We start from the raw sequence: 44,689 nt of genomic DNA, 5'->3' as shown, positions 1-44,689 counted from the left end.
CCTTGAGCAGGTTGGTGGCGGCCAGTTCGTTGGCCTGGCTGTCCTGGATCGATTGCGCCATGCGGTTGAACTCCGTCGTCACCCGGCCCAGTTCATCGGCCGACAGTACCGCCGCCCGCGCCGACTGCTCGCCGGCGGCGATGCGGCCCACCGCGTGCGTCAGGTTGTTCAATGGCGTCAGCAGCGTGCGGGCCAGCAGCAGGCCGACCACGACGGACAGCGCCACGCACAAGCTGCCGCCCAGGATCAGCACCATGGTCATCAGCTGCTGCAATTCGGCCGAGGTGCGCGTGCGGCTGTCGAGCAGCCGGGTTTCCTCGGCGGTGACTTCGTCGATCAGGGCGCGGATGGCGTCCATGCTGCGGGTACCGTTGCGCAGCTCTGCCCCGTGCCCCAGCTGATCGGCCGCGCCGGCGCTTAGTCCCAGCGCACGGCGTTTATCCAGCAGCGGACGGTAGACCTGCGCCAGCCAGTCCTTGACCAGTGCGTGCAGCCGGTGCAGGCGTTCCTGCTGCGCGGGGTTGTCCGAGGTGAGCGTCAGCAGCTTCTGGAGATGGCTTTCCTGATTGGCTTCGGCGCTGGCGGATAGCATCTTGTCGTCGCCGCTGAGTATATAGCCGCGTTCCGCCGATTGCAGCTCCAGCACCGCGATCGAGGTGCGGTCGGCTTCGCGCAGCACTTCCAGCGTGTGCTTGTCCCACTGGCTGGCATCGGACAGCTTGTTGAAATTGGTGTAGGCCATGGCTAGCAAGACCAGGAGGATGGCGACGACGGCGCCGAAGCCCATCGCGAGTTTTGTCTTGATACCGACGTTCTTTAGCATTTGCGCTCCACGGTGGCTGGTCGTGGAAGCAATGTATCATTTTGTCGCCCGTTGTGGAGGACAAAAAAAAGACCGCCAACTGAGCTGGCGGTCCCCTTGGTTACTGCTAAAGCGCTTACTGGCCGCGCTTCAGGCGCGCGTTGGCGGCGATGCGCATGCGCAGCGCGTTCAGCTTGATGAAGCCGCCGGCGTCGGCCTGGTTGTAGGCGCCGCCGTCTTCGTCGAAGGTGGCGATGGTCATATCAAACAGGGAGTCGGTCTTGGAATCGCGCGAGACGACGATCACATTGCCCTTGTAGAGCTTGACGCGCACCCAGCCGTTCACCGTGGCTTGCGTGTGGTCGATCAGCGTCTGGATGGCGACGCGCTCCGGCGCCCACCAGTAGCCGTTGTAGATCATCGACGCGTAGCGCGGCATCAGGTCGTCCTTCAGGTGGGCCACTTCGCGGTCCAGCGTGATCGACTCGATGGCGCGGTGCGCCTTGAGCATGATGGTGCCGCCAGGGGTTTCGTAGCAGCCGCGCGACTTCATGCCGACGTAGCGGTTTTCCACCAGGTCCAGGCGGCCGATGCCATGCTTGCCGCCCAGGCGATTCAGTTCGGTCAGCACGGTGGCTGGCGACATGCGCACGCCGTTCAGGGCGACGATGTCGCCTTTTTCGTATTCGATGTCCAGGTATTCCGGCTGGTCCGGCGCCGCTTCAGGGCTGACGCTCCAGCGCCACATGGTTTCCTCGGCTTCGGCGCTCGGGTTTTCCAGGTGGCGGCCTTCGAAGGAGATGTGCAGCAGGTTGGCATCCATCGAGTAGGGCGCGCCGCCGTTCTTGTGCTTCATGTCGATGTCGATGCCGGCGTCTTCCGCGTACTTCAGCAGTTTTTCGCGCGACAGCAAGTCCCATTCGCGCCATGGAGCGATGATCTTCACGCCTGGCTTGAGCGCGTAGGCGCCCAGTTCGAAGCGCACCTGGTCGTTGCCCTTGCCGGTGGCGCCGTGCGAGATGGCGTCGGCGCCGGTCTCGTTGGCGATCTCGATCAGGCGCTTGGCGATCAGCGGACGCGCGATCGAGGTGCCCAGCAGGTATTCGCCTTCGTACACGGTGTTGGCGCGGAACATAGGGAACACGAAGTCGCGCACGAATTCTTCACGCACGTCGTCGATGTAGATGTTCTCAGGCTTGATGCCGAACTTGATCGCCTTGGCGCGCGCAGGCTCCAGCTCCTCGCCCTGGCCCAGGTCGGCCGTGAAGGTGACGATCTCGCACTGGTAGTTATCTTGCAGCCATTTGAGGATGACGGAGGTATCGAGGCCGCCCGAGTAGGCGAGGACTACTTTTTTAATATCGCTCATGCTAGTTCCAATTGGTGGGTAGTGTTAGTTGTTGTCTGCGCTGTTTTCGACGCGGCCGATCAGCAGGTACTCGATCAGCGCCTTCTGGATGTGCAGACGGTTTTCCGCCTCGTCCCAGACCACCGACTGCGGGCCGTCGATGACGTCGGCCGAGACTTCCTCGCCACGGTGGGCTGGCAGGCAGTGCATGAACAGCGCGTCCGGCGCGGCGCGCGACATCTTGGCGCTGTCGACGATCCAGCCGTCGAAGGCTTTCAGGCGGGCGGCGTTTTCTTCCTCGTAGCCCATGCTGGTCCAGACGTCAGTGTTGACCAGGTGCGCGCCCTGGCAGGCGTCGGACGGGTTCTCGAAGAAGGTGTAGCGGTCGGTCGAGACCAGCGACATGTCCATGTCGTAGCCCTTCGGCGTGGACACGTTGACGTGGAAGCCGAATACCTCGGCCGCCTGCAGCCACGAATACAGCATGTTGTTGGCGTCGCCCACCCAGGCCACAGTCTTGCCGGTGATCGGGCCGCGGTGCTCGTAGTAGGTGAAGATGTCGGCGAACACCTGGCATGGGTGGTGTTCGTTGGTCAGGCCGTTAATCACCGGCACGCGCGAATTGGCGGCGAAACGCTCGATGATGTCCTGGCCGAAGGTACGGACCATGATGATGTCGCACATGCGGCTCATGACCTGGCCGGCGTCTTCCACCGGTTCGCCGCGGCCCAGTTGCGAGTCGCGTGTGTTCAGGTAGATCGCGGCGCCGCCCAGCTGGTGCATGCCGGCTTCGAAGGAGAGGCGGGTGCGGGTCGAGTTCTTCTCGAATACCATGACCAGCGTGCGGTCGATCAGCGGGTGATAGATCTCGTAGTTTTTGAACTTCCGTTTGATCAGGTGCGCGCGTTCGATGACGTATTCATACTCGTCCAGCGTGAAGTCGGAAAACTGCAGGTAATGCTTGATCGGTTTTTGGATAGACATATTAACAACTGACAGGAGAGCAGGGCATGGGGCGAGTTGCCTGGCCGGCTTAGCCGAACAATTATAAAGGCAATTCGGAAAGTAGGGCGAATCGCCGCAGAATCTCCTGTCTATACAGGTATCGCGGCCTCGCCGTTGCTAAGTGTAGATCTGGGTCGCCGCCGCCGTCTGGTGCTCGGGCGCCGTCAGCGGCAGGTCGAGCGTGAAGGCGGTGCCGTCGCGCGAACTGTGGACGCTGATATGGCCGCCCAGTAGCGAAGTGACAATGTTGTAGCTGATCGACAGTCCCAGCCCGCTGCCGCCCTGTCCGAGCTTGGTGGTGAAGAAGGGATCGAAGATGCGCGACATGTGCTCCGGCGCGATGCCGCCGCCGTTGTCGCGGAAGGTGATCAGCACCCGGCCCTCGGCCGGCGTGGCCGCGTGCAGCCACATGCTGCCGCTGCGCTCGCGCGCGAAGGCATGCAGCAGCGCGTTGTTGATGAAGTTGGCGATGACCTGGCCGAACGGGCCGGGATAGCTGTCCATCGCGATCAGTTCCGGCACGTCGATTTCGATGCGGTGGTTGGCGGCGCGGATGCGGTTCATCATCGTCGCGATCACTTCGTGCGACACCTGCTGCAGGTTGAACTCGCGGCGCTGCTCGGTGGTGCGGTCGACCGCCACCTGCTTGAAGCTGTTGACCAGGTCGGCCGCGCTGGTCAGGCCACGCATCACCAGTTCGTGCGCCTTGCGGGCGTCGGCCAGATAGGCGGCCAGCTCGGAGCGGCGCAGGCCTGGGCCGCTCACCTGGATTTCCAGCTCCTCGGTTTTCTGGATCAGCGTGCTGGCGATCAGCAGGCTGTTGCCGATCGGCGTATTCAGTTCGTGCGCCACGCCGGCCATCAGGGAGCCCAGCGCCGCCAGCTTCTCCTGCGACACCAGCTGGGTTTGCGCGTCCTTCAGCTGGCGGTAGGCTTCGGCGTTGTCCAGCGCGATGGCGCCGTAGGCGCACAGCGTGCGGAAGATCAGCCGTTCCCGCTCGCCGTAGGCGCGCGCGTGCATGGCCTGCACCGTCATCACGCCCAGCGCGCGTTCGCCCACCACCAGCGGCACATACAAGGCGCTGACCATCAGCTGGGTGCCGGGCGCCAGGAAGATGTCGTCCGGTCCCGCTTCCTCGACATAGATCTCGCGCCGCTCGCGCACGCAGCGCGCCGAGTTGGCGCGCGGGTTGTCGATGGCGATGGTGTTGGTCGGCAGCGGGTGGCCGTTCTCGATGCCGAAGGCGCGGCTGACGGTTTCGTCGCCGGCGTCGCACAGGTAGATGGCGAAGCTGTTGGCCGGCAGCAGGCCCTGGACGTGGCGGGTCAGCGCCTGGAACACGGCGGCGGCGTCGAGGTGGGTGGTGATCTCCTGGCCGATGGCCGACAGGCGCTCCAGCGTGGTGCTGGTCTGCTGCAGCACTTCGGCGCGGCGCGCTTCGGAGGCCGCCAGTTCGCGATGGTGGTAGCCTTCGGCGCGCGCGTGTTCGGTCTGGTGGTGCACCTGCATGGCGATGGCGCGGTTGGTGGCTTCCTGGCTGTGGATCTTCTGGCGCGCGGCGGCTGCGGCCTGCGCCGAGGCGTAGGCCTTGGCGTAGTCGCCGACCCGCGCGTATTCGCGTCCCAGCGCGTCGTGCAGGTCGCCGGGCAGGGTGTAGCCGTCGATGGCGGAAGCCACGTCGAGCGCCTGGTGCAGATAGTGCAGCGTGGCGTTTTGCTCGGTCATGCCGGCCGGCGGCGGCAGCGCGTGGCGTTCGTGGATCACCGACAGTACGCGCAGCGCGGCGACGTGGTTGTCGCGGTTGGCCTGTTCTGCGGCCAGTTCGACCGCGCGTTCGGCCATCTCCAGCGCTTCCTGCGGACGGTCGAGAAAGCACAGCGCGTGTGCCTGGCCGCGCCGCGCGATCGATTGGAAGTCGGCCTGGCCCAGCGCGTCGGCGCGTCCCGCCATGCGGTGGAAGGCGTTCAGCGCGCCCGGGTAGTCGGCCTTGTCCAGCGCCAGGTCGCCCAGGTAGGACAGCGCATGCGCGTAGCTGCGCGCGCCCGGCAACGGCGTCATGATCTGCAAGGCTTCGTGCAGCAGCTCCTCGGTGGCGTCGAGGCGGCCCAGGCGGCGCATGGTTTCGGCGGTGTGCATCAGGCAGGCGCCGATGCTGCGCGGCCAGCCGGTGGGACGCGCCAGGTCAAGCGCGCTTTGCATCCACTCCAGCGCAGAGTGATGGTCGTTGAGGATGGTGAAATTGAGGCCGATGTTGATCGCGGCGGTGACGGCCACGCGGACCTGGCCCGTCTCCAGCGCCGTTTCGTAGCAATGGATGTAGTGGCGCGCGGCGGCGCCGTGATCGCTGTGCTGGCTGGCGGACAGGCCGAAGAAATCGTACACCCAGGCCGCCACGCCGGGATGCTGCGGCGCCTGGTCGGCGGCGAAGCGCTGGCCCCAGCGGCGCTCGGCTGAGGGCTGGTCCTGCAGCACGGCCCAGCGGGCGATGGCCGCTTCGGCGATGTCGGCGCGCTGTTCGTCGCCGGCCTGGCGGGCGGCGGCGGCCATCAGTTCCAGTTCGCTCTCGCCGTTGCGGTGGTCGCCGCGGTCGATGGCGATCCAGGCACGCAGCCAGTGGGCGTCGGCGCAGCCCTGGTGGTCGCCCAGTTGGCACAGTTGATCGTAGGCTTGTTCGGCCAGGACAGTGGCCTCATCGAGTTCGCCGGCCAGCCAGATGGCTTCGGCCTGCACCAGCAGCAGGCGGGCGGAAACCAGGCGCATGTCGTCCTGCGACAGCGAGGTGGCGGGCAGCAGCTGGCGGCCCTCGGTGGCCAGGGCGACGGCGCGCACGGTGTCGCGCTGGCGCAGGTGCCAGGCCAGCGGCACCAGCACCGGCAGGCGCGCAGGACCGCGCAGCGGCAGCAGGGCCGCTTCCCAATGGCTTACTTCGTCATCGACCGCAAACATGTCCATCGCTGTCCTTGGAGCGGGTGGCGCAGCGGGGTTGCGGCTGCGGTACGTCACCACACGGATAATTGCCTTGAGGAATTATAGTCCTCAAATGCACGTTGTGCGTGAGCTACGACAATTGTTTTTTTTAGTAGAGGGTTTGCGACGATTCATGCAACAGTTGGCCGTACAAAGTGTGGCGCATTTTGGCAATCTTGCCTTCGGCCACGGCCGTCAGGATCGCGCATTGCGGCTCGATCAAGTGGCGGCAGTTGTAGAACTTGCACTGGCCCAGATAGGGTTCGAAATCGACGAAGGCGCGCTCTAGCATGCCTTCGCTCAGGTGGTACAGGCCGAACTCCTGGAAGCCGGGCGAATCGATGATGGACGAATCGGGCCCCAGTTCAGGCAGCTGGTACAGGCGGGTGAAGGTGGTGGTGTGCTTGCCGGTGTCGAGCGCGGCCGAGATCTCGCGCACGGCGATGTCGGCGTCCGGCACCAGCAGGTTGATCAGCGAAGACTTGCCCATGCCGGACTGGCCGATCAGGATCGACGACTGGCCCGCCAGCAGCGGCTTCAACACGGCCAGCGCCTCGTCCGGCTTGGCCTTGGCCGAGACTTCATGCACCGGGTAGCCCAGCGAGGCGTACGGTTGCAGGCGCTCGCGGGTGCGTTCCAGCGATTCGGTGACGTCGGTCTTGTTGAGGATGAGGCGGGCGGTGATGCCGGCCGCCTCGGCCGCCACCAGCGAACGCGACACCAGGTCGTCAGCGAAGCCGGGCTCGGTGGCGACCACGATGAACAGCTGCGTCAGGTTGGCCGCCAGCAGCTTGGACTTGTACTGGTCCGAGCGATAGAGCAGGGTCTTGCGTTCCTCGATCTTGTCGATCACGCCCTGGTCGGGCGAGGTCAGCGTGATGCGCACCTGGTCGCCGACGGCGACGTTGGTCTTCTTGCCGCGCGTGACGCATTGCAGCTTGACGCCGTCCGCCTCGGCCAGGTAATGGCGGCCGTGGGCGGCGATGATGATGGCGCTCAGTTGGGCAGGGTTGCTCATTGCTTGACCGCCGCCGAGTGGAACAGTACGCCGGCCTTGGCCGCGCAGATGAAGTCGTTGTTCGACAGGCCGCCCTGGCCGTTGTTGACCGAGTGGGTGTTGTAGCGGACGATGCAGGTTTTATAAGTCACGGTCATTTCCGGGTGATGGTCTTCGGCGTGGCTCAGGTAGGCCAGCGCGTTGACGAAGGCCATGGTGCGATAGTAGTTGGTGAAGCTGAAGGTGCGGACCAGCTTGCCGTTTTCCAGCGACCAGCCGGGCAGCAGCGCCACCAGGCGCGCGGCCTCGTCGGCGCTGAGCGCGTCCCTGGCCGGATGGCAGTTGCGGTTCAGCAGGTCGGCGTGGGTGTTGATCATGCGGCCGCCGCGTGCAGGTGACGGATGCGCACGCTGGCCGGCGGGTGCGAGTCGTAGAAGGCCGAGTGCAGCGGGTCCGGCGTCAGGGTCGAGGCATTGTCCTCGTACATCTTGACCAGCGCCGAGACCAGGTCGCGGGCGTCGGTGTGCTGGGCGGCGAAGGCGTCCGCTTCGAACTCGTGCTTGCGCGAGCTGATCGAGGTCAGAGGGCCGAACAGGAAGGTGAACACCGGCAGCACCAGCATGAACAGCAGCAGCACCATGGCGTCGTTGCCCTGGCCCGGCAGCAGCAGCGGATCGACGCCCAGGCCGGTGTAGAACCACAACTGGTTCTTCAGGTAGCCCAGCAGCGCCAGGAAGGCCAGCGAGATCGCGAACATCATCGAGATGCGCTTGATGATGTGCTTGAGCTTGAAGTGGCCCAGCTCATGCGCCAGCACCGCCTCGATCTCCTGCGGTTGCAGACGCGACAGCAGGGTGTCGAAGAACACGATGCGCTTGTTGGCGCCGAAGCCGGAGAAGTAGGCGTTGCCGTGGGCGCTGCGTTTGGAACCGTCCATCACGAACAAGCCCTTGGAGGCGAAGCCGACGCGGCTCATCAGGCCTTCGATGCGGGCTTTCAGCGACTGGTCTTCCAGCGGCGTGAACTTGTTGAACAGCGGCGCGATCACGGTCGGGAACAGCACCATCATCAGCAGCTGGAAGCCGCTCCACACCAGCCAGGCGTACAGCCACCACAGGTTGCCGGATTTTTCCATCAATGTCAGCATGACCCACACCAGCGGCAGGCCGATGGCCGCGCCCAGCAGCAGGCCCTTGACCATGTCGGCGAAGAACAGGCCGGGCGTCATTTTGTTGAAGCCGAAGCGCTGCTCCAGGCCGAACTGCTTGTAGTAGTCGAACGGCAGGTCGATGATGCCGGACACGGCGGCGAAGGCCGCCAGCAACGCCAGCTGGTAGAGCATGCCGGGGCCGGTCAGCTTGAAGATCTCCACCGACAGCCATTGCAGGCCGCCCAGCAAGGTGAAGCCGACCAGCACCACGGTGTTGACCAGCAGCGTGAGCAGGCCGAACTTGGTGCGGGCGACGGTGTAGTCGGCCGCCTTCTGGTGGGCGGCGAGGGGGATTTTTTCGGCGAATTCGGCCGGCACGGCGCTGCGGTGGGCCAGCACATGGCGGATATGGCGCGAGGCGAGCCAGAAGCGCACGATCAGCGTCAAAATGATGAAAGATACAAACAAAATCGAAAACGCGAGTGAATACATTCTATGCCTGTGAGAAAATGGCGGATTCGGATTAATGAAGCCAAGAGAGAATTATGTCACAAGCTAACGAATTGCCAGAAGGTTCCGCACCAGATGCCATCACCCCGCGCCAGAATGAATTTAACCTGGTCTGGGTCGATATGGAAATGACCGGCCTGGAGCCGGACACCGACCGTATCATCGAAGTTGCCGTGGTGATCACCGACATGCACCTGAACGTGCTGGCAGAAGGCCCGGTGTTCGCGATCCACCAGAGCGACGAGACGCTGGACAAGATGGATGCCTGGAACAAGGGCACGCACGGCCGTTCGGGCCTGATCGAGCGCGTCAAGGCGTCGACCGTGACCGAAGCCCAGGCGGAAGAGGAACTGATCAAGTTCATGAAGCTGTGGGTGCCGAAGGGCAAAGCGCCGATGTGCGGCAACACCATCGGCCAGGACCGCCGCTTCATGGTGCGCTACATGCCTAAGCTGGAAGCCTACTTCCACTACCGGAATATCGACGTGTCGACGCTCAAGGAGCTGTGCAAGCGCTGGAAACCGGAAATCGTCGGCGGCTTCAAGAAGCACCAGAAGCACACCGCGATGGCCGACATCATCGAGTCGATCGACGAGCTGAAATACTACCGCGAGCACTTCATCAAGCTGTAAGCTGCGCGCCTCACCGAAACAGGTTCCGTCGAACCTGTTTTTTTTCGCCTGCGAGAAAAATCATGGAAAAATTGAAACTTGTTTTGATAACGGCGGCGCTGGCCGCCTCGGCTTCGGCCGGCGCCGTGAATTTCGGCGTCAAGGATTGGGAAGTCGGCTGCGACAACACGCGCCGTTGCGAGGCGGCCGGTTTCCAGACCGATGAGTCGGAAAGCGCGCCGGTGGCCCTGTGGCTGGGGCGCGATGCCGGCGCCGGCGCCGCGCTGGAGGCCAAGCTGATCGTGGTCACCCCCGACGACAAGGACGCCGGTCCGCTGACCATCACCGTCGGCAAGCTGGCGCTGGGCGGCTTGAAGTCGGAAGCCGTGCTGACGGCGGAGCAGCTCGCGCGCCTGATGCCGCAGTTGCAGAACGCCGAGTCGGCCAAGGTGTCGGACGGCAAGCACCAGTGGCTGCTGTCGCTGGCCGGCCTGAGGGCGGTCTTGCTGAAGATGGACGATCTGCAGGGGCGGGTGGGCACCGTCACGGCGCTGGTCAAGCCCGGCACGCGGCCGGCCAGCGCGGTGTTGTCGCCGCTGGCGCCGCCGACGCTGCGGGCGCTGACCTTGCCGCCCGCGCAAAAGGGCGACGACAAGCTGCTGGCCGCCATCGTCAAGACCATCGGGCCCGCCGCTTGCGGCGCGGACCTGCAGGACTCGAACGCCGACCAGAGCATCCACCGCCTGCCCGGCGGGAAAGTGCTGCTGGTGCTGGAGTGCGAACGCGCCGCGTATCAATCCTCCTACGGGTTGTGGATCGCCCGCGACAAGCCGCCTTACGACCCCAAACCCATGGACCCGCCGGGCATGGAGGGCGGTGGCGTGATGAACGCCTCGTTCGAAGACGGCAAGTTGAACAGCTATGCCAAGGGCAGGGGCATCTTCGATTGCGGCGGCTTCTGGAACTGGGTGTGGACGGCGCAGGGCTTCCAGCTGGTGGACATGGCCCAGTCCAATCTGTGCCGTGGCGTGCCTGGCGGCGTCTCGCTGCGCGAGTGGGTGGCCACGGTGGTCAAGTGACGCGCACGCCTATCGCGCGCGCGGTTCTTCTTTTTGGCATTACAATTCTGCAAATGTTAAAATAGCAACCTCTTTTGCAGGAATTCTCATGTCTGATCTGATCGAACCCGGCGTCACCGAAGCAACTCCCGTGCTTACCCCTCCGCCGCCCAAGCGCCGCAAGCGGGGCCGTTACGTGCTGTACACGCTGGCGGTGCTGGGCGTGCTGATGATCGCGCTGCTGGTGGCGGCGGTCATCAAGGCCAACTCGGAGCCGCAGTTGATCAAGATCGACGAGGCGGCGTCCATCGACGAGGCGATGACGCGCACCTACGGCAAATACTCGGCGGAGAAAAAGGGCTGGGTGTATGTGGACGAGTCCAACGAACCCTTCCTGGTGCGGGTGATCCAGCAGGCGCGGATCGAGGCGGTGGGCGCGAGCGACGAGCTGTTCTTCGCCGCCAGCGGTGTGTCGCTGAAAGGCAATGGCCGGAATTTCTACGGTGTGTTCCAGATCCGTCCCGACACCAAACCCGGCGGCGGACTGGTCGAGATCAGCTCGGCGTTCCGTTACGAGAGCGATGTGCCGGTGACGCCGGAGAAGGTGCGCTTTGAAGCGCTGTCCGAGCGCACCTGGGGCTGGGTGCTGAAGGTGCAGACCGGCACCCGGCCGGCCGGCGAGCAGGTCATGGTCAGCAACGTGATGCTGGCGCCGCATGGCGAGGAGATCGCCTTGCTGGCCCGTTTCAAGGCGTCGGTCGATGCCGAGCCGGGCGATTGCGCCCAGGCCAATGCCGACCACGAGACCTGGCGCAAGGCGGTGGAAGCGATGGGCAACCAGGAGCAGGCCACCACCGAGCAGGAAGTGCATGAAGCCGAGACGATGGACGATACCGAGCCGCTGCGCTGCGAGCACAGCCGCTGGACCTACCGCACCGCCGACGTCATCGGCCCGCTGCCCGGTCCGCTGACGGTCAGCGTCAAGGGCACGCAATACGGCGCGGCGATGGAAGCGAAGACCTGGAAGCTGATGTTCGACAGCAAAGCCTTTGTCTACAATGTCCCCGATGAATTAACGGTTGAATAAGCGAGTGACTATGACAACAAAATCTATCCCCCGCGACCGTATCGCGCTGACCGTGATCGCGGCGGTAACGTGGTTCGGCCTTCTGCTGCGCTTGAACGGCTATCTGGGCGCAAGCGAGTCCATTGTCGATGGCCTGGTGCTCTACTTTGGCTTCTTCACGATCTTGACCAACATCTTCGTCGGCCTGGTGGTGACACTGCCGCTGGTCTGCGGCGGCACGCGGGTGGCGCGCTGGTTTGCCACGGACGCCAAGCTGGGGTGCGCCACGACGGCCATCATGTTTGTCTGCATCGCCTACCATATCCTGCTGCAGCATCTCTGGAGCCCGCAGGGCTGGCAGTGGGTGGCCGACATGACGCTGCACTATGTCGTGCCGCTGATGTTGCTCGCTTACTGGATCTGGCGCGTGCCGCAGCAGCCCATTTCAACGCTGGGGACTTTGGCCTGGAGCGCCTATCCGGCGGTTTATTTTGCCTACGTCCTGCTGCGGGGCGAGTTGATCGGCCTGTATCCCTATCATTTCATTGACGCCGCCAGCATCGGCTACGGCCGGACCTTGTTGAACGCGGTCGGACTGCTGGTCCTGTTTGTCGGGCTGGGAACCCTGGTCAAAGGAATCGCCCGGCTGCGCAGCCCGGCTAGCGCCAACTAATTCCAGGCTTCCACGGCGGCAGGCAGTTCGTCATGGCGCGGGGCCATCAGCGGCAGGTGCAGTGCGAAGGTGGTGCCGCCGCCGACCTGGCTGGTGGCGCGGATTTTCCCGCCCAGCAGGCCGGTCACGATGTTGTGGCTGATGTTGAGCCCCAGCCCTGAACTGCCCGCGCCCAGCTTGGTGGTGAAGAAGGGATCGTAGATACGGCCCAGGTGTTCCGCCGCAATGCCAACGCCGTCATCGCTGACGCGCAATTCCAGCCACCCATCCTCGGCCGCGCTGGCGGCGATCGTGATGGTGCCCTTGCTGCGTCCCGCAAAGCCGTGCACGATGGCGTTGTTGATCAGGTTGATCAGCACCTGGCCGATCGGCCCCGGATAGCTGTCCATCGCCAGCGCTTCCGGCACGGCCTGCTCAATGACGTAGGCGGTCTTGTTAATCGTCGGCAGCAGCGCCTTGATGTTTTCCGCGACCACCTCCGCCAGTTGGAAGTGACGCCGCTGCGAGCTGGTCTGGTCGACCGCGACCTGCTTGAAGCTGGTCACCAGGTCGGCCGAGCGGGCGATGTTGCGCACCACCAGCTCGGTGATCTGGGTCATGTCGCTGATGTAGGCTTCGGTGGTGCGGCGTGTCAGGCCGGTGGCGTAGTCGCTGGCGAACTGGCGCGTTTTGTCGGTCAGCACCGTGGCCGCCAGCAGGCCATTGCCGATCGGCGTATTCAGCTCATGCGCGACACCCGCCACCAGCGACCCCAGCGCCGCCAGTTTTTCGCTGTTGACCAATTCCTCCTGCGCGATCCGCAAGGTGTCGATGGCCCGGGCCAGGTCCTTGTTGGCCGTGACCAGGTCGGCAGTGCGTTCGGCCACGCGCCGTTCCAGTGATTCGTTGAGCTGGCGGGTGGCGGTCTGCTCCACTTGCAGTTGGCGGTACAGCTGTTCATTCTCCGCCACCGAAGCCTTGATGTTGGCGATCATTTCGTTGAGCTTGTTGGTCAGCAGATGCAGCTCGTGGTGGCCACGGTCGTTCAGCACGAACACGCGGTCGCCCAGGTTGTCGATGTTCAGCTGGCCGACGAATTGGCTCAGCTGGCGCAGCGGCTGGCCCAGGTAGCGCCGCACCACAAACAGGAAGATAAACCACAAAGCACACGTCTTGATGACCGAGTTGACCAGGATGAGGAAAAAGCCGTACTCGACCTGCTTGACGATGATGCGCTGGTTCGAATACACGGTCCAGGTGCCGATCACGCGCGACTGGCCGTTCTCGTCGTTGTAGACGATGGGGAAGTCCTGGCTGAAGATCTCCGCAAACAAGCCTACACTGGCCGGCTCCGGCTTCAGATGGCCATCGGCCTCGGCGTGCACCTTGACGCCTTGGTCGAGCACGGTGCCGACGGCGCGCACCAGCTTGCCGTGATCGTCGGCCACCTTGATGCCGGCCACCACCGGCAGCTCGCTCATGCCGGTCAGGATGCCGCGCAGGATGTCGTCATTGAAGCGCCACATGGCGTCGGCGATGCCGGGACCGAAGGTTTGCTGCATCGCGCGGATCTCCAGCACCAGGCGTTCCTTGGTGTGCTTGTATTCGGCCGCCAGCTGCACCAGCGTGACCACCACGGTCACGATGAAGTAGCAGAAAAAAATAATCCGCAGCAGGCGCGCGGCGATGGAGTCGCCGGACAGCAGCGGTGCGGCGGGCGGACCGCCGTCCTTACCCGAAGGCGACTGTAGACCGAGCTTGGCTGGTACCGCTTGCACATGGCCTCCGTTGGCGCATTAAAACCAGATGGCCTCAATCGCCTTGTAGCGGCCATTGTCCCGAATGATGGTGTAACCGCGGTTGAATTGAGCGAGATATTTGGCGCCGTCCGGCCCCGCCTTGCTGAAGGCGATGAACAGGCCGGGTGTGGCGACCGTGCCCACCAGCTTGAACTTGCCGCCGAATTCCGCCGCCTCCTTGATGAACAGGGCTTTCGCGATGCGTTCCTCGGCCGCCATGTATTGAATGCGCTTGGCCAGCAGCATCCGGAATCCCTGCACGTTCTTGTCGACGATGCGGCGCACGATTTTGGTGTTCAGGTCGAACTCGTCGCCATATTCGTAGCCGCGCTCGACGCCCACGGTCTTGCCTTCCAGCTGATGGGCGGTCAAGCCGCTTTCCGGTGAGTCGCTCAGCGCGTAGACGTTCATGTGGGTGGTGAACAGCGGATGCTTGTGCCACAGGAAGCTGCCGCCTATCATGGCGTTGGGCACTGCGTCGAAGCAGCCGACCAGGCGGCCGCGCTTGGTGTCGTCCAGGCAGCGGGCGTAGGGCAGCACTTCGAAGTTGACGGTGACGCCGACGGCGGCAAACGCCTCGCGGATCACGTCGACCGCGAAGCCGCGTGCGCTGCGCTCCACCGCCGACGAATACGGCGCCCAGTCGTCTTCCGCGCCAAGGGTAATGGTTTCGGCCGAGGCCGAGGCCAGACCGCAGGCCAGGACGAGGCAGCAAAGCAGGTATTTCATTACATCCCTCCAGCCGGCGCGCGTCGACGACATGCAACTCCCTGATTGATAGCACTAATTCACTATAGCAGGGTTGTTTTGCTGACGGGAACGAAGTTTTTGCACCGGGCAGGAGTGTTAAAAATACGCGACAGATTGTGGCGTCAAGTCAGCATGAAACCCAGGTCCGCCTGCGGGAAGCTTGCCAATTCGTTCTTGAAAACCTGGTTCTGCAGCATGTCGGCGTCGGCGCCGAACCAGCGGCCCAGTGTGGCGCCGTATTGCTGGTTGGAGAACTGCGGTATCCAGGCGCCGCGTCCGGTGGCGTCGTCCTTGCCGCCCAGCGTGAAGTCGGGGAACTGGCCGTACAGCCCGCCTTTGACCGCCGCGCCGACCACCAGGTGGTGATTGCCCCAGGCATGGTCGGTGCCGCCGCTGTTGGGCTGCAGGGTGCGGCCGAACTCGGACATCGTGAAGCTGGTCACCTGCTGCGCGGCGTGGATCTCCGCCAGCGCCAGCTGGAACGCGGCCAACGCCTGCGATACCTGGCGCAGCATGTCGAATTGCTGGTAGGCCTGGCCGCCGTGGGTGTCGAAGCCGCCCTGCGAAACGAAATACACCTGCCGCCCCGGTCCTTGCTGCGAGCGGATGCGGATCAGCTGCGCGACGGTCTTCAACTGCTGGCCCAGCGAGGTGCCGGGGAATACAGTGGACAGCGGCGTGCCGGAATTGGCGTTCTTCAGATCGGTCACCAGATCCATGCCGTTCAGCAGCGCCTGGTTGGCGGCGCCGGCGATCAGGTTGGGATTTTGCGCCGACAGGATTTGCACCAGCGCCGCGCGCCGCGCATCGGCTTCCTTCTGCGGCCAGAAATTCATGCCGGCCAGATCGAGCTGGCCGTCGCCCGGCAGCAGATTGCCGTGGGTGCTGGCGCCTTCGACAAACAGGCCGCCGGCGCCGACCGCGATCGCGTCCAGGTGGCCGCCGGTGCCGAGCACGTCGAGCAGGCGTCCACCCCAGCCGGTGGCGGCGGAGGAGGGCGTGCCGGCCTGGTTCTGGATGGTCTGGTCGGGATGCGAGAACAGCTGCGACGGCACGCCCGTGCCGGCCAGGTACTGCGACTTGCTCAGCGGCTGGCGCAGATTGCCGACGTTGAGGATGGCGGCCACCAGGCCTTGTCCGTACAGCGTGTCCAGTTCCGGCATGCCGTAGTGGAAGCCGAACGGCTGCGTCACCGGACTCGTCGTCGCTTGCACGGTGGCGCTGCGCGCGGCCAGCAGCGTGTTGGCCGCGTTCGACAAGGCCAGGCCGTGGCTGCCGCGGATGGCGTTGTATTGCGCGTAGCGGGTGCTGTCGAGCGGCACGATCATATTGTTGCCGTCGTTACCGCCGAACATGTAGAGGCAGACCAATGCCTTGTAGTCGGTGACGGCGGCGCTGGCCGGCGTGGCGACACCGGTCAGGCCCAACGCGGAGAGCGCGCCCATCAAGCCGGTCTGCGCGCTGGCGCCGAGGAAGCGGCGGCGGGAGTTTGAGTGCTGGTTCATGGTCGTGTCCTTATTGTGCGACGGCGAATTCGGCGCTGATGGCGGCCAGGTAGAGCGCGCTGATGGCGCGCTGGCGCGGGTCGGTGGAGGCGTTGACGGCCGTGCCGATCGCCTGCCGCGCGGTGGCCGACATGCGGCCCGCCAGCAAGGTGGCGTCGACCAGGTTGATCAGCGTGGTGGCGTTGCCGGCCACGCTGACGAACGGCGTGATGTCGACGTTGACCATGCTCTTGTATTCGCCGGAGATGAACTTGTACAGGAAGTTGGCGCGCGCCACGGCCAGGCTGGGCGCGTACAGCTGGAACTCGGGACCGTAGTATTGCGGCGAGCCGGGCAGGCGCGTCATCGGCGAGTAGAAGTTGAACACGCTTGGCGCGGCGGTGATCTTCTGGCCCAGCAGGAAGTAGTCCCAGAACAGGTTGGTCGGATCGGTGACGCTGGCGCCCAGCGTGCGGAACAGGCCGATCGATTGCAGCATCGGGTCCTTCAGGTGGCCTTGCGTGGCGCCAGGCTGGTCCTGGCGCGCTTCGGGATCGGTCAGTACGGCGGTCAGCGTGGCTTGCAGGTCGCCGCGTCCGGCTGCGCCGTAGGCGAACACGTCGGCCACGCGGGTGATGTAGGCCGGGCTGGGGTTGCTGGTGACGAAGGCGCGTATCAAACGGGTGGCGATGAAGGGCGGCAGGTTGGGGTGCTGGAACAGGTTCTGCATCACGCCATCCATGTCCTGCACTGCGGTCTGGCCGGCCGGCAGCACGGCGCCCAGCAGCAGCGTCTTGCTGCCTTTGTCGTGGAACTTGTCGCGTGGTTGCAGCGGGCCGGTGAAGCTTTCCCAGTTGATGCCGGTGGCGCTGCTGCCGGCATAGGTCCAGCCGCTCAGGGCGCGCGCGAAGTCGCTGATGCGGGCTTGGTCGTAGGTGGGGATGGGATCGCCGTTGCGGTCGGTCTGCACGCTGCCATCCTGGTTTAGCAGGACCGGGCCCAGTGTGAACAGCTGCATCACTTCGCGGGCGTAGTTTTCGTTCGGCGACGGCGTGATGCTGTTGCCGAGGTCGAGGTATTTTCCCATCGAAGGGTTGAGCGTCATCTCGCGCAGCAGCGTGTTGAAGTTGCCGAAGGCGTTGTTGGAGATGGTGGTCAGCCAGGGCTGGATTTCATTGGCGTAGGGGTTCTTGTCGGCGGAGATGACGAACAGTTGGGACAGCGCGAAGATCATGCGCTGGCGCAGCTGGTCCGGACCGGTGGCCATGTTTTTGTACCAGGTGTTTTGCAGCAGCTTCATGTCGGTGGTGACGGGAACGGCGCTGGCCGGCAGGGCGAATTGCTGCTTGAGCCAGGCGGCCTGGCCGTTGGCCTTGATCGCGGCCACGTCGGCAGGCGTGGCGCCGAAGGTGGCTTGCTCAAGCAGGCGCACGGCGCTGATTTTGGCGGCGTCCGGCGCGGGCTGCTGGCCGATCGGCGGCGGGACTGGCGCGGGGGCTGGTGTTGGCGTCGGCGTCGGGGCGGGCGTAGGCGTTGGGCTCGGCGTCGGTTCAGGTGTGGGCGAGGGCGTCGGGGTTGGCGTCGGCGTGGCCGCCTTCTTCAAGGTCAGCGTGGTGCTGGCGGACAGGTTGGCGCCCAGCTTGGCATCCTTGGTGGTGGTGCCGGTGATCGTGATGACCACGTTGGACGGCAGCACCGATGGCGCGATGTATTCGCCATTTTGCGAATTCAGCTTGCCATAGGTGGCATTGCCGCCGGGGACGCCGTTGACGGCGAAGTTCATGTAGACGCCCTGGCCATCGACCTTGCCGAGGAACCAGACTTTGCTGCCCAGTGCGACAGGACCCCTGGCGGTGCTCTCCACTGTGGCGGTGGCGGCCCACACCGAGCCGCTCAGGCTCAGCAGGCAGGCCACAGGCCAGATACGTGTTGGTAAAAATGACATCGACTTCTCCCATTGTTTTTTTTCAGACGACGGGAGTCAACTGGCAACATCTGTGCCAGTCGCTAAGTGCTTGATTTGGGATGGGGGGCGACAAAATTTGCCAGTGGTGGACAAAAAATGTCAGGTGGCGGCTGACAATTTGCGTCAGCCGCATAACGCTCGTGGCGTTACGAACGGAAGAGTACTTCTTCTCGCTTGCACCAATAGACGCACAGCGAAAGAAGCAGGCACGAGACCACCGCGGTCGAAGCAAATACGCTGATGTAGTCCGCCATCGCGATCGTCCCCTTGACGACTTCCTTGATCGCGAGCGCGGTATTGATGATCGGTACCAGCGACCAACCGTCGCCCAGCTTCATCCCTGGCAGCATGGAGGCCATAATCGGCAACAGGACGACGATCATCATTTGTTGCGAATAGCTGGCCGCTTCCTTGTGGCTACGGGCAAAGAAGGAAATGGACAGCAGCAACGCCGATACCATGGCATAGGCCGGCAGGATCAGCAAACCCAGCATGAGCAGTTCAGGGGTATGGATGTATCGGGTGATGGCTTGCAACTCCCCCGCATCCTGCCCAAGCAGGTGCATGGCACAAAGGCCCATCGAGGTAATGCCGATGCCGCCGGAAATCACTGCGGCGCAGAGTATGACCAGGAACTTGGCCACAACCAGGGTCGAACGCGAAATCGGCAACAGCAACAGTGATTCCAGCGTGCCGCGTTCTTTTTCGCCGGCTCCCATGTCGATGGACACGGCAATCGACGACATCAGTCCCATCATGAACAAAAAGTAGGGGATCAACGCGCCGATCTTCTCGCCTTGTTCTTGGCGGTCGCTAGCGGTACTGGATACGCTCAGCACAAATGGCGTGTTCAGCGAGGCGGCGACGTTCTGCTGCACCCCGAGGACGGACAGCCGCTCACCGCGCAGTTTGTCGGTATAGGCCACGGCCAACAAGGGCTTGACGCGCTTGCCGACGCTATCGAACACGGTCGCGGTGTTATACACCAGCGACAATTGTTTCTGTTGGCCGGTGAGGATCGCGCGCTCGCCGCCGTCGCCGAAGACCAGCGCAAAATCGATCTGGTTGGCACGGATTGCGGCCTCCGCCGCCTCTTTCGACCCGGCCGGGATGGCCTTAAGCAGCGGCGTTGCTTCCAGTACCGCGCGCAGCAAGGGCGCCCCGTCGGACGCCACCAAGGCATAGCGCAACTCGCGCGTACCCTCTTGCTGGGCTTTGTTCGAGGCCAATTTCGCGTAGCCGAAGATGAGCACCGGGAAAATCACGGCCGGCATGACCAGCATGAAAATCAGCGTGCGCTTGTCACGCAGGACCTCCAGCAATTCTTTATAAAATACATTCCACATCGAAGGAGGCCTTTACGCTGAAATTTGGGTATTGGTGATGGTGTGCAGATAGGCGCCGTGCAGCGAGCTGGTGGCAGTGTCGCTCAGTAAAGCTGGCAACCCGCCTTGGTAAACACTCACGCCGTTGTTGATGATGCAAACCTCGTCGCACAGCTCTTCAACTTCGTGCATATGATGCGTGGAGAAGATCACCGCCGCGCCGCTGCGCTTATATTCGAGCACGAAATCATTCACCAGTTTGGCGCCGAGGATATCGAGTCCCGTGGTCGGTTCGTCGAGGATCAGGATGGCCGGCGTGTGCACCACGGTGCGGGCAATCGCGGCGCGTTGCTTGTTCCCGAATGACAGCTTGTCAACCTGTTGATCGGCATATTTTTGCAGGCCAAACTGTTCGATCAATTCCGACGTCCGGGCAGTCAGCGCGGCTCCGCGCAGACCATATGCGCGGCCGAAATATTCAATGTTTTCACGCACGGATAGGCGCAGATATAAGCCCGTGTGGCCGGACAGGAAGCCGATCTGGCGCCGCGCCGCCATGTGTTCCTGCGTCAGGCGAACGCCCTGCACCCGCACTTCGCCGTCGGTCGGCGCGATCGCGCTGGACAGCATGCGCAGGGTGGTGGTCTTGCCGGCGCCGTTGGGACCGATCAGGCCCAATACCTGGCCGGGCCGGCAAGTAAAAGATACCGATTTAACTGCCTGTACCGTTTGTCCCTTGGCGCCTTTGGCGGTCGCTTTGAAGTCTTTTTTAAGCCCTGCTGCCTCGATCATTTTTGCCCTTCATAATTTGCAGACTAGCGCCTTTGCTTTTCTGAATGGACAAATTATATACCCAATATAGCAATATTAATTGCTTGAAACTTTGTGCGAAAGATTCAATGGGGAGGCGACAAATGTGGTCAGCGCGTCTTGTGCTGGGCGAACAGCCAGTCGCGCCAGGCGGTGGCGAGCAGCATGTCGGCGGGCACGGTGTGCCCCAAGTCGCGGTACTCGAGCAAGCGGGCTTTGGCGCCGCCTGGCTGGCGCTGCAAGGCGGCGAACAGCGCGCGGTCCGGCTCGATGGGGTTCTCGCTGTCGGCGTCGCCGTGGACCAGCAGCAGCGGCAGGTCTTTCAGTTGCGCGGCGCTGGCGCGTTCCGGGGCGATGCCGGAGAAGGCCACTGCGGCGGCGTACATGTCCTGGTCTTGCAGCACCGCCTGCGTGGCGGCCGAAGCGCCCATCGAAAAACCGGTGACGTAGATGCGGTCGGTGTCGATGGCGAACTGTGGTTTCAGGGTCTCCACCAGCGCGCGCAGGGTGGGCAGGTTGGGGCCGGGCTTGGCCGCCAGCAGGCCGTCGGCGGCGGACGGCGAGTAGTTGGCGCTGCGCTCGGCGAACTGCGGCACCACGACGTAGGCGGGGTAGCGCTTGCGGATCGCCGGGGCGGACCAGGACAGCGCGAGTGCGCCAAGCTGGCGGTTGTTGTCGTTGCCGACGGCGTCGGAACCGTGCAGCACGATGATCAGCGGATAGCGCTTGCCGGGCTGCGGCGCGGACGGCGACATCAGGCGATAGCCCAGCTTCCCGGTCGGGCCGGCGTAGCTGCCGTTGGAGAAAACGTCGCGGTCCAGCGATTTCAGCATGGCCGCGTCGGCGGCCAGGCGGGCAGGCGTGGTGCGGTCGGTCACCAGTTCCGGCTGGGCGGCCGACGCGCAGCCCGCCGCCAGCAGCAGAGTGATGACCGCACCACGCAAGGACATCGGCTTATTCCGCCGTGTCAGCGCCGTGGCACTTCTTGTACTTCTTGCCGCTACCGCAAGGGCAGTCGTCGTTGCGGCCGACCTTAGGCTCGTCGCGCACCAGGGTGGTGACGGCCGGCTTGCGGCGCGGTACCCAGAACTTGTAGATGGCAGGCAGGTTGGCTTCCAGTTCCTGGCCCAGCTTGTGCGCCTTGACCGGATCTTCCACCAGCGGCAGCTCCTCTTCCTCGATCTCGTCGGCGCCCAGCAGGTAGATCGGCTTCATCAGTTCCTGGATGTCCGATTCCCAGATCTCGTCCCACGAACCCGGACGCAGCTCCATGCCTTCCCAGAAGCCCCAGCACCAGGCTTCGGCGTCGATCAGGGTCTGGCCTTCATGCTCGTGCTCGACGAACAGCGGCTCGAATTCCTTCGGCGCCACTTCGAACGTCACCAGCACTTCGTTCATGAAGCGCATGATCAGGTTGAGGATGCGTTCCTCTTCCTTTTCGTTCTTGAATTTCGGGATGTCGGTTTCTTCCTGGCCCCAGACCCGCTTTAGCCACTCCGCCGGCATGATGGGTTCCGGGCCGATGGCGATGGCGGTCAGATAGCCGTGCAGCATATCCATCGTCATGGCATCTTCAGGGCTGCGGTCGGACAACAGGAAGTTGTCTAATTCGTCGAATTCTTTTTCGCTCAGTGGCTGGTCGAGTTGCATGGCTTGCTCTTTTTATTGGATTGAAGCCGACAGTATACACGCCGCGCCCCGTACAATGCGGGGATGAACCAAGATCATTTCGACGACGAAGAAGAAGACGCCCGCGCTGCGGCCCTTGCCACCAGCATGGCTGAGCCGCTGGCCGGGGCGGCCGACAGCGCACAGGAACAGGCGCCGCATCCTTATTCGGCGCTCAATCCCGAGTGCGTGCTTGACGCACTCGACAGCATCGGCCTGCGCGGTGACGGCCGCCTGCTGGCGCTGAACAGCTATGAAAACCGGGTCTACCAGGTCGGCATCGAGGACGACAAGCCGCTGGTGGTGAAGTTTTACCGTCCCGGTCGCTGGAGCGACGCGGCCATCCTGGAAGAACACGCTTTCACCGATGAACTGGCCGCGCGCGAGATTCCGGTGGTGCCGGCGCTGGCGCTGGGCCCGGACCGGGCTACGCTGCATCATTTCAACGGCTTCCGCTTCGCCGTGTTCACCCGCCATGGCGGCCGCGCGCCCGAGCTGAGCGATCCGTCGGTGCTGGAGTGGACCGGGCGCTTCATCGCCCGCATTCACGCGGTGGGCGCGATCAAGCCTTATCTGGAGCGGCCGGCGATCGACATCGCCACCTTCGGCACCGAGCCTTGCGAGTTTTTGCAGGCCAACCAGTTCATTCCGGTCGATTTGCGGGAAGCCTACGCCAGCGTCTCGGCGCAGGCGCTGGACGGCGTGCGCCGCAGCTACGAGCGCGCCGGCGAGCTGCCGCAGCTACGCCTGCACGGTGATTGCCACGGCGGTAATGTTCTATGGACCGACGCCGGCCCGCATTTCGTCGACTTCGACGACAGCCGCATGGGCCCGGCGATCCAGGATCTGTGGATGATGCTGTCCGGCGAGCGCGCCGACCAGGTGCGCCAGATGAGCGACATCTTGGCCGGCTACGAGGATTTCTGCGAGTTCGATCCACGCCAGCTGCACCTGGTTGAGGCGCTGCGCACGCTGCGCCTGATCCATTACTCGGCCTGGCTGGCACGGCGCTGGGACGATCCGGCCTTCCCGGTGGCTTTCCCGTGGTTTAACACCCAGCGCTACTGGCAGGACCGCATCCTGGAACTGAAGGAACAGATTTCGCTGATGGACGAGCCGCCGCTGCCGATCTAGCGAATTGACGGGGTTTTCCCGCTCTCCTTGCGGTTCGGCTTGCCTGTCCCCTGCTTGATAATGAGAACTCAGAAGTCCCGGTTGGTGCCGGGGCATATCGTCTAGCGAGAACTCTCATGCAAGCACAACTGGCCAAACAAGACAGCGATAACGTCACTCTGCTCCCTATGGTGTCGCTGCATGACCCGGACGAACCGACCCACACCCCACGCGCCGCGATGGAAATGAAGGCGATCCAGGAAGCGATCGCCCGCGTCGAAGCCGACGCCAAGGCGGCCTGCGCCGCCGAAAACCGCGCCCACGCCGAAGCCCGCGCCCGCTCGCTGGCCGAAGACCGCGCCGCGATGGACGCCGCCGCCGCCGCCGTCGCGCTGCAAAATGCGCAAGCATCGGAAGAGGCGATCGCCGCCAACCGCGAGCGCCTCGAATCGCTGCGCGCCGCCGCCCAGGCCAGCGTGGCCCGCCTGGACGCCGTCAAACAGGAAACCGCCGAACTGCGCGCCCGGGTCGAAGCCGACACCCAGATCCGCGTGGCCGCCGAACAGCGCGCCAAGGCCGAGAGCGAAAGCCGCAAGCGCGCCCACGAACAGATCGCCGCCGAATCCGAACTGGCTGAACAAGCCTCCCGCGCCGCCGAGGAACTGGCGACCCAAACCGAACAAGCCCGCCTGCAAGCGGTGGAGCGCGTGGCCGCCGTGCAGGCCGCCAAGGAAGAAGTGGTCGGCATCGCCTCCGCCGATGCGCGCGTGGCGACCTTGGCGCGCGAACGCGAGCGCCACGCCTACGCCGCCCGCCAGACCGCACAGATGCTGGTGCAGGCCGAAGCCGAAGCGCTGGACCTGACCGTGCAGCGCGAACGCGCCGACCAGATCGCGCTGGAATCGGCCTTCAACCGTGCCGCCGCCGAAGTGCGCGCGCTGGAAGAAGCCCGCGCCCTGGCGCACCTGGAACAGGAACGCGAGCAGATCGCGCTGGCCAAGGCCGAATCCGAGCGCAGCGCCGCGCAATCGCTGCATCTGCGCCTGCAAACCGAAAAAGAAATCCGCGACGCCGCGATCCACCGCGAACGTCTGGAAATGGTGGCCGCCGCCAGCGCCCAGGCGCGCCGCGATGCGGACGCCAGCATCCTGGCCGCGACTGAAGCACGCATTGAAGTGGACAGCCAGCTGCGCGCTGTCGCCCTGGCCCGCGTGCAGGCTGAGCAGGAAGCCGAACTGAAAACCCACGCCAAGGTCGAAGTCGAGACGCTGGCGCTGGAACAAGCCAAGCTGCGCCAGGCCGCTGATGAAGCCGCCGCAGAAGCCGCCCGCACCGACAGCCTGGAACAACAGCGCGCCGCCGAGCTGGCCGAAGAACGCGCAGCCTTGTCGCGCGCCGCCGCCGAACTGGCCGCCAGCCAGAACGCCGCCGAACAACAGGAAATCGCCACGCTGGCGCTGCACGTCGAAGCGCAGAACCAGGCCAACGCCGTGGCCATGCAAAAGGCCGAGCAGGCGCAGGCACTGCTGCAAGCCGAACAGGCCCGCGCCGCCGCCGAGCAGCAAGCCATCGCCGCGCTGAAGGAAAAACTGGATGCCGAGCAGGACGCCAGCGATGCAGCACAACACCGCATCGCCGCCGAGCGCGCACAGACCGAGGCCTATCGCCAGCAGCAGGAAGCCGAGCAGCGCCTGGCCGCCGCAGCGGAAAAAGAAGCCGAAGCCGCCCGCCTGATGGCCGAGCAGGTATCGCTGGAAGCCGAACAGAAAGCCATCGCCGGACAGGCGCTGGCGGCGCAAGCCCGCCTGGCTGTCGAGCTGGGTGTGGTGCATGCCGAGCGCGCCCGCGTCGAGCAGGAGAAGGCCGCCACCGCTGAAGCGCTGTTGCTGGCCGAGCGTGAGTTCATTGAAACCGAGCGTCAATCGCTGGCGCTGATTGATCAGAAGCTGACGCAGCAACGCCTGACCACCGCCTCGGAAATCCGCGCATCGAAAGCGATCGCCGGCCGCCTGGAAGCGGAACGGAATGTGGCCACCTGCGCACGTCAGCGCGCCGACGGCGAGCAGGCCGAGGCCGATGCTATGCACCAGCGCGAGCTGGCCGAACAAGCCGCCGTGCAAGCCGTGGCCGACAAGGCCGCAGCACAACTGGCCTTGCTGGAAACCGCCCAGGCGCACGCCGCGATGCAGCGCAAAGTGGCCGACACCACCGCCGCGATGACCGCCGCCAAGCAGAAATTGCTGGAACTGGAAATCCGCCGTCACGCCGCCGCGCAAAAAGCGCTGGCAGCGGTGCAAGCCAAGGTGGCCGTGGCCGCCGGCGAGTGCAAGCAAGCGGAAGAGGGCGCCGTAGTCGCCACGCTGGACGCCGCCCGCGCCCGCAAGGAAGCAGCCCGCCTGGCGCCGCCAGCCGAAGCCGGCAAAGCCGTCTGGCGCGCCCGCTAAAACAGTCGGGGGCCAAGTCTGACATTCGGACACAGGCTCGACCGTAGCGGCCTGCTACAGCCGAGTTCGTGTCCGAATGTCAGACTTGACCCCGGGTTAGTAGCTGTAGCCCAGGCCGACCATCAGCAGGTCGGCGTCGCGGTGGTAGTCGGTGACGACGCGGTTCAGCGACAGCGTGCCGACTACCTGCTTGGTGAAGTGGTAGCGGCTCGCTACCGACACCAGCCCCGCCTTGTGCGAGCGCGTGCCTGGCACGTCATGCACTTCAAGGGCCAGATACGGCCCTACACCCATCCCCAACTCCACTTCCCGGTTCAATGAACGGATCAGCCATAGCTGCGTCGCCACGCCGGTGCGGTGCGTGCCGGCCGAGGTGCCTTCGCTGAGGCCGGTTACGGTCCAGTCCACATAGCGCCCGACTGAGCGGCGGTATTCAATGCTGGTGGCGCGCGAGCGCTCCGATTCCAGGCTGTTGACGATGCTTTGCCCGGCCAGCACCGTCACCGTGTCGTCGGTCGAAGTGCCGCCGTCCAGATGCAGCTTGTCGCCGCGCACGCTGTCGAAGCGGTAGCCGAAGCCCACCAGCAGCGAGGTGGTCGGATCCTTGGCGCCGGTCGGGATGACGCGGTTGACCTGCACCTGCGTGTACCAGCGGTTGGGATGGTGCCAGGTGGCTTGCACGCTGTAGATCGGCGCCCAGCCGTGGTCGTTGACGTACGGCTCGCCGCCGCTGCTCGGCCGGGAGGTGTCGAAGTAGTAGTACTGGCCCACGCCCACGCCCCAGGACAGGCCCTGTTCGCTGATGTGCGAGCGCAGCCACACCTGGCCCGAGACGCCGTCGCGATGATGATTGTGCGGATGGCCTTCGTTCAGGTAGCCCAGGCTCAGCGCCAGGTAGTCGCCGACCGGCTGGGCGTAGTTGACGCCGACCGCGAACGAGTTTTCATTGGTGCCGCTGACGCGCAGGGCGCCGCCTTGCATCGAAAGGTCCTGGGCCTGGGCGGCCGCGCTCGCCAGCAGCAGGGTGGCGAGCAGCAGGGGACGGCGGTTGTGCATGGCGGTTCCGGTTTCAGTGGGGAATACTGTTGAGATTACCGGAAACTCGGGAAGTGCCGCGCCATGTTGCTGGCGCGGCAACAATCACGGCTGGACCTGAACTTTGGTGATGTAGTACTCGGTCTCGCCGAAGCACTGGCTGGGCACGCCCTTGTGCTGGGCGTAGCTCAGCACCACACGCTTGCCGGTGGCCGACATCAGCTGCTGGGCGACGGCGTCGTCGCGCACGCTGAATTCGAATTTCTCGGGGATGGCGCCCGGCATCGAGGTCAGCAGGATCTCGCCTTCCCAGGTCTTGCAAACCCAGCCACGGCTGGAGAATTTTTGCAGGTAGCCGGCCCGTTCGCCATCCGAGTAGGACACATGCAGCATGACCCAGGTGTAGGCCATCAAGATCAGCAGGGCGGCGACCAGCAGGCCGACGAGGTAGAGCGTTACGCGTTTGGAAGTGGTCATGGATCAGCTTGGGTTGAGTGCAATGTTTTTAATCTTATCACGCGGCCAGCCGGCGTTTGTAGAGGATCGACGACCATAGCGCCACGGCGATGAAGGCCACCCCCGACAAACCGGTGAACCATTCCGGGATATGGTATTTGACGCTGGCCAGCATGATCAGCGCCAGAATGCCGATGGCATAATGCGCGCCGTGCTCCAGGTAGACGTACTCGTCCAGCGTGCCCTTGTGCACCAGGAACACCGTCAGCGAGCGCACGAACATGGCGCCGATCGCCAGCCCCAGCATGATGATGACGACGTCGCTGCTGATGGCGAAGGCGCCGATCACGCCGTCAAAGCTGAACGAGGCGTCCAGCACCTCCAGGTAGAGGAAGCCGCCGAAGCTGCCGCGCGCCACCGTCGTCACCACCGCGCCGACGCCGGCCTCGGTGATGTCGTCGTCGTCTTCCGGCGGGTCTTCCTCCAGCAGCGTGCTGATCCAGCCGACCGCCAGGTACACCGCCACGCCGACCACGCCGGCGGTCAGCACCGTGTACTTTTCCTCCACCGGCACCAGGCCCACGCAGGCGAACACCGCGCCCAGCGCCATCAGCACGGCCAGCGTCTCGGTGCCGTGCTGGCCCATTTTTTTCTCCATCCAGCCCAGCCAGTGCAGTTCCTTTTCCTCGTCGAACAGGAAGTTCAGGAACACCAGCAGCAGGAAGGCGCCGCCGAAAGCCGCCACCTGGGCGTGGGCGCCGGTCAGGTGCTTGGCATATTCGGCCGGGTTGGCGGTGGCCATTTGCCACACGTCCATCAGGCCCAGGCCGGTGGCCAGCGAGACGATCAGCAGCGGGAACAGCAGCCGCATGCCGAACACCGCCACCACGATGCCGACCGTCAGGAACAGCTTTTGCCAGAATGCGTCCCAGTGCCGCAGCACCGAGGCGTTGACCACCGCATTGTCGAAGGATAGCGACACTTCCATCACGCCCAGCACGGCGGCCACCCACACCGCCTGCAGCAGGCCGGTGGCGCCGCCATGGTTGTAGCCCCACCAGGCGGCCAGCGCCATCAGGACAAAAGTGACGGCAAAAGAGATTCTGAAGTGTTGCATCGTTGTTTTTATTGAAAGGGAACAATGGGCTGAATTCTATAATACTTGCTTCCGCCGCTGTGGGGCCATCTGCGATAATTGCGGCACTAAAATGCAAAGGAACCACCGATGGACATCGCTTACCTCGTCACCCCGCTGATTACCTGGATCACGGTCGGGCCGATCAAGTTTCTGATTAATAGCGCCAAGGCGCGCAAGTGGGCGTTCAACCTGGTCGGCAACGGCGGTTTCCCCAGCAATCACAGCGCGGTGGTGTCCAGCATGGCGACCCTGATCGCTCTGCGCGAGGGCATCGGCCATCCGGCCTTCGGCGTGGCGGTCACGCTGTGCTTCATTGTCATCATCGACGCCAACAGCCTGCGCCAGCACGTTGGCAAGCAGGCGGCGGCGATCAACCGTCTGGCCAAGGATGACGGTGGCCATAAATGGCTGCGCGAGCGCATGGGCCACACGCTGGTGGAAATCGGCGGCGGCCTGTGCACCGGCATCGCCATCGCCCACCTGATCAACGCCATCTTCGGCCGCGGCTGATCCGCGCCACCGGCGGGTCACGCCGCCGGTTTCCCTGTTCTTTTGGCCGCTCCCGGCTATTCTGAGATTTCACCGTTTATCCCAGCATTTGGCAATTCAGCCACGTTTTTTGCCGTCCAGTCGCACGTTGATTGACCGATACCGGACAGTCAGAGATACTCTGCGCCCTGTAGTCTGGCTAAAATTTTAATAAGTAGTCGAGCACCCCTGTGCCACTTTCTCGGAGAACTGTATGTTGCGCAAAACCCTTCTAGCTCTCGCCGTCGCTTCAGCCCTGGTTGCCTGCGGCAAGTCCTCCAAGGAGCCTGAAAAGGCAGGCGCCAGCGCCTCGGCCACCGCCGCCGCGTCCAAAGACGGCAAAGGCGGCAAGGACGCGCCGCCGGCCGTGCTGTCGCTGGCCCCGGAAGACATGCTGACCATCGAAACCAACGCGCTGGCGTCGGGTCCGGTGATCACCGGTTCGGTCCAGCCTGAACGCAAGGCCGACCTGCGCGCCGAAGTGAGCGCCGTGGTGTTGCAAGTAATGAAAGAAAACGGCGAAGCCGTCAAGAAGGGCGACATCCTGGTGCGCCTGGACGAAACCTCGATCCGCGACGCCCTGAACTCGGCCGACGAAGCCACCCGCGCCGCCCAGCAATCGCTGGAGCAGGCCACCCGCATGTTCGAGCGCCAGAAAACGCTGCGTTCGTCCGGCATGGTGTCGACCCAGGCGCTGGAGGATTCCGAGATCCGCCGCAACAACGCCCAAAGTGAGCTGGCCGGCGCCAAGTCGCGCTCGGTCGCGGCCCACCAGCAGCTGACCCGCACCCTGGTGCGCGCGCCGTTCGACGGCATCGTCAGCGAGCGCAAGGTGTCCAACGGCGACACCGCCGCCATCGGCAAGGAACTGATCAAGGTGATCGATCCGGTCAGCATGCGCTTCGAGGGCCTGGTGTCGGCCGACAAGATCGGCGTGGTCAAGGTCGGCCAGCCGGTGCGCTTCCGCATCAACGGCTACCAGAACCGCGATTTCATGGGCCGCGTGAAGCGGGTCGATCCATCGGCCAACGCGGTCACGCGCCAGGTCGAGGTGCTGGTTGAGTTCGCCGGCAAGGACATGCCGGGCGTGGCCGGCCTGTACGCCGAAGGCCGCGTCGAGTCCGACGTCGCCAACGCGCTGATGATCCCCGATTCGGCGCTGGTGACCAACGGCGACCATACCTACACCTGGCGTGTCAACGGCAAGGTGCTGAGCAAGGCTGCGCTGAACATGGGCGTGCGCGATCCGCGCACCGGCCAGTGGGAAGTGCGCAGCGGCCTGGCCGCCGGCGACCGCGTGCTGCGCGTGCCGAACTCCGGCTACAAGGATGGCCAGGGCGTCGAACTGACCGCGCCGAAAGTGGCGGCGGCCGGCAACGGCGCGGCCCAGGCGTCGGCGGCGCCGGCTTCGAGCACCGCAGCGAAAGGGAACTGATCCATGTTCTTATCCGATTTCAGTATCAAACGGCCGATCGCGACCATCGTCCTGATTGTCGCCATGATGTGCCTGGGCTTGCTGGCGCTGAAGAAGCTGCGCGTCAACCAGAACCCGGACGTCGAGGTGCCGTTCATCATCGTCAGCGTGCCGTATCCGGGCGCCTCGCCCGACACGGTCGAACGCGAGATCGTCAACCGGCTGGAGAAGCCGCTGCAAGCCATTTCCGGCGTGACCAAGCTGGAGAGCGCGGCCAACGAAGGCTCGGCGCAGATCTTCATCGAGTTCAGCTTCAAGAAGAACCTGATCGAAGCGTCCGACGAGATCCGCAACGCGATCGCCTCGGTGCGCTACAAGCTGCCGCTGGAGATGCGCGAGCCGATCCTGCAGCGCATCGATCCGGCCTCGGACCCGGTGATGCAGATTTCGCTGTCGTCGACCAGCCAGAGCCACGCCGAGATTTCGCGCCTGGCCGAGGACATGCTGTCGGACCGCTTCCGCGCGGTGGACGGCGTGTCGCAGGTGCAGGTCAACGGTTCGCTCAAGCGCGAACTGTCGGTGCTGCTGCATGCGGAAAAGCTGCGCGAATATAACGTCTCGGTCAGCGACGTGGTCAACGCGCTGCGCAACCAGAACACCAACGCCCCGGTGGGCAAGGTGCGCGGCGTGCTGGACGAGAAGAGCATCCGCCTGGTGGGCCGCATCATCACCCCGCGCGAATTCGAGGGCGTGGTGGTCAAGCGCCGCGGCGACGAAGTGGTGCGCCTGGCCCAGCTGGCCACCATCGAGGACGGCTTCGCCGAAGTCGACGGCGTGAGCATGCGCAGCGGCAAACCCAACGTCGGCATCACCATCTCCCGCTCGCGCGACGCCAGCACGGTGTCGGTGGCGGCCAAGCTGCGCGAGGAAATCAAGGCGGTCAACGCCACGCTGCCGGCCGGCACCAAGCTGGAGATCACCCGCGACGGCGGCGACGATTCGCAGCGCAGCCTGAACAACGTGATCGAATCGCTGGTGCTGGGCGCGGTGCTGACCATCTTCGTGGTGTACGCCTTCCTGAACTCGTGGCGCTCGACCCTGATCACCGCGCTGAGCCTGCCGACCTCGGTGGTGGCGGCCTTCATCGCGGTGTGGCTGTGCGGCTTCACGCTGAACTTCATGACCCTGCTGGGCCTGTCGCTGGCGATCGGCGTGCTGATCGACGACGCCATCGTGGTGCGGGAAAACATCGTGCGCCACATGCAGATGGGCTCGGACCGCCGCACGGCGGCGCTGAACGGCACCGCCGAGATCGGCCTGGCCGTGGCCGCGACCACCTTCTCGATCATCGCCGTGTTCATTCCGGTGGCCTTCATGCCGGGCATCTCCGGTGAATGGTTCCGTCCGTTCGCGCTGACGGTGACCTGCTCGGTGCTGGTCAGCCTGGGCATCTCGTTCACGCTCGATCCGATGCTGTCGGCCTACTGGGGCGACCCGGTCGACCACCACACGGCGCCGAAAAAAGGCCTGGGCAAAGTGCTGCAGAGATTCAACGACTGGTTCGACCACCAGTCCGACCGCTACGGCCGCGTGATCGCCTGGGCGCTGCATCACCGCCGCTGGATGGCCGTGATCGCCTTCAGCACCTTCGTCGGCGCCATCGTGCTGCACGCCAAGTGGGGCGGCTCCAGCTTCCTGCCGGCGGCCGACCGCAGCACCATCGCCATCGACGTGCGCATGCCGCCGTCGGGCAGCGTGGAGATCGCGCGCCGCAAGATGGAAACCATCGCCGCCATCGCCCGCACGATTCCTGAAACCAAGGACACCAACTCCAACATCAACGCCGGCGGCGGCCGCATCTACATCGATATCGGCAAGCGCCAGTTCCGCAAGCGCACCGCGTTCCAGATCGGCGCCGAGCTGCGCGACAAGATGAGCCATATCGCCGGCGCCGAGATTTCGGTGATCGACGACCTGGGCAACCAGGGCAAGCCGGTGCAGATCGAATTCACCGGCCCGGATTCGCGCCGCCTGATGGAGATCACCAACGCCTACATGGACAAGCTGCGCCAGATCCCGGGCGCGGTGGATGTCGGCCTGTCGCAGCAGGATCCGAAGAACGAGTTGCAGATCGAACTCAATCGCGGCCTGGCCAACTCGATGGGCATCTCCGTCAACGACGCGGCGCAATCGCTGCGGGTGGCGTTTGCCGGCGTCGAAGTGGGCGACTGGGTCGATCCGACCGGCGAATCGCGCGACGTCGCGGTGCGCCTGGCGCCGGAAGACCGCGTCAACTCGGAAAACATCGAGCGCCTGCCGATTTCGGTGACCGGCACCAACCAGATGGTGCCGCTGGACCAGATCGCCACGATCACGATGGGCAAGGGCCCGTCCACCATCGAGCACAAGAATGGCAAGCGCAACGTGACCGTGTCGGCCAACGTGCAGGGCCGTTCGCCGGGTGAAGTGACGGCCGACGCCATGAAACTGGCCAACGCCATCGACTTCCCGCCCGGCTACGGCCTGGACCTGGGCGGCGACGGCAAGAACCAGAGCGAGCTGTTCACTGAAATGGCGATCGCGCTGGTCATGGGTATCGGCCTGATGTACCTGATCCTGGTCATGCAGTTCGGTTCGTTCACGGCGCCGGTGGCGGTGATGCTGTCGCTGCCGCTGTCGCTGATCGGCGTGGTGCTGGCGCTGCTGGTCACCAAGAGCACGCTGAACCTGATGAGCTTTATCGGCGTCATCATGCTGATGGGCCTGGTCGCCAAGAATGCCATCCTGCTGCTGGATGCCGCCCGCAAGCGCGAGGAAGAGGGCTATGGCCGCGAAGACGCGCTGATGTATGCGGGCCGCATGCGCCTGCGTCCGATCCTGATGACCACCTTCGCCCTGATCGCCGGCATGTTCCCGGTCGCGCTGGGCCTGGGCGAGGGCGGCGAGTTCTACCGTCCGCTGGCGATCGCCATCATCGGCGGCACCATCACCTCGACCATCCTGACCTTGCTGGTGGTGCCGACTTTCTACGACAGCATCGAGATCGCCAAGGATCGCGCCATCGCCAAGTTCCACCGCCGCGCCGTGCGCTGGACGGCTGGTCCGGCCCTGGTCATGACCCTGGTCGAGGGCGTGCTGACCTTGATCTTCGTGCGCATGGTGTTCCGCATGGTGATGTGGGTGGTGTTCAAAGTGACCGGCAAGGGTGGCCGCGGCATGCCGCCGTCGGGCGCGCTGGATCCGCACTAAGTCGTTGTTTCTTCGATACTAAAAAAGGACCTTCGGGTCCTTTTTTTACTTTTGGTATGCAGAGCATCTGCTCGGTTTCAAGGTTTTAATTAGTGCCTCTCCTCTAACGACTTGCCTTTTGCTTCGTTTTATAAATGTAGTATGCTGCTGGCCTCCTGCACCGGTTTTGGCGCAAGAATCCAGAAAAACCTGGCGCAGTGCCGCCACTTATAAAAGCGAGACCACCATGCAACACAAATACCTCCCCCTGATCATTGCCGCCGCGCTGAGCGCGATGTCCGTCGGCGCCAACGCGTCCGGCTACCGTTTCGGCTCGCAGAGCGTCGCCGGCCAAGGCACGGCGGACTCCAACGCCGCCGAAGCCAACGATGCATCGACCATCTTCTACAATCCGGCCGGCCTGTCCCGCCTGGATGGCATGCAAATCAGCGCCGGCGCCACCATGGTTGTGCCGCACTCGACCTTTACCGACAGCGGCTCGACCCGTTTCACCCACACCCTAACCGGCGGCACCGCCGCCAGCGACTACGTGCCTAGCCAGGTCACCGCGCCATCGTTCTACCTGAGCAAAAAACTGAACGACCAGTGGACCGTCGGCATGGGCATGTTCGTGCCATACGGCACGAAGATCAGCTATGGCAACACCTGGACCGGCCGCTACGCGCTGTCCGACGTCAAGCTGGAATCGATCACGCTGAACCCGTCGGCTTCGTTCAAGCTGAATGAGCACCACGCCTTCGGCTTCGGTATCGATGCCGAATTCATGAAAGCCAACCTGGGCCAGGCGGTGGACGTGCCGGGTTCGGTGATGGCGCTGGCAGGCACGCCGCAATCGCTGGCACTGGCCAAGCAGATCGCTCTGCTGGGCGGCAACCCTAAACTGCTGGGCGCGGCCCAAGATGCCCACGGCGCCAACGACGGCAAGGACTGGGGCTGGGGCTTCAACCTGGGCTATATGTTCACGCTGGACCAGAACACCCGCTTCGGCCTGGCTTACCGCTCGTCGATCTCGCACCAGCTGAAGGGCAGCACCGTGTGGGACTTCTCGCAAGTGACCGCCGATCCTATCGTCAACGGTGTGTTGCAATCCGCTTCGCACAAGGCCAACTCGGCCGCGCTGGTCGCGCTGCGTACGCCTGAGACGCTGTCGGCCAACGTGTTCCACCAGTTCGACTCCAAGTGGGCCGGAATGGCGGACGTGACCTTCGTGCGCCACAACCGTCTGGGCGACCTGGACATCCAGTTCCCAGGCACCACCGAAGGCGCCGAAGTGATCCGCCAGCAGTGGAAAAACACTGTGCGCGTTTCGCTGGGCGGCAACTACGTCTACAACGAAAACCTGACCCTGCGCGCCGGCGTCGCCTACGACGAATCGCCAGTCAAGAGCGCCGAGCTGACCCACCCGGCGCTGCCGGACAGCGACCGCATGCAGTATTCCGTCGGCGCCAACTGGAAGCTGAACGCCCGCTCGTCGATCGACCTGGCCTACAGCTTCCTGGACTTCAAGGACGCGCAGATCAACTACACCAACGCCTGCAACCCATTGCTGATCACCTGCACGGGTAACGGCGAAACCACCCGCGGCACCTTCAAGACCCACCTGTCGCTGATCGGCGTCGCCTACAACTACAAGTTCTAAACCGGAACGTCGTAGCGAAAAGGACCTTCGGGTCCTTTTTTTACGCCTATTGATTGGTGGTGGGCGGCGGTGGGTTGTTTTGCTGTGCCGGCGGCGGCGTGGTGGCCGGCGGCGTCGTGGCCGGTGCGGCCGGTTCAGGCGTGTTTACGCTGGGTGTGGGCGGCTGGTCCGCCGGGCGCTTGTTGCAGCCGCCCAGCAGGGCGACCGCCATGGCCGCGCCCAGCAACAGCCGGGAAGTAGGGGAGAGGGTAGTCATTTTTTGCTCCTTTCAACAAAGGGAACAAATTAGACCGCGCCGCCTGGCGGCGGTTCCCTCGATGTGCGCGGACGTCGAAGTTCAGGCGGCCTTGCGGTCGCTGTCGATGGGCAGCTCGGCGTCGCTGTTGAAGACGGCCAGGTCGGTCTCGCCCAGCACCCGGCTGGTGACGGTGCCGGCGGTGATCGAGCCGCTGACGTTGAGCGCGGTGCGGCCCATGTCGATCAGCGGTTCGATCGAGATCAGCAGGCCGGCCAGCGCCACCGGCAGGTTCATCGACGACAGCACGATCAGCGCGGCAAAGGTGGCGCCGCCGCCGACCCCGGCCACGCCCACCGAACCGATGGTGATGATGGCCAGCAGCGGGGCGATAAAGCTCAGCGTGAAAGGATCGATGCCGACGGTGGGCGCGATCATCACCGCCAGCATGGCCGGGTAGATGCCGGCGCAGCCGTTCTGGCCGATGGTGGCGCCGAACGAGGCGGCGAAGTTGGCGATGCCTTCCGAGGTGCCCAGGCGCAGCGTCTGCGTCTGCACGCTCATCGGGATGGCGCCGGCGCTGCTGCGCGAGGTGAAGGCGAAGGTCAGCACCGGCAGGATTTTTTTCACGTAGCGCGCCGGGTTGAGGCCGGCGCCGGCGACGATCGCCAGGTGCACGCAGAACATCAGGATCAGCGCGCTGTACGAGGCCAGCACGAAGTCGATCAGGTGCAGGATGTCGGTGTAGCTGGAGGTCGACACCACCTGCGCCATCAGCGCGAACACGCCGTAGGGCGTGAGCCGCAGCACCAGCGTGACGATGCGCATGACGATGGCGTGCGCGACCTGGATGAAGCGCTCGAAGGTGGCGAACACGTCCGGCTTCTTGTCGTGGATGCCGGTGGCGGCGATGCCGATGAACACCGAGAAGATCACCACCGCGATGGTCGAGGTCTTGCGACCACCCGTCATGTCGAGGAAGGGATTGGCCGGGATGAAGCTCAGCAGCATGCTCGGCAGCGAGATCGCCTGCGCCGCCTCGACCTTGCCTTGCAGGTAGACGCCGCGCGCGACGTCGGCGGTGGAGGCGGTCAGGCCGACCGCGCTCAGCTGGAACAGCTTGGCCATCAGGATGCCGAGGCCGGCCGCGATCAGCGTGGTCAGCATCAGCAGGCCGATGGTCAGCGCACTGATCTTGCCCAGCGAGTTGATGCCCTTGAGCTTGATGATGGCGGAAACGATGGACACCATAATCAGCGGCATGACGATCATCTGCAGCAGCTTGACGTAGCCGGAGCCGACGATGTCGAGGTAGTCGCCGGTGGTCTTCAGTTCGGTCGCGCTGGCGCCGTACAGCGCTTGCAGCACGGCGCCCAGCAGCACGCCCAGCCCCATGCCGGTGAATACGCGCACCGAAAAGGACGCATGCCGGCGCTGCTGCGCATACAGCGCGCCCAGCAAGGCCAGTGCCGCCAGCAGGTTGAGAATTACGTTGATCGTCATGGATTGCCCTTTGCTGCCCGAGTGAAGCGCTTATTTTATATGCGAATGCCGATGGGTACGCTGGCCCCATCGGTTAAAAGACGAATATTTGGCGATATCCTTATGCAGTTTTCATTCCAGGCCAAAGACCGGCTAGCCTGAAGAGGCCGTTTCGCTTATATAATCGCAACACAATCAAATTCATGGAAGAGCTGCGATGAAATCCTTGTTGGCCCTGATGTTAGTCTCGAGTGCGGCCATGGCCGATGATGGCGCCATGCTGCGTTGCCGCCAGGTGACTGACGGTCCTGCGCGCTTGAGCTGCTATGACGCGATCCAGCTGGGTGCGCCGGCCCCGGTGGCGGCAGCGGCGGCGATAGCGGCGCCGCCGGCCAAGGTGGAGCTGGAGCGCAGCTTTGGCGCTGAAACCCTGTCGACCACCATCAAGCTCGATTCGATAGAAAGCAGCATCGTCGGCAACTTCGACGGCTGGGTGCCCAAGCAGCGCATCCGCCTGGCCAACGGCCAGGTATGGATGATCAACGACGACAGCCAGGAAGACCTGAGCCTGGTCAATCCCAAGGTCAAGGTCGAGCGCGGCCTGATGGGGGCGATCTACATGGACATCGACGGCGCCCGCACCGCCCCGCGCGTCAAGCGCGTCAAATAAACTGCGGGGGTCAAGTCAACTGCGGGGGTCAAGTCTGACATTCGGACACGGCCTCTGCCGTAACGGCTGCTACGGCAGAGGCCGTGTCCGAATGTCAGACTTGACCCCCGCTTAGCCAGATGTCGAAGCGGGTGGTGCCCTGGCCGGTGGCGGCCAGGCGGTAGGCGAAGCCGTGCCGGTTCAGCACTTCTCGCACGAATAGCAGGCCGATGCCCTGGCCGCCTTTCTTGGTGGTGAAGAAGGGCGTGAACAACTGCCGCGCCGGCACGTCGCCCAGCAGGTCGCCGGAGTCGATCACCGACAAACGCACGCCGTCGGCCTCGCTGGCCAGCACGAACTCGATCGTCTTTTCGCCAGCCGCATCGGCCGCCTGCGCTTCCACCGCCTCCATCGCATTCTTGACCACGTTCAGCAGCGCCTGCTCCATCAGGTGGCGGTCCAGCTCGATGGCTGGCACCTCGTCGCAACGCTGCCAGGCGATGCGGATGCCGCGGCTGCGGCACGGTTCACGGTACAGGTAGAGGATGTCGTCCATCAGGTCGCGCACAGCGTTGGGCCGCAGCTCCGGCGCCGGCATCTTGACCACCCGCGTGAAACGTTCGATGAACTCGCCCAGGCTGACGTTGCGGCGCTTGACGGCGACGATGGCGGTGCTGAAGTCCTCGCCGTCGCGCTCGGCCAGCTGGCTGCGGTAGTACAGCAGCGAATCGAGCACCGAGCCGGTGGCCGCCACCGTGTTGTTGACCTCGTGCGCCAGTACGCGGATCAGCTTGTCGTAGGTGGCTTTCTCCGAACTTTCCAGTTCCTGCGTCAGCTCCTCGATCAGCAGGAAGTGGCGGGCAAAACCACGGTCGTAGAAGTGGCCGCGCTGGCCACGGTAGCGGCGGCCGTCGGTGTCGGTCAGCAGCTGGCTGTCGCCCAGCGGCAGCGCGTCGAGCTGGGCCAGCAGGCCGGGATGGTGCAGGTCGGCGTCGGCCGGCAGGCAGGCGGCCAGCGGCTTGCCCTTGGCGTCGTCCAGCTTGAGCAGCGCGTGCGCGCTGGCGTTGAGCAGGCTGATGCGGCCGTCGAAGTCGAACACGATCACCGCGCTCGGCGTCGCCTCCAGCAGGCGGTCGAGGAAGCCTTGCTGTTCGCCCAGCTGCAAGCGCTCCTGGTACAGTGCGCCCAGCATGGTGTTGAACAGCTGGACCAGTTCGTTCAGCTGGGGATCGCCGCTTTGCTGCAGGCGAGCCGCGTAGTGCTGGTCTTGCAGCAGGTCGTGGAAGTGGCGGGTGTAGCCCAGCGGCTCCAGCGCGCGCCGGATCAGCACGACGCCCAGCGCAAAGCTCAGCAGCACCAGCGCTTCCAGCCCCAGCATCAGCAGCGGCGCCTGGTGGAACAGGCTGATGGTCAGGCCCAGGAACAGCAGGTGGGCGGCGGTCAGGTAGCCGTACAGGCTGCGGCGCAGGCTCATGCGCGCGCTGCGTGGTCGGACTCGGGCGTGGCGTCGCCGCCCAGGCCGTGACGTTCCAGCCGCCGGTACAGCGCGGTGCGGCTCAGGCCCAGCGCCTTGGCCACGCGCGAGATATTGCCCTGGTGCTGCTCAAGCGCCTTGGCGATCATGTGGCGCTCCACCTGCTCCAAGGTCATGCCGTCCACGCCCAGGCTGGCCGAACGCGGCACGCCGCCGTTTTCATGCTGCTCGGCGGCGATGAAATCGGCCTGCTTCAGTTCGCTTTTGCCGACCAGCAGCAGTGTGCGTTCCAGCGTCTGCTTGAGCTGGCGGATATTGCCCGGCCAGGGCTGCGCGCTCAGCCACTCCAGCGCGGCCGGCGCGATGGTCGCTGGACCCAGGCCATAACTCTCCGCCACCTGGCCGATAATGTGGCGCGCCAGCAGCGGTATGTCGCTGCGCCGTTCGCGCAGCGGCGGCAGGCGGATGGTGATCAGGTTGAGGCGGTAGAACAGGTCTTCGCGGAACTCGCCGCTGGCGACCAGCTCGGCCAGCTCTCGGTTGGTGGCCGACACCACGCGGATGTCGGCCCGCTCCATGCGGCTGGCGCCGACCGCCTGGTAGGTCTGGTCCTGCAGCACGCGCAGCAGCTTGACCTGGTCGGCGCGGTTCAGTTCACCGATCTCGTCGAGGAACAGCGTGCCTTCGTGCGCGCTGGCGACGTGGCCCTTGCGGTCGGTCTTGGCGTCGGTGAAGGCGCCGCGCACGTGGCCGAACATTTCGCTTTCAAACAGCGACGGCGTGATCGCCCCCATGTTGATCTTGACGATGGGCCGCGCCGCGCGCGGGCTGTTGCGGTGCAGGGCGTCGGCGATCAGCTCCTTGCCGCAGCCGCTCTCGCCCAGGATCAGCACCGGCGCCTTGGTGGCCGCCACCTGGCCTATGGTGGACAGCACCTTCAGCAGCCGTGGATGCTCGCCGACGATGCCGCTGAAATCGAACTGGGCATCGAGCGCCGCGCGCGTCGGGCAGCCTGCCGGGGCGGGCGCGGCGGTGTCCAGCGTGGTGCGGATCAGTTCCACCAGCTGGGCGTTGTCCCACGGCTTGGTGAAGAAGTTGGCGGCGCCCGCCTGCACGCCCTTGACCGCCAGCGCGATCGAACCCCAGGCCGTCATCAGCAGCACCGGCAATGCCGGTTGCAGCTGCTTGATGTCTGCCAGCAGCTGCAAGCCTTCCTCGCCGCTGGTGCGCAGCGAGAAATTCATGTCCTGCAATACCAAGTCGGCGGGCTGGCGCGCCAGCTGCGCCAGCGCCTGCTGCGGATCGTCACAGCACACGGTGTCGAAGCCGGACTGCTTGAGCAGCAGCGCCAGCGACACCTGTACCGCGCTGTCGTCGTCGACAATGAGTATGCGTTGTTTAGGGGACGATTCCATCAATTCAAACAGCCTTATTCATAGTGCAGCGCCTGGGTCGGGCTCAGGCGCGCGGCGCGCCAGCCCGGATAGAGCGAACAGAGCAAGGATAGCAGATAGATCACACTGGCCGATAGCGCGGTCGACATCAAAAACACCGCCCAGTTCAGGCTGTCGCCCAGCACGCCGGTCAGCGGCAGCTGCACCAGCAACAGCAGCGCGATGAAGATGGCGCCCGAACTGAGCAGCATTTGCTCGACGATGATCTGGCTGTAGATGTGGCCGGAATCGGCGCCGATGGCGCGCCGCAAGCCGATCTCCGGGATGCGCTGGGTGGTGTTCTGCCACAGCACGCCGAACAGGCCGAACGCCACCATCACCAGCAGGAAGGCGGCGATCACCGCCAGCACCGTCAGCGGTATGGTCTGGGCCTTCAGCATCGAGGTGCGCATGTCGGCCACCGGCGAGATGGTGTAGCTCCAGTCGTTGCGCACCAGCTTGAGCTGGCGGTTGAGTGCCGCTTCGAAGGTGCGCGGCGTGCCTGGCCGCACCTTGAGCTGGATCGCCTCCAGCGGGCCTTCATCGGGGCCTATTTGATGGCGCACCAGCATGAAGCCGGTCGGAGACATGAACTCGCCCTGGCTGCGGAACTCCTCGACGATGCCGACCACCTTGTACTGCTTGAGCGCCTTCTTGGGATGGTCCTCGTCCTCGCTGAATACCAGGCCGAGCGCCGGCTTGCCGTCAAACAGCTTCCGCGCCAGGCGGCGGTTGATGACCACCGGCCGCTCGGCCGCGCCATCGTCGGCCCGGGAGAACCAGCGGCCCTCGGCCAGCGTCATGCCGGCCACGGCGGGAAATTCATCGCTCATTTCGAACAGGTTGGAGACAAACTTGCGTTTGCCTTCGCGCAGCGTGAATTCGCTGGTCCAGTTCGACGACTGGTAGACCGGGAAGGTGGTGAAGCTCACTTCCTCCACTTCCGGCAAGGCCTTCAGGCTCTGGCGCAGCTTGTCGTAGATCTGCGGATCGGCTTCGATGCCGCCCTCGGTGCGGGCGTTGAGCGAGACCGACCACACGTCCTGGTAGCCAAAGCCGGTCGGCAGCTGGTACAGCTGGTAGCTGCGCAGGGCGAAGGCGCTGATGGCGAACACCACCACGAAGGCCAGCAGGATCTCCAGCGACAGCATCATATTGCGCGACTTGCGTTTCCAGATCAATTTCAGTAAGTGGCGCAGCATCATGCGGCTCCTTTCAAGGCGTGGACGGGGTCGAGGCGGGACATTTTCCAGGCCGGCAGCACGCCGGACAGCAGGCCGAACACGGTCGCCAGCAGCAGGCCGATGCCGAACACGGCCAGGTTCAGTTCCACATGCAGATAGGGGATCAGGCCCGAGCCTTCCAGCCACCACAGCACCACGCGCGCGCAGGCCAGGCCGATCAGGCCGCCGGCCAGGCACAGCAGCACATTCTCCAGCACCAGCTGGCGCACCAGGTGGGCGCTGGTGGCGCCGAAGGCCTTGCGCACGCCGATCTCGCTGCTGCGTTCAAGGATGCGGCCGGTGTTCAGGTTGACCAGGTTCAGCGCCGGCAGCGCCATGAACAGCAGCATCATGCCGCCGATGATGAGCAGCATGGTGGCGGCGCCGGAATCGGCCCCTTCCTTCTGCAACAGCGTGCGCGAGAACAGGTCGAGCTTGCTGTCGCCCCAGATGCGGGCGATGTTGAATTGCTTGGGATCGTCGAACACCACGGTCTTGGCGGCCGCTTCGATGTCGCGCCGGATGCGCGGCAGGTCGGCGGCCTTGTGCGCCAGCACCAGCATGGCGAAGTTGCCGAACATCTGGCTGCGGTAGTCGGTGGACGGGAAGGTGGTGATGGGCGCCCAGATGTCGGCGAAGGCGTTGATGTGCATGACGTCCTCGACCACGCCGATGATGGTGAAGTACTGGCCGCCGATGCTGATCTTTTGGTCCAGCGCCGGCAGGCCGGGGAACAGCTGGCGTGCGGTGCTGGCGTTGATGACGGCCACGAAGCGGCCCTGGTCCATGTCGGCCTGGTCCGGCACGCGGCCCTGCAATACCTTGAAGTCGAGGATCTTCCAATACTCGGCGTCGGTGCGGCGCATCAGCAGTTCGCTGACGCGGCCTTCCTGGTAGACCGACACGGTTTCCGGCATGGTGACGGCCGATACCGCCTCCACGCCCGGCAGCGGCTTGATGTACTTGTCGATCAGCTTGAAGCCGAGCGGGCTGCGGCGCACGCTCTTGTTGTCGGTGTGGCGCGCCTCGACCATGATGGCCTGCACGAAGCGCTCGCTCTTGCCTTCCACCCCGGACGGATAAAAAGCGTTTTGCAGCAGCGCCGTGACCACCAGCAGCACCACCAGGGTCAGCACGATGCACAGCAGGTTGATCGCGGTGAACAGCTTGCGGCGCATGAAGACCTTCCACGCGGTCAGCAGATAATTCCTGAACATGGCGTCTCCTTAAGCGACCAGCTGGCCGTCGAACACGCGCACGATGCGGCTGGCCAGCTTGGCTTCCTGCTCGTCGTGGGTGACCATCACCACGGTCGTGCCTTCGCTGTTGAGCTTGAGCAGGATGTCCATCACTTCCTGGCCCATCTTGCTGTCCAGGTTGCCGGTCGGCTCGTCCGCCAGCAATACCTGCGGCTGGCCGACGATGGCGCGGGCGATCGCCACGCGCTGCTGCTGGCCGCCCGACAGCTGGTTGGGGTAGTGGTCCATGCGGGCGCCGAGGCCGACTTTTTCCAGCGCCTCGCGCGCCAGCCGCTGGCGCTTCTTGGCCGACAGGTCGCGGTACAGCAGCGGCAGCTCGACGTTGTCGATCACGCGCAGGTCGTTGATCAGGTGGAAGCTCTGGAAGATGAAGCCGAAGGTGTTGTTGCGCAGCTTGGCCACATGCTTGTCCTTGTACGAGGCCACCGGCGCGCCGCCCACGTGGATGGCGCCGCTGCCTGGACGGTCCAGCAGGCCGATCAGGTTCAGCAGCGTGCTCTTGCCGCAACCGCTGGGGCCCATGATGCAGACGAATTCCGATTTCGCCACATGCAGGTCGATGTCTTTCAGGGCCAGGGTTTCGACTTTGTCGGTTTGGTAGGTTTTGCTGACTTTGCTCAGGCGTATCATGATGCGGTCCTTTCGATGAGGTTATTGGGCGACGCGGATGCTGTCGCGGTCCTTGTAGCGGGTGGTGTCTGAAATGATGAGGCGGTCGCCGGCGCGGGCGCCGGCCAGGATCTCCACGGCCTTGCCGTCGCTGGCGCCGATGTTGAGCGTGGTCTTGCGGGCCACGCCGTCGCGCACCACGAAGATGTCTTGCGGGCCGCGGCCGTTGAAGGCGGGGCCGTAGTCGGCCAGCAGGGTGTTCTGTTTTTGCTCGGTGACGATGTTCACTTCCACCCGCAGCTTGTTGCGCAGCATCGGATGATTGGGCTGGGCCAGCGTGACCAGCAGCTTGACGGTGCCGTTCTGGATTTCCGGCAGGATGGTCTGCACCACGCCGTCCAGCCGCACATTGCCTTGCTCGACGCGCACCGCCTGGCCGGCGCTGAGCGCGCGGGCGTGGAAGTCGGACAGCGAGGCTTCGACCTTGTAGTTGCTCAGTTCGGAAACCTTGGCCACCAGCTGGCCGGTGGCCAGGCTGGCGCCTTCATCGGCCAGCAGCCAGCTCAGCATGCCTGCGAACGGTGCGCGCACCTGGGTTTGCGCCAGCAGCTCCTGTTGCTGTTGCAGCTGCTTTTGCAGGATGTTCTTTTGCAGCCGAGCGCCTTCGATGCTGGAGGAGGTGACGCGCTTGCCGTCGTCGATCTGCTCGTGCTGCTGGCGCAGCTGGATCTCGGTGCGCTTGACGTTCAGTTCGGCCGTCAGCAGATCCTCGGCCGAGACGCCGCCGGCCTTGCGCAAGGTCTGGTAGCGGCCCAGCTTGACGCGCGTCGCTTGCAGGTCCAGCTCCAGCAGTTCGATGGCGCTGACGATCTGCTTGCGTTTCTGTTCCAGTTCCAGCGTCAGCGCCAGGATGCGGTTTTCCTGCTGGGCCAGTTGTTCGCGGATGCTGTCGATCGCCAGCACGATGGTGCGGTTGTCCAGTTCCAGCAGCAGCTCGCCGGCCTTGACTTGCTGGCCCAGCTTGGCGTGGACCTTGGCGACGTGGGTCTGGATCGGACTGGAGACCAGTTCCTCGTGGACCGGGATGACGATGCCGGAGGCGTTGATGGTGTTGGCGATATTGCCGACGCGGACCTCGGCCAGCGACACGCTGCCGGCGTCGACGCTGGGACTGACCACGCGGTTGATGCCCCACGCGGCGGCGCACAGCGTGGCCAGCGCGGCGGCCAGGACCATGACGGTCTTGCGCCGGCGGCCGGAGATGATCGAAGGGTTGAGCGCCTGGTCCATGGGGATGCAATAGTGAGCTGAAGATGTGTTCACTATTGCAATAGCCGTGCC

The 44,689-nt window shown here is 64.5% G+C and carries 37 protein-coding genes; 11 read left to right on the top strand and 26 right to left on the bottom strand.

Going from position 1 to position 44,689, the window contains the following annotated elements:
- The 7 genes from D0T21_RS13310 to D0T21_RS13280 form a co-directional block, all read right to left on the bottom strand.
- Positions 1-823: CHASE3 domain-containing protein (locus tag D0T21_RS13310; protein WP_147328102.1), on the bottom strand; the 823-nt coding region annotated here is incomplete at its 3' end.
- Positions 824-938: 115 nt separating this feature from the next.
- Positions 939-2,171, bottom strand: a complete 1,233-nt coding sequence (locus tag D0T21_RS13305) for an argininosuccinate synthase (RefSeq protein ID WP_116989397.1) — start codon at positions 2,169-2,171, stop codon at positions 939-941.
- Between the two features lie 24 nt (positions 2,172-2,195).
- Positions 2,196-3,134 (bottom strand): ornithine carbamoyltransferase, encoded by a 939-nt coding sequence (gene argF, locus D0T21_RS13300; RefSeq protein ID WP_116989398.1) that lies wholly within the window; start codon positions 3,132-3,134, stop codon positions 2,196-2,198.
- Positions 3,135-3,272: 138 nt separating this feature from the next.
- Positions 3,273-6,107 carry an ATP-binding protein gene (locus tag D0T21_RS13295; RefSeq protein WP_116989399.1) on the bottom strand — a complete coding sequence of 945 codons (2,835 nt, stop codon included), beginning with the start codon at positions 6,105-6,107 and terminating at the stop codon, positions 3,273-3,275.
- Positions 6,108-6,231: 124 nt separating this feature from the next.
- A complete protein-coding gene (gene rsgA, locus D0T21_RS13290) occupies positions 6,232-7,140 on the bottom strand; it encodes a ribosome small subunit-dependent GTPase A (RefSeq protein ID WP_116989400.1) in 909 nt (302 codons plus the stop codon).
- Positions 7,137-7,496: a 4a-hydroxytetrahydrobiopterin dehydratase gene (locus D0T21_RS13285; RefSeq protein WP_116989401.1), complete on the bottom strand. Its 360-nt coding sequence runs from the start codon at positions 7,494-7,496 to the stop codon at positions 7,137-7,139. Before D0T21_RS13285 ends, rsgA begins: the two co-directional genes overlap by 4 nt.
- Positions 7,493-8,761, bottom strand: coding sequence for a M48 family metallopeptidase (locus D0T21_RS13280; protein WP_116989402.1), 1,269 nt, complete (start codon positions 8,759-8,761; stop codon positions 7,493-7,495). Before D0T21_RS13280 ends, D0T21_RS13285 begins: the two co-directional genes overlap by 4 nt.
- 53 nt (positions 8,762-8,814) lie before the next feature.
- On the opposite strand from D0T21_RS13280, the gene orn reads away from it, so the two are divergent.
- From orn to D0T21_RS13260, 4 genes are all read left to right on the top strand, one after another.
- A complete protein-coding gene (orn, locus tag D0T21_RS13275) occupies positions 8,815-9,411 on the top strand; it encodes an oligoribonuclease (RefSeq protein ID WP_199538436.1) in 597 nt (198 codons plus the stop codon).
- A 62-nt stretch (positions 9,412-9,473) separates the two neighbouring features.
- Complete coding sequence (locus D0T21_RS13270) at positions 9,474-10,469, top strand: DUF1176 domain-containing protein (RefSeq protein ID WP_116989404.1); 996 nt, start codon at positions 9,474-9,476, stop codon at positions 10,467-10,469.
- 88 nt (positions 10,470-10,557) lie between these two features.
- Complete coding sequence (locus D0T21_RS13265; protein ID WP_116989405.1) at positions 10,558-11,535, top strand: hypothetical protein; 978 nt, start codon at positions 10,558-10,560, stop codon at positions 11,533-11,535.
- 10 nt (positions 11,536-11,545) lie between these two features.
- Entirely contained in the window at positions 11,546-12,187 is a 642-nt protein-coding gene (locus tag D0T21_RS13260; RefSeq protein WP_229211464.1) for a Pr6Pr family membrane protein, read from the top strand.
- Here the strand turns inward: D0T21_RS13260 and D0T21_RS13255 are convergent.
- The 8 genes from D0T21_RS13255 to D0T21_RS13220 form a co-directional block, all read right to left on the bottom strand.
- On the bottom strand, positions 12,184-13,944 hold the full coding sequence (locus D0T21_RS13255; RefSeq protein ID WP_116989406.1) for a sensor histidine kinase: 1,761 nt from the start codon (positions 13,942-13,944) through the stop codon (positions 12,184-12,186). The two genes, D0T21_RS13260 and D0T21_RS13255, sit on opposite strands and share 4 nt — an antisense overlap.
- A gap of 18 nt (positions 13,945-13,962) precedes the next feature.
- Positions 13,963-14,694, bottom strand: a complete 732-nt coding sequence (locus D0T21_RS13250) for an ABC transporter substrate-binding protein (protein ID WP_116989407.1) — start codon at positions 14,692-14,694, stop codon at positions 13,963-13,965.
- Positions 14,695-14,837: 143 nt separating this feature from the next.
- A complete protein-coding gene (locus tag D0T21_RS13245; RefSeq protein ID WP_116989408.1) occupies positions 14,838-16,220 on the bottom strand; it encodes a DUF1501 domain-containing protein in 1,383 nt (460 codons plus the stop codon).
- Between the two features lie 10 nt (positions 16,221-16,230).
- The gene (locus D0T21_RS13240) at positions 16,231-18,144 is read right to left on the bottom strand and encodes a DUF1800 family protein (protein WP_116989409.1); all 1,914 of its coding nucleotides are present in this window, start codon (positions 18,142-18,144) and stop codon (positions 16,231-16,233) included.
- Positions 18,145-18,311: 167 nt separating this feature from the next.
- Positions 18,312-19,511, bottom strand: a complete 1,200-nt coding sequence (locus D0T21_RS13235) for an ABC transporter permease (protein WP_116989410.1) — start codon at positions 19,509-19,511, stop codon at positions 18,312-18,314.
- 12 nt (positions 19,512-19,523) lie between these two features.
- Entirely contained in the window at positions 19,524-20,282 is a 759-nt protein-coding gene (locus D0T21_RS13230) for an ATP-binding cassette domain-containing protein (protein ID WP_116989411.1), read from the bottom strand.
- A 128-nt stretch (positions 20,283-20,410) separates the two neighbouring features.
- A complete protein-coding gene (locus D0T21_RS13225; RefSeq protein WP_116989412.1) occupies positions 20,411-21,250 on the bottom strand; it encodes a prolyl oligopeptidase family serine peptidase in 840 nt (279 codons plus the stop codon).
- A gap of 4 nt (positions 21,251-21,254) precedes the next feature.
- Entirely contained in the window at positions 21,255-21,950 is a 696-nt protein-coding gene (locus D0T21_RS13220) for a UPF0149 family protein (protein WP_116989413.1), read from the bottom strand.
- A 63-nt stretch (positions 21,951-22,013) separates the two neighbouring features.
- On the opposite strand from D0T21_RS13220, the gene D0T21_RS13215 reads away from it, so the two are divergent.
- The gene (locus D0T21_RS13215) at positions 22,014-23,102 is read left to right on the top strand and encodes a serine/threonine protein kinase (RefSeq protein WP_116989414.1); all 1,089 of its coding nucleotides are present in this window, start codon (positions 22,014-22,016) and stop codon (positions 23,100-23,102) included.
- 116 nt (positions 23,103-23,218) lie between these two features.
- Positions 23,219-25,525 carry a hypothetical protein gene (locus D0T21_RS13210; protein ID WP_116989415.1) on the top strand — a complete coding sequence of 769 codons (2,307 nt, stop codon included), beginning with the start codon at positions 23,219-23,221 and terminating at the stop codon, positions 25,523-25,525.
- A 96-nt stretch (positions 25,526-25,621) separates the two neighbouring features.
- On the opposite strand, the gene D0T21_RS13205 is transcribed toward D0T21_RS13210, so the two are convergent.
- The 3 genes from D0T21_RS13205 to D0T21_RS13195 all read right to left on the bottom strand — a co-directional run bounded on the left by D0T21_RS13205 (position 25,622) and on the right by D0T21_RS13195 (position 28,133).
- On the bottom strand, positions 25,622-26,581 hold the full coding sequence (locus tag D0T21_RS13205; RefSeq protein ID WP_229211463.1) for a hypothetical protein: 960 nt from the start codon (positions 26,579-26,581) through the stop codon (positions 25,622-25,624).
- A gap of 84 nt (positions 26,582-26,665) precedes the next feature.
- Positions 26,666-27,037 (bottom strand): hypothetical protein, encoded by a 372-nt coding sequence (locus tag D0T21_RS13200; RefSeq protein ID WP_116989416.1) that lies wholly within the window; start codon positions 27,035-27,037, stop codon positions 26,666-26,668.
- Between the two features lie 37 nt (positions 27,038-27,074).
- Entirely contained in the window at positions 27,075-28,133 is a 1,059-nt protein-coding gene (locus D0T21_RS13195; RefSeq protein ID WP_116989417.1) for a DUF475 domain-containing protein, read from the bottom strand.
- 108 nt (positions 28,134-28,241) lie between these two features.
- On the opposite strand from D0T21_RS13195, the gene D0T21_RS13190 reads away from it, so the two are divergent.
- From D0T21_RS13190 to D0T21_RS13175, 4 genes are all read left to right on the top strand, one after another.
- Positions 28,242-28,664, top strand: coding sequence for a divergent PAP2 family protein (locus tag D0T21_RS13190; RefSeq protein ID WP_116989418.1), 423 nt, complete (start codon positions 28,242-28,244; stop codon positions 28,662-28,664).
- 232 nt (positions 28,665-28,896) lie between these two features.
- The gene (locus D0T21_RS13185) at positions 28,897-30,117 is read left to right on the top strand and encodes an efflux RND transporter periplasmic adaptor subunit (RefSeq protein ID WP_116989419.1); all 1,221 of its coding nucleotides are present in this window, start codon (positions 28,897-28,899) and stop codon (positions 30,115-30,117) included.
- Between the two features lie 3 nt (positions 30,118-30,120).
- A complete protein-coding gene (locus D0T21_RS13180) occupies positions 30,121-33,345 on the top strand; it encodes an efflux RND transporter permease subunit (RefSeq protein ID WP_116994413.1) in 3,225 nt (1,074 codons plus the stop codon).
- Positions 33,346-33,571: 226 nt separating this feature from the next.
- Complete coding sequence (locus D0T21_RS13175; protein ID WP_116990031.1) at positions 33,572-34,984, top strand: OmpP1/FadL family transporter; 1,413 nt, start codon at positions 33,572-33,574, stop codon at positions 34,982-34,984.
- 46 nt (positions 34,985-35,030) lie between these two features.
- On the opposite strand, the gene D0T21_RS13170 is transcribed toward D0T21_RS13175, so the two are convergent.
- Together D0T21_RS13170 and D0T21_RS13165 are read right to left on the bottom strand one after the other, a co-directional pair.
- On the bottom strand, positions 35,031-35,240 hold the full coding sequence (locus tag D0T21_RS13170) for a hypothetical protein (protein ID WP_199538437.1): 210 nt from the start codon (positions 35,238-35,240) through the stop codon (positions 35,031-35,033).
- Positions 35,241-35,321: 81 nt separating this feature from the next.
- A complete protein-coding gene (locus D0T21_RS13165; protein ID WP_116989422.1) occupies positions 35,322-36,722 on the bottom strand; it encodes an L-cystine transporter in 1,401 nt (466 codons plus the stop codon).
- Between the two features lie 238 nt (positions 36,723-36,960).
- Here D0T21_RS13165 and D0T21_RS13160 point away from each other — a divergent pair, with 238 nt between their 5' ends.
- A complete protein-coding gene (locus tag D0T21_RS13160; RefSeq protein WP_229211462.1) occupies positions 36,961-37,371 on the top strand; it encodes a hypothetical protein in 411 nt (136 codons plus the stop codon).
- Between the two features lie 94 nt (positions 37,372-37,465).
- Here the strand turns inward: D0T21_RS13160 and D0T21_RS13155 are convergent, their stop codons facing one another.
- The 6 genes from D0T21_RS13155 to D0T21_RS13130 are packed head-to-tail and all read right to left on the bottom strand — an operon-like array spanning position 37,466 to position 44,638.
- On the bottom strand, positions 37,466-38,824 hold the full coding sequence (locus D0T21_RS13155; RefSeq protein ID WP_116989424.1) for a PAS domain-containing sensor histidine kinase: 1,359 nt from the start codon (positions 38,822-38,824) through the stop codon (positions 37,466-37,468).
- Complete coding sequence (locus tag D0T21_RS13150; RefSeq protein ID WP_116989425.1) at positions 38,821-40,239, bottom strand: sigma-54 dependent transcriptional regulator; 1,419 nt, start codon at positions 40,237-40,239, stop codon at positions 38,821-38,823. The genes D0T21_RS13155 and D0T21_RS13150 overlap by 4 nt, the downstream gene beginning before the upstream one ends.
- A gap of 14 nt (positions 40,240-40,253) precedes the next feature.
- Positions 40,254-41,462, bottom strand: coding sequence for an ABC transporter permease (locus D0T21_RS13145; RefSeq protein ID WP_116989426.1), 1,209 nt, complete (start codon positions 41,460-41,462; stop codon positions 40,254-40,256).
- A complete protein-coding gene (locus tag D0T21_RS13140; protein ID WP_116989427.1) occupies positions 41,459-42,697 on the bottom strand; it encodes an ABC transporter permease in 1,239 nt (412 codons plus the stop codon). The genes D0T21_RS13145 and D0T21_RS13140 overlap by 4 nt, the downstream gene beginning before the upstream one ends.
- Before the next feature lie 9 nt (positions 42,698-42,706).
- Complete coding sequence (locus D0T21_RS13135; protein WP_116989428.1) at positions 42,707-43,369, bottom strand: ABC transporter ATP-binding protein; 663 nt, start codon at positions 43,367-43,369, stop codon at positions 42,707-42,709.
- Positions 43,370-43,390: 21 nt separating this feature from the next.
- The gene (locus D0T21_RS13130) at positions 43,391-44,638 is read right to left on the bottom strand and encodes an efflux RND transporter periplasmic adaptor subunit (RefSeq protein ID WP_116989429.1); all 1,248 of its coding nucleotides are present in this window, start codon (positions 44,636-44,638) and stop codon (positions 43,391-43,393) included.
- Positions 44,639-44,689: the final 51 nt, after the last annotated feature.

This window comes from Duganella sp. BJB476, assembly GCF_003416895.1.
In the GTDB taxonomy this organism is placed as follows: Bacteria; Pseudomonadota; Gammaproteobacteria; order Burkholderiales; family Burkholderiaceae_D; genus Rugamonas.
The sequence above is the reverse complement of the archived record's forward strand: the minus strand, read 5'-3'. Positions and strand labels throughout refer to the sequence as shown.

Bases quoted from the DNA above. Each gene is read 5' to 3' on its own strand.
- D0T21_RS13205 (WP_229211463.1), bottom strand. From the start codon at position 26,581: ATGCACAACCGCCGTCCCCTGCTGCTCGCCACCCTGCTGCTGGCGAGC.
- D0T21_RS13175 (WP_116990031.1), top strand. From the start codon at position 33,572: ATGCAACACAAATACCTCCCCCTGATCATTGCCGCCGCGCTGAGCGCG.
- D0T21_RS13250 (WP_116989407.1), bottom strand. From the start codon at position 14,694: ATGAAATACCTGCTTTGCTGCCTCGTCCTGGCCTGCGGTCTGGCCTCG.
- D0T21_RS13305 (WP_116989397.1), bottom strand. From the start codon at position 2,171: ATGAGCGATATTAAAAAAGTAGTCCTCGCCTACTCGGGCGGCCTCGAT.
- D0T21_RS13295 (WP_116989399.1), bottom strand. From the start codon at position 6,107: ATGGACATGTTTGCGGTCGATGACGAAGTAAGCCATTGGGAAGCGGCC.
- D0T21_RS13140 (WP_116989427.1), bottom strand. From the start codon at position 42,697: ATGTTCAGGAATTATCTGCTGACCGCGTGGAAGGTCTTCATGCGCCGC.
- D0T21_RS13190 (WP_116989418.1), top strand. From the start codon at position 28,242: ATGGACATCGCTTACCTCGTCACCCCGCTGATTACCTGGATCACGGTC.
- D0T21_RS13155 (WP_116989424.1), bottom strand. From the start codon at position 38,824: ATGAGCCTGCGCCGCAGCCTGTACGGCTACCTGACCGCCGCCCACCTG.
- D0T21_RS13225 (WP_116989412.1), bottom strand. From the start codon at position 21,250: ATGTCCTTGCGTGGTGCGGTCATCACTCTGCTGCTGGCGGCGGGCTGC.
- D0T21_RS13170 (WP_199538437.1), bottom strand. From the start codon at position 35,240: ATGACTACCCTCTCCCCTACTTCCCGGCTGTTGCTGGGCGCGGCCATG.
- D0T21_RS13185 (WP_116989419.1), top strand. From the start codon at position 28,897: ATGTTGCGCAAAACCCTTCTAGCTCTCGCCGTCGCTTCAGCCCTGGTT.
- orn (WP_199538436.1), top strand. From the start codon at position 8,815: ATGTCACAAGCTAACGAATTGCCAGAAGGTTCCGCACCAGATGCCATC.
- D0T21_RS13130 (WP_116989429.1), bottom strand. From the start codon at position 44,638: ATGGACCAGGCGCTCAACCCTTCGATCATCTCCGGCCGCCGGCGCAAG.
- D0T21_RS13180 (WP_116994413.1), top strand. From the start codon at position 30,121: ATGTTCTTATCCGATTTCAGTATCAAACGGCCGATCGCGACCATCGTC.
- D0T21_RS13260 (WP_229211464.1), top strand. From the start codon at position 11,546: ATGACAACAAAATCTATCCCCCGCGACCGTATCGCGCTGACCGTGATC.
- D0T21_RS13265 (WP_116989405.1), top strand. From the start codon at position 10,558: ATGTCTGATCTGATCGAACCCGGCGTCACCGAAGCAACTCCCGTGCTT.
- argF (WP_116989398.1), bottom strand. From the start codon at position 3,134: ATGTCTATCCAAAAACCGATCAAGCATTACCTGCAGTTTTCCGACTTC.
- D0T21_RS13145 (WP_116989426.1), bottom strand. From the start codon at position 41,462: ATGATGCTGCGCCACTTACTGAAATTGATCTGGAAACGCAAGTCGCGC.
- D0T21_RS13215 (WP_116989414.1), top strand. From the start codon at position 22,014: ATGAACCAAGATCATTTCGACGACGAAGAAGAAGACGCCCGCGCTGCG.
- D0T21_RS13160 (WP_229211462.1), top strand. From the start codon at position 36,961: ATGGCCGATGATGGCGCCATGCTGCGTTGCCGCCAGGTGACTGACGGT.
- D0T21_RS13230 (WP_116989411.1), bottom strand. From the start codon at position 20,282: ATGATCGAGGCAGCAGGGCTTAAAAAAGACTTCAAAGCGACCGCCAAA.
- D0T21_RS13210 (WP_116989415.1), top strand. From the start codon at position 23,219: ATGCAAGCACAACTGGCCAAACAAGACAGCGATAACGTCACTCTGCTC.
- D0T21_RS13245 (WP_116989408.1), bottom strand. From the start codon at position 16,220: ATGAACCAGCACTCAAACTCCCGCCGCCGCTTCCTCGGCGCCAGCGCG.
- D0T21_RS13285 (WP_116989401.1), bottom strand. From the start codon at position 7,496: ATGATCAACACCCACGCCGACCTGCTGAACCGCAACTGCCATCCGGCC.
- D0T21_RS13165 (WP_116989422.1), bottom strand. From the start codon at position 36,722: ATGACGATCAACGTAATTCTCAACCTGCTGGCGGCACTGGCCTTGCTG.
- D0T21_RS13150 (WP_116989425.1), bottom strand. From the start codon at position 40,239: ATGGAATCGTCCCCTAAACAACGCATACTCATTGTCGACGACGACAGC.
- D0T21_RS13135 (WP_116989428.1), bottom strand. From the start codon at position 43,369: ATGATACGCCTGAGCAAAGTCAGCAAAACCTACCAAACCGACAAAGTC.
- rsgA (WP_116989400.1), bottom strand. From the start codon at position 7,140: ATGAGCAACCCTGCCCAACTGAGCGCCATCATCATCGCCGCCCACGGC.
- D0T21_RS13280 (WP_116989402.1), bottom strand. From the start codon at position 8,761: ATGTATTCACTCGCGTTTTCGATTTTGTTTGTATCTTTCATCATTTTG.
- D0T21_RS13270 (WP_116989404.1), top strand. From the start codon at position 9,474: ATGGAAAAATTGAAACTTGTTTTGATAACGGCGGCGCTGGCCGCCTCG.
- D0T21_RS13240 (WP_116989409.1), bottom strand. From the start codon at position 18,144: ATGTCATTTTTACCAACACGTATCTGGCCTGTGGCCTGCCTGCTGAGC.
- D0T21_RS13220 (WP_116989413.1), bottom strand. From the start codon at position 21,950: ATGCAACTCGACCAGCCACTGAGCGAAAAAGAATTCGACGAATTAGAC.
- D0T21_RS13195 (WP_116989417.1), bottom strand. From the start codon at position 28,133: ATGCAACACTTCAGAATCTCTTTTGCCGTCACTTTTGTCCTGATGGCG.
- D0T21_RS13235 (WP_116989410.1), bottom strand. From the start codon at position 19,511: ATGTGGAATGTATTTTATAAAGAATTGCTGGAGGTCCTGCGTGACAAG.
- D0T21_RS13200 (WP_116989416.1), bottom strand. From the start codon at position 27,037: ATGACCACTTCCAAACGCGTAACGCTCTACCTCGTCGGCCTGCTGGTC.